At 56.4% G+C, this 57,671-nt stretch carries 52 protein-coding genes (2 of these 52 cut by a window edge); 29 read left to right on the top strand and 23 right to left on the bottom strand.

The features are described from left to right. The 4 genes from GM298_RS03715 to pabB all read right to left on the bottom strand — a co-directional run. Positions 1 to 1,112, bottom strand: the 5' portion of a protein-coding gene (locus tag GM298_RS03715) for a cyclic diguanylate phosphodiesterase (RefSeq protein WP_266153609.1). Its footprint begins 487 nt before the window's first position; the window shows 1,112 of its 1,599 coding nt (coding positions 1-1,112); it begins with the start codon at positions 1,110 to 1,112; its stop codon lies off the left edge, out of view. 130 nt (positions 1,113 to 1,242) lie between these two features. Further along, positions 1,243 to 2,607 (bottom strand): L-serine ammonia-lyase, encoded by a 1,365-nt coding sequence (sdaA, locus tag GM298_RS03720; RefSeq protein ID WP_025756887.1) that lies wholly within the window; start codon positions 2,605 to 2,607, stop codon positions 1,243 to 1,245. 185 nt (positions 2,608 to 2,792) lie between these two features. Next, entirely contained in the window at positions 2,793 to 3,371 is a 579-nt protein-coding gene (locus tag GM298_RS03725) for a CoA pyrophosphatase (RefSeq protein WP_025756886.1), read from the bottom strand. A 6-nt stretch (positions 3,372 to 3,377) separates the two neighbouring features. Beyond that, on the bottom strand, positions 3,378 to 4,703 hold the full coding sequence (gene pabB, locus GM298_RS03730) for an aminodeoxychorismate synthase component 1 (protein ID WP_266153612.1): 1,326 nt from the start codon (positions 4,701 to 4,703) through the stop codon (positions 3,378 to 3,380). Between the two features lie 61 nt (positions 4,704 to 4,764). Between pabB and GM298_RS03735 the strand changes: the two genes are divergently transcribed. After that, positions 4,765 to 4,947 (top strand): YoaH family protein, encoded by a 183-nt coding sequence (locus GM298_RS03735; protein ID WP_025756884.1) that lies wholly within the window; start codon positions 4,765 to 4,767, stop codon positions 4,945 to 4,947. Positions 4,948 to 4,952: 5 nt separating this feature from the next. Here GM298_RS03735 and GM298_RS03740 read toward each other — a convergent pair whose 3' ends face one another. After that, positions 4,953 to 5,297 carry a RidA family protein gene (locus GM298_RS03740; protein ID WP_029742004.1) on the bottom strand — a complete coding sequence of 115 codons (345 nt, stop codon included), beginning with the start codon at positions 5,295 to 5,297 and terminating at the stop codon, positions 4,953 to 4,955. A gap of 133 nt (positions 5,298 to 5,430) precedes the next feature. Here GM298_RS03740 and GM298_RS03745 point away from each other — a divergent pair, with 133 nt between their 5' ends. The 5 genes from GM298_RS03745 to rnd all read left to right on the top strand — a co-directional run bounded on the left by GM298_RS03745 (position 5,431) and on the right by rnd (position 11,810). Further along, on the top strand, positions 5,431 to 7,341 hold the full coding sequence (locus GM298_RS03745; RefSeq protein WP_266153613.1) for an ATP-dependent DNA helicase: 1,911 nt from the start codon (positions 5,431 to 5,433) through the stop codon (positions 7,339 to 7,341). 66 nt (positions 7,342 to 7,407) lie between these two features. After that, the gene (gene tsaB, locus GM298_RS03750) at positions 7,408 to 8,103 is read left to right on the top strand and encodes a tRNA (adenosine(37)-N6)-threonylcarbamoyltransferase complex dimerization subunit type 1 TsaB (RefSeq protein WP_126801092.1); all 696 of its coding nucleotides are present in this window, start codon (positions 7,408 to 7,410) and stop codon (positions 8,101 to 8,103) included. A gap of 37 nt (positions 8,104 to 8,140) precedes the next feature. Continuing rightward, positions 8,141 to 8,722, top strand: coding sequence for a Slp family lipoprotein (locus tag GM298_RS03755; RefSeq protein WP_014884269.1), 582 nt, complete (start codon positions 8,141 to 8,143; stop codon positions 8,720 to 8,722). Between the two features lie 203 nt (positions 8,723 to 8,925). Next, positions 8,926 to 10,611 carry a long-chain-fatty-acid--CoA ligase FadD gene (gene fadD / locus GM298_RS03760; protein WP_123072414.1) on the top strand — a complete coding sequence of 562 codons (1,686 nt, stop codon included), beginning with the start codon at positions 8,926 to 8,928 and terminating at the stop codon, positions 10,609 to 10,611. Positions 10,612 to 10,682: 71 nt separating this feature from the next. Further along, positions 10,683 to 11,810: a ribonuclease D gene (gene rnd / locus GM298_RS03765; RefSeq protein ID WP_088244435.1), complete on the top strand. Its 1,128-nt coding sequence runs from the start codon at positions 10,683 to 10,685 to the stop codon at positions 11,808 to 11,810. A gap of 73 nt (positions 11,811 to 11,883) precedes the next feature. Here rnd and minE read toward each other — a convergent pair whose 3' ends face one another. From minE to minC, 3 genes are read right to left on the bottom strand one after another with little or no spacing between them, the layout of a single operon-like run. After that, positions 11,884 to 12,153 carry a cell division topological specificity factor MinE gene (minE, locus tag GM298_RS03770; protein ID WP_008500504.1) on the bottom strand — a complete coding sequence of 90 codons (270 nt, stop codon included), beginning with the start codon at positions 12,151 to 12,153 and terminating at the stop codon, positions 11,884 to 11,886. Between the two features lie 3 nt (positions 12,154 to 12,156). Next, entirely contained in the window at positions 12,157 to 12,969 is an 813-nt protein-coding gene (gene minD, locus GM298_RS03775; protein WP_013096144.1) for a septum site-determining protein MinD, read from the bottom strand. Between the two features lie 23 nt (positions 12,970 to 12,992). Then, complete coding sequence (minC, locus tag GM298_RS03780; protein ID WP_025756879.1) at positions 12,993 to 13,700, bottom strand: septum site-determining protein MinC; 708 nt, start codon at positions 13,698 to 13,700, stop codon at positions 12,993 to 12,995. A gap of 123 nt (positions 13,701 to 13,823) precedes the next feature. On the opposite strand from minC, the gene GM298_RS03785 reads away from it, so the two are divergent. From GM298_RS03785 to GM298_RS03795, 3 genes are all read left to right on the top strand, one after another. Then, a complete protein-coding gene (locus tag GM298_RS03785) occupies positions 13,824 to 14,099 on the top strand; it encodes a YcgL domain-containing protein (protein WP_025756878.1) in 276 nt (91 codons plus the stop codon). A 47-nt stretch (positions 14,100 to 14,146) separates the two neighbouring features. Further along, the gene (locus GM298_RS03790) at positions 14,147 to 14,806 is read left to right on the top strand and encodes a fumarylacetoacetate hydrolase family protein (protein ID WP_262746439.1); all 660 of its coding nucleotides are present in this window, start codon (positions 14,147 to 14,149) and stop codon (positions 14,804 to 14,806) included. Between the two features lie 93 nt (positions 14,807 to 14,899). After that, a complete protein-coding gene (locus GM298_RS03795) occupies positions 14,900 to 15,340 on the top strand; it encodes a YcgN family cysteine cluster protein (protein ID WP_095450103.1) in 441 nt (146 codons plus the stop codon). A 127-nt stretch (positions 15,341 to 15,467) separates the two neighbouring features. Here GM298_RS03795 and dsbB read toward each other — a convergent pair whose 3' ends face one another. Further along, on the bottom strand, positions 15,468 to 15,998 hold the full coding sequence (gene dsbB, locus GM298_RS03800) for a disulfide bond formation protein DsbB (protein WP_045285485.1): 531 nt from the start codon (positions 15,996 to 15,998) through the stop codon (positions 15,468 to 15,470). 72 nt (positions 15,999 to 16,070) lie between these two features. Next, positions 16,071 to 17,609, bottom strand: a complete 1,539-nt coding sequence (gene nhaB / locus GM298_RS03805) for a Na(+)/H(+) antiporter NhaB (RefSeq protein ID WP_047958930.1) — start codon at positions 17,607 to 17,609, stop codon at positions 16,071 to 16,073. Between the two features lie 201 nt (positions 17,610 to 17,810). On the opposite strand from nhaB, the gene fadR reads away from it, so the two are divergent. After that, entirely contained in the window at positions 17,811 to 18,530 is a 720-nt protein-coding gene (gene fadR, locus GM298_RS03810; protein ID WP_025756873.1) for a fatty acid metabolism transcriptional regulator FadR, read from the top strand. 66 nt (positions 18,531 to 18,596) lie between these two features. Here the strand turns inward: fadR and GM298_RS03815 are convergent, their stop codons facing one another. Next, the gene (locus GM298_RS03815; RefSeq protein ID WP_025756872.1) at positions 18,597 to 20,129 is read right to left on the bottom strand and encodes a SpoVR family protein; all 1,533 of its coding nucleotides are present in this window, start codon (positions 20,127 to 20,129) and stop codon (positions 18,597 to 18,599) included. A 321-nt stretch (positions 20,130 to 20,450) separates the two neighbouring features. On the opposite strand from GM298_RS03815, the gene GM298_RS03820 reads away from it, so the two are divergent. Both GM298_RS03820 and dadX read left to right on the top strand, forming a co-directional pair. Continuing rightward, the gene (locus GM298_RS03820) at positions 20,451 to 21,749 is read left to right on the top strand and encodes a D-amino acid dehydrogenase (protein WP_025756871.1); all 1,299 of its coding nucleotides are present in this window, start codon (positions 20,451 to 20,453) and stop codon (positions 21,747 to 21,749) included. 9 nt (positions 21,750 to 21,758) lie between these two features. Then, positions 21,759 to 22,829, top strand: coding sequence for a catabolic alanine racemase DadX (dadX, locus tag GM298_RS03825; protein ID WP_025756870.1), 1,071 nt, complete (start codon positions 21,759 to 21,761; stop codon positions 22,827 to 22,829). Between the two features lie 94 nt (positions 22,830 to 22,923). Here dadX and GM298_RS03830 read toward each other — a convergent pair whose 3' ends face one another. Together GM298_RS03830 and ldcA are read right to left on the bottom strand one after the other, a co-directional pair. Continuing rightward, positions 22,924 to 24,657 carry a potassium/proton antiporter gene (locus GM298_RS03830; RefSeq protein WP_266153614.1) on the bottom strand — a complete coding sequence of 578 codons (1,734 nt, stop codon included), beginning with the start codon at positions 24,655 to 24,657 and terminating at the stop codon, positions 22,924 to 22,926. A gap of 97 nt (positions 24,658 to 24,754) precedes the next feature. Next, the gene (ldcA, locus tag GM298_RS03835) at positions 24,755 to 25,669 is read right to left on the bottom strand and encodes a muramoyltetrapeptide carboxypeptidase (RefSeq protein WP_262783629.1); all 915 of its coding nucleotides are present in this window, start codon (positions 25,667 to 25,669) and stop codon (positions 24,755 to 24,757) included. Between the two features lie 106 nt (positions 25,670 to 25,775). On the opposite strand from ldcA, the gene emtA reads away from it, so the two are divergent. Continuing rightward, a complete protein-coding gene (emtA, locus tag GM298_RS03840) occupies positions 25,776 to 26,387 on the top strand; it encodes a membrane-bound lytic murein transglycosylase EmtA (RefSeq protein ID WP_025756867.1) in 612 nt (203 codons plus the stop codon). A 38-nt stretch (positions 26,388 to 26,425) separates the two neighbouring features. Here emtA and ycgR read toward each other — a convergent pair whose 3' ends face one another. Further along, positions 26,426 to 27,157 (bottom strand): flagellar brake protein YcgR, encoded by a 732-nt coding sequence (ycgR, locus tag GM298_RS03845; protein WP_025756866.1) that lies wholly within the window; start codon positions 27,155 to 27,157, stop codon positions 26,426 to 26,428. 206 nt (positions 27,158 to 27,363) lie between these two features. Here ycgR and GM298_RS03850 point away from each other — a divergent pair, with 206 nt between their 5' ends. Then, positions 27,364 to 27,618: a GlsB/YeaQ/YmgE family stress response membrane protein gene (locus GM298_RS03850; RefSeq protein WP_008502662.1), complete on the top strand. Its 255-nt coding sequence runs from the start codon at positions 27,364 to 27,366 to the stop codon at positions 27,616 to 27,618. Between the two features lie 113 nt (positions 27,619 to 27,731). Then, entirely contained in the window at positions 27,732 to 29,834 is a 2,103-nt protein-coding gene (locus tag GM298_RS03855; protein ID WP_266153617.1) for a TonB-dependent siderophore receptor, read from the top strand. Between the two features lie 61 nt (positions 29,835 to 29,895). Here the strand turns inward: GM298_RS03855 and GM298_RS03860 are convergent, their stop codons facing one another. Beyond that, entirely contained in the window at positions 29,896 to 31,581 is a 1,686-nt protein-coding gene (locus tag GM298_RS03860; protein WP_266153618.1) for an alpha,alpha-trehalase, read from the bottom strand. 366 nt (positions 31,582 to 31,947) lie between these two features. Between GM298_RS03860 and GM298_RS03865 the strand changes: the two genes are divergently transcribed. Both GM298_RS03865 and GM298_RS03870 read left to right on the top strand, forming a co-directional pair. After that, the gene (locus tag GM298_RS03865) at positions 31,948 to 33,306 is read left to right on the top strand and encodes a glycoside-pentoside-hexuronide (GPH):cation symporter (RefSeq protein ID WP_266153619.1); all 1,359 of its coding nucleotides are present in this window, start codon (positions 31,948 to 31,950) and stop codon (positions 33,304 to 33,306) included. Positions 33,307 to 33,400: 94 nt separating this feature from the next. After that, entirely contained in the window at positions 33,401 to 34,780 is a 1,380-nt protein-coding gene (locus GM298_RS03870; protein WP_266153620.1) for a carbohydrate porin, read from the top strand. Between the two features lie 13 nt (positions 34,781 to 34,793). Here the strand turns inward: GM298_RS03870 and GM298_RS03875 are convergent, their stop codons facing one another. Continuing rightward, complete coding sequence (locus GM298_RS03875) at positions 34,794 to 35,750, bottom strand: AraC family transcriptional regulator (protein WP_025756860.1); 957 nt, start codon at positions 35,748 to 35,750, stop codon at positions 34,794 to 34,796. A gap of 115 nt (positions 35,751 to 35,865) precedes the next feature. Between GM298_RS03875 and GM298_RS03880 the strand changes: the two genes are divergently transcribed. Further along, the gene (locus GM298_RS03880; protein WP_025756859.1) at positions 35,866 to 37,053 is read left to right on the top strand and encodes an MFS transporter; all 1,188 of its coding nucleotides are present in this window, start codon (positions 35,866 to 35,868) and stop codon (positions 37,051 to 37,053) included. 47 nt (positions 37,054 to 37,100) lie between these two features. Here GM298_RS03880 and GM298_RS03885 read toward each other — a convergent pair whose 3' ends face one another. The 5 genes from GM298_RS03885 to GM298_RS03905 all read right to left on the bottom strand — a co-directional run bounded on the left by GM298_RS03885 (position 37,101) and on the right by GM298_RS03905 (position 40,856). Beyond that, on the bottom strand, positions 37,101 to 37,580 hold the full coding sequence (locus tag GM298_RS03885; RefSeq protein ID WP_266153621.1) for an Hcp family type VI secretion system effector: 480 nt from the start codon (positions 37,578 to 37,580) through the stop codon (positions 37,101 to 37,103). Continuing rightward, on the bottom strand, positions 37,581 to 37,802 hold the full coding sequence (locus GM298_RS03890; RefSeq protein WP_225287629.1) for a hypothetical protein: 222 nt from the start codon (positions 37,800 to 37,802) through the stop codon (positions 37,581 to 37,583). Then, positions 37,802 to 38,506 (bottom strand): hypothetical protein, encoded by a 705-nt coding sequence (locus tag GM298_RS03895; protein WP_059386823.1) that lies wholly within the window; start codon positions 38,504 to 38,506, stop codon positions 37,802 to 37,804. The genes GM298_RS03890 and GM298_RS03895 overlap by 1 nt, the downstream gene beginning before the upstream one ends. Positions 38,507 to 38,786: 280 nt before the next feature. Continuing rightward, entirely contained in the window at positions 38,787 to 39,797 is a 1,011-nt protein-coding gene (gene gap, locus GM298_RS03900) for a type I glyceraldehyde-3-phosphate dehydrogenase (RefSeq protein WP_025756858.1), read from the bottom strand. A gap of 78 nt (positions 39,798 to 39,875) precedes the next feature. Beyond that, positions 39,876 to 40,856 (bottom strand): GlxA family transcriptional regulator, encoded by a 981-nt coding sequence (locus GM298_RS03905; RefSeq protein ID WP_266153622.1) that lies wholly within the window; start codon positions 40,854 to 40,856, stop codon positions 39,876 to 39,878. A 148-nt stretch (positions 40,857 to 41,004) separates the two neighbouring features. On the opposite strand from GM298_RS03905, the gene GM298_RS03910 reads away from it, so the two are divergent. After that, positions 41,005 to 41,976: a fatty acid desaturase gene (locus tag GM298_RS03910; protein ID WP_266153644.1), complete on the top strand. Its 972-nt coding sequence runs from the start codon at positions 41,005 to 41,007 to the stop codon at positions 41,974 to 41,976. Then, positions 41,969 to 42,727, top strand: a complete 759-nt coding sequence (locus GM298_RS03915; RefSeq protein WP_266153623.1) for a phosphate/phosphite/phosphonate ABC transporter substrate-binding protein — start codon at positions 41,969 to 41,971, stop codon at positions 42,725 to 42,727. The genes GM298_RS03910 and GM298_RS03915 overlap by 8 nt, the downstream gene beginning before the upstream one ends. On the opposite strand, the gene GM298_RS03920 is transcribed toward GM298_RS03915, so the two are convergent. Together GM298_RS03920 and GM298_RS03925 are read right to left on the bottom strand one after the other, a co-directional pair. Continuing rightward, positions 42,706 to 43,602 (bottom strand): LysR family transcriptional regulator, encoded by an 897-nt coding sequence (locus tag GM298_RS03920; RefSeq protein WP_266153624.1) that lies wholly within the window; start codon positions 43,600 to 43,602, stop codon positions 42,706 to 42,708. The genes GM298_RS03915 and GM298_RS03920 overlap by 22 nt on opposite strands. Positions 43,603 to 43,624: 22 nt before the next feature. Beyond that, on the bottom strand, positions 43,625 to 45,913 hold the full coding sequence (locus tag GM298_RS03925; RefSeq protein WP_266153625.1) for an FdhF/YdeP family oxidoreductase: 2,289 nt from the start codon (positions 45,911 to 45,913) through the stop codon (positions 43,625 to 43,627). 1,001 nt (positions 45,914 to 46,914) lie between these two features. Here GM298_RS03925 and GM298_RS03930 point away from each other — a divergent pair. The 9 genes from GM298_RS03930 to tssC form a co-directional block, all read left to right on the top strand. Further along, complete coding sequence (locus GM298_RS03930; protein WP_025756852.1) at positions 46,915 to 47,409, top strand: hypothetical protein; 495 nt, start codon at positions 46,915 to 46,917, stop codon at positions 47,407 to 47,409. Positions 47,410 to 47,430: 21 nt separating this feature from the next. Further along, positions 47,431 to 47,934, top strand: coding sequence for a type VI secretion system lipoprotein TssJ (gene tssJ / locus GM298_RS03935; protein WP_047958915.1), 504 nt, complete (start codon positions 47,431 to 47,433; stop codon positions 47,932 to 47,934). A gap of 28 nt (positions 47,935 to 47,962) precedes the next feature. After that, the gene (tssK, locus tag GM298_RS03940; protein WP_266153626.1) at positions 47,963 to 49,306 is read left to right on the top strand and encodes a type VI secretion system baseplate subunit TssK; all 1,344 of its coding nucleotides are present in this window, start codon (positions 47,963 to 47,965) and stop codon (positions 49,304 to 49,306) included. A gap of 17 nt (positions 49,307 to 49,323) precedes the next feature. Next, the gene (locus GM298_RS03945) at positions 49,324 to 50,562 is read left to right on the top strand and encodes a DotU family type VI secretion system protein (protein ID WP_025756849.1); all 1,239 of its coding nucleotides are present in this window, start codon (positions 49,324 to 49,326) and stop codon (positions 50,560 to 50,562) included. 2 nt (positions 50,563 to 50,564) lie between these two features. Further along, the gene (tssM, locus tag GM298_RS03950; RefSeq protein ID WP_266153628.1) at positions 50,565 to 54,185 is read left to right on the top strand and encodes a type VI secretion system membrane subunit TssM; all 3,621 of its coding nucleotides are present in this window, start codon (positions 50,565 to 50,567) and stop codon (positions 54,183 to 54,185) included. 16 nt (positions 54,186 to 54,201) lie between these two features. Continuing rightward, positions 54,202 to 54,918 carry a type VI secretion system-associated protein TagF gene (gene tagF / locus GM298_RS03955; protein ID WP_025756847.1) on the top strand — a complete coding sequence of 239 codons (717 nt, stop codon included), beginning with the start codon at positions 54,202 to 54,204 and terminating at the stop codon, positions 54,916 to 54,918. Positions 54,919 to 54,929: 11 nt separating this feature from the next. Further along, positions 54,930 to 55,946, top strand: a complete 1,017-nt coding sequence (gene tssA, locus GM298_RS03960) for a type VI secretion system protein TssA (protein WP_266153629.1) — start codon at positions 54,930 to 54,932, stop codon at positions 55,944 to 55,946. A 75-nt stretch (positions 55,947 to 56,021) separates the two neighbouring features. Next, positions 56,022 to 56,546 (top strand): type VI secretion system contractile sheath small subunit, encoded by a 525-nt coding sequence (tssB, locus tag GM298_RS03965; protein WP_008502644.1) that lies wholly within the window; start codon positions 56,022 to 56,024, stop codon positions 56,544 to 56,546. 3 nt (positions 56,547 to 56,549) lie between these two features. After that, on the top strand, positions 56,550 to 57,671 hold the 5' portion of the coding sequence (gene tssC / locus GM298_RS03970; protein ID WP_013096181.1) for a type VI secretion system contractile sheath large subunit. It continues 378 nt past the right edge of the window; the window shows 1,122 of its 1,500 coding nt (coding positions 1-1,122); it begins with the start codon at positions 56,550 to 56,552; the stop codon falls past the right edge of the window.

The raw sequence follows: 57,671 nt of genomic DNA on the forward strand, positions 1-57,671 counted from the left end.
TGCAGCAATACCGCGCGACGAAAATGGCTGGCGGCGACGTTAATGCCGATGTGAAAACCCGCGCTTGCCGGGAAGTAACCTATCTGGCGTACCGTTTCGGCAATCACATAACGGGTCAGGGGGACAATCTGGTTATGTTCTTCTGCCAGCGGAATAAACACTTCCGGGGAGATCCACCCCTGACGGGGATTGTTCCAGCGCAGCAGGATCTCAACGCCGGTGCACTTCTGGGTACGGGCATCCATCAGCGGCTGGCAGAAAAGTTCAAATTCCCGCGAGGCAATCCCCATATCGATCTCCCACGTGAAGCTCATCCGGTTTGCCGTGGCCAGCCAGGCGAGATAGCCCAACAGCAGGCTGAGTATGAGCCCCAGTGGCAGCTGGGCGGGGAGACTTTTCAGGGCCAGTACGCCGGGACCCGGCCCGCTGATCGTGATGGTGAAAGGATGTCGGGATGAGGACTGCTGGACAATCGAGCCTTCCTCATCAAATGACAGGCTGTCGGTGACGCGCTGGCCGTAACGCAAAAAACGATCGCCCACGGTCAGCGCCACGTCATTGATAAGCGGGCGCTGGGGCTCGAGGATCATTTTGGTGATCAGGTCGATATTGATGATCTCCATGATGCCATCTTCCCCGTCCTGAGAGACCGGAAACCACTGGATCAGTATCGGGCTGCCCTTAAGCAGCCACTGGTCAGTCGATAAAATGAGCTTCGCCGCGCTGGCGGGGAGTTCCCTCAGGAAATCACGCACGGGCAGATTGCGGCTGCCGAAAATACTCGAGCAGTAGAGGATACCGTCTTTAACCAGGGCGATAGAGCGTACTGTCTGCAAAATGGCGGCCTGCTTTCTCAGGGCCAGGTGTGCCTGCTGACAAGGCTGACCCACCAGCGGCTGCAGCACGTTGCGGCGCTTATCTAAAGCGAGCAGCACGTTATCAAGGGCGCGAACGGTATGGCTGGTAAAGGCGAGGATCTGCTGTTGGTTAACATTGCGCTGTGAAATAAAGCGAACGCCCAACGTCAGGATGAGCGTCAGGAGCGCAATCGTCACGCAGACGATAACGCGTTTTCGGCGGTAGTGTTTAATGATCGTCTGCGCAGTTTGCATGAACGAACGCCTGATAAGCCACCAGCCACAAAAGCCGGACGCAACTGTGAAAGTGTAGTGGGGAAAGCGGGAGGAGACGAGAATGAAGAGGAAATTTCGCCCATCCGTTGCAGATGGGCGAAAGGCAGTATTAGTCGCACTGCACCTTAATGGCCAGGCCACCACGGGACGTCTCGCGGTATTTCGCGTTCATGTCTTTGCCCGTTTCGTACATAGTTTCAATCACCTTATCCAGCGATACGCGAGGTTCGCTGGTACGGCGCATCGCCATACGTGAGGCGTTGATGGCCTTCACCGACGCAATCGCGTTACGCTCGATACACGGCACTTGCACCTGGCCCGCGACCGGGTCACAGGTCAGACCGAGGTTGTGTTCCATACCGATTTCTGCCGCCACGCAGACCTGCTCAGGGCTTGCACCCAGAAGCTCTGCAAGACCCGCCGCCGCCATAGAACAGGCGACACCCACTTCACCCTGACAGCCGACTTCAGCGCCAGAAATAGACGCGTTCATCTTGTACAGGGCACCAATGGCACCTGCCGCCAGGAAATAACGGATATAGATGTCTGGCGTCACGGGTTCAATAAAGTGGTCGTAATAGGCCAGCACGGCCGGAACAATTCCGCACGCGCCGTTGGTCGGCGCCGTCACGACGCGGCCACCGGCGGCGTTCTCTTCGTTAACCGCCAGGGCAAACATATTCACCCAGTCGACCACGTTCATCGGGTCGTTGGAGAACTTGTCCGTCGTCACCAGCATACGGCGCAGGGCAGAGGCACGACGCGGTACGCGCAGTGGACCCGGCAGCACGCCTTCGGTGTTCATCCCGCGATCGATACAGGCGCGCATGGTTTGCCATACGTTCGCAAAATAGTCTTCAATCTCTTTTTTGCTGTGCAGCGCCAGTTCGTTCTGCATCACCATGCCGGACAGCGACAGACCGGTCTGTTTGCAGTAACCGAGCATCTCGGTAGCGGATTTAAACGGATACGGAACGCTGACGTCGCCGACGCTATCTTTGCCAAAATGCTCTTCATCCACGATGAAACCACCGCCGATGGAGTAGTACGTTTTGCTGTAAATCTCTTTTTCACCGCTAAATGCGTGAATGGTCATGCCGTTTTCATGCAGCGGCAGGTTGTCGCTGCGAAAACGCATGCCGTCATCCTGCGGGAAGTCAACTTCCTGCTGACCGTTTGCCAGCAGCAGACGACCGCGCGTTTCCACGTCGCGGATGAATGCCGGGATGGCATCAATATCCACAGTATCCGGCATATTGCCTGCCAGACCCATAATAATGGCGATATCGGTGTGGTGGCCTTTACCCGTCAATGACAGCGAGCCGTAAACATCCACGGCGACACGGGTAACGCTTTCCAGTAATCCTTTTTCGACCAGATCATCGACGAACTGTTTACCGGCCTTCATCGGGCCAACAGTATGGGAAGACGAAGGGCCAATTCCCACTTTGAACATGTCGAATATACTAATCACTTTCACACTCCTGACAGGGTTACCGGGGTTCCAGTAACGATGTTATAACTGCGCATAGTGTAAGAGGGAACACCGACCTCGGCTTAACTATTCACATGAATTAAACTAATGGTTGACGATGGGTTTTGCTAATAGCGCGACGCAGATCGCAAACCAGGCAAAAGAAGGTGAAATGTAAAGTATAGTCAAGGCTTCAGGCCGATTTGCAACGCCAGTTCACGAATAATGCCCGCCGTCATGCCCCAGACAAAATAATGCTGATACCAGGACAACCACACCCGATGGTCATGACCCCGGCGGTGGATATCCAGCGGATGATAACGGCTTAATCGAAGGGCTTCTTCCAGCGGCATCTCAAACACGGCGGAGACTTCATCCACGCTGGCATGATACTGCAGGTCCGGCGGGATAATGCCCACCACCGGCGTGACCTGGAAACCGGTAACGCTGTCGACGGGCGGCAGCACGCCAATGACCTCTACCGCCTCCGGCGGAATCGCCACTTCTTCCTGCGCTTCCCGCAGCGCGGCGGCAATCAGCGACGCATCGGAGCTGTCAACGGCGCCGCCAGGAAAAGCGACCTGACCGGCGTGTTTGCGCAGATGGGCAGAGCGCTGGGTGAGCAGCAGGCCCGGCTGTGCACGCCGCACGACCGGGATCAGCACCGCCGCCTGGCGCTGATTCAGCGCTTCGCGGTTGACCTGGGGCCGTAGTAGCTGAAAGCGCGATAAAAAAGCATCCAGCGTCAGGTTCTCTTTTTCCACCCGTGGTTACTCCAGTTGTTTCAGAATACGGTTAACTTTATCAAAGGTTTCCTGATATTCCGCATCGACCTGGCTGTCGGCAACGATGCCGCCGCCGGCCGAACAGTAAAGGTTTCCGTTACAGGCAGTCAGCGTGCGGATGGTAATGCTGGTATCCAGGGTGCCGCACAGGCTGATGTAGCCAATACTCCCGCACCAGGCGTTGCGGCGGTGGGGCTCCAGCTCATCGATAATCTCCATCGCCCGCACTTTCGGTGCGCCGGTTATCGAGCCGCCCGGGAACGCGGCGCGCAGAAGATCGCAGGCCGTCCGCGAGGCCGGCAGTCGCGCGGTAATGGTGCTGACCAGATGATGGACCGCCGGGAAAGGCTCGACGACGAACAGTTCCGGCACCCGCACGCTGCCCGGCACGGCCACCCGGCCAATATCGTTGCGCATCAGATCGACAATCATCAGGTTTTCTGCGCGGTCCTTCGGTGAGGCGGCCAGTTTTTCCGCCTGCTGGCGGTCAGCATCAGGATCGGCAAGGCGTGGCAATGTACCCTTAATTGGCCGCGTCTGAATGTTGCCCTCCGCAAGATGGATAAAGCGCTCAGGCGACAGGCTGACAATGGCCCCCTGTTCCAGACGGATAAAGGCGCTGAACGGTGCCCGGTTAGTGGCGTTAAGGCGGGTAAAAGCCTGCCATTCATTGCCCTCATAGGTTGCCTGGAAACGCTGGGCGAGATTTACCTGATAGCAGTCGCCGCTTTGCAGATACGCCTGCACGCGGGCAAATTTTTCTGCATATGCCCCGGGCGTCATATTTGAACGCCAGTCAGAGGTCAGGCGGAAATCCGGCGCGGCGGCAGGCTGCTGCGCTTCCAGCCAGGCCAGGCGCGCGTCGACATCCGAATGGCTGAGCAAAGAGACCACCTGCTTATGGTGATCGACAATCAGCGCCCAGTCATAAAGCCCTACGGCCATATCCGACAGCGGAATATCCGCTTTCGCCACCGAGGGCAGCGTTTCAAAGCGACGGCCAAGATCGTAGCCAAACAGGCCCAGCGCACCGCCCTGGAAGGGGAGATCGGGATTCGGCAGGGCAGACAAGCCCAGCGCATCGATAGCCTCCTGAAGCCGCAGCAGCGGATCGTCCGTTGACGGCAGGTCATGGGTCGTCAGCGTCTTTAGCGGATCGGCGACCAGGATATCAAAGCGGCTATAGGGATGATCCGCATGGCCGGAATGCAGTAACATCGCAAAAGGAAGATGGCTCAGACGGGCAAACCAGAACTCAGCGGCGTCAGTACGCCAGGGCAGGGTAATAACAGTGGGCAAGCGCATGTTCATGTGTGGCATACTACCGGGCAGCGTGAAATAATTAGCGCGAATAATTTAGCAGGAGTTGACGATGTTTGCAGGTTTACCTTCTCTGAGCCACGAGCAACAGCAGAAAGCGGTTGAGCGAATTCAGGAACTGATGTCCCAGGGGATGAGCAGCGGGCAGGCCATTTCCCAGGTGGCGGAAGAACTTCGCGCCACCCATACCGGCGAGCGGATCGTGGCGCGTTTCGAGGATGAAGAGGAAGAGTAACCGGCCTACACAGCCGCGATAATCTTAATCTCTACCTTGTATTCCGGCTTCATCAGCGTGGCCTGTACGGTACAACGTACAGGCGCGTGACCCGCCACCACCCAGGCATCCCAGGCTCTGTTCATGGCCGCGAAATCGTCTTTGTTTGCCAGAAAAATTGTCGCATCCAGAATGCGCGATTTGTCGCTACCTTGCTTTTCAAGCACCGCATCGATCTGCGCCAGGGTGTTCGCCGTTTGTTCGAACGCATCCGCGTCCAGATTCGCCGGTACGCCGGTGTAGTAGAGTGTCTGGTTATGAATGACTACATCAGACCAGCGGGCTTCGGCATCAATGCGCACAATTGTCATAAACGTTTCCTCGTTATTTTTCGTCATCAGGCGGCAAGACTGCCATATTGTGCCGTCGTCGTCACTATTTGGGGTGGCACTGGAGAGGATGGGCTGACATAATCCCTGTGCAAAAATACAGTGAGAGAGCACCGTGGCAGACGATTTTTCCCCTGAAGGTCAGTTAGCACAAGCCATTCCCGGCTTTAAACCGCGTGAACCTCAGCGGCAGATGGCACACGCCGTGGCGCGGGCCATTGATAAGGCGCAGCCGCTGGTGGTGGAGGCCGGAACCGGTACGGGGAAAACTTACGCCTACCTTGCCCCGGCGCTGCGGGCGAAAAAAAAGGTGATCATCTCGACCGGCTCGAAAGCGCTGCAGGATCAGCTCTACAGCCGGGATTTGCCGACGGTGGCGAAAGCGCTGAAATACAAAGGCCGGCTGGCGCTGCTGAAGGGGCGCTCTAACTATCTCTGCCTCGAGCGTCTTGAGCAACAGGCGCTGGCGGGCGGCGATTTGCCGGTGCAGACCCTGAGTGACGTCATTATCCTTCGCGCCTGGGCCAACCAGACGGAAGAGGGGGATATCAGCACCTGCGCGAGCGTGCCGGAAGACTCGCCGGCCTGGCCGTTGGTGACCAGTACCAACGACAACTGCCTCGGCAGTGACTGCCCGCTGTACAAAGACTGCTTTGTGGTGAAAGCGCGCAAAACGGCGATGGATGCCGATGTGGTGGTGGTCAACCATCACCTGTTTCTTGCGGATATGGTGGTCAAGGACAGCGGCTTTGGTGAGCTGATCCCGGAGGCGGAGGTCATGATCTTTGATGAAGCCCACCAGCTCCCGGATATCGCCAGCCAGTATTTTGGCCAGTCGCTCTCCAGCCGCCAGCTGCTGGATCTGGCGAAAGATTTCACCATCGCTTACCGCACCGAATTAAAAGATACCCAGCAGTTGCAGAAGTGTGCCGATCGCCTGGCCCAAAGCGCGCAGGACTTCCGGTTACAGCTCGGCGAGCCGGGCTATCGCGGGAACCTGCGCGAGCTGCTGGCGGATAAAAATATCCAGCGCGCGCTGCTGCTGCTCGATGACACCCTGGAGCTCTGCTACGACGTCGCGAAATTGTCGCTTGGCCGTTCCGCGCTGCTGGATGCCGCATTCGAGCGCGCCACGCTCTATCGCGGGCGGCTCAAACGGTTAAAAGAGATTAACCAGCCGGGGTTCAGCTACTGGTATGAATGCACCTCGCGCCATTTCACGCTGGCGCTCACGCCGCTGACGGTGGCGGATAAATTTAAAGAGGTGATGGCGCAAAAACCTGGCAGCTGGATCTTCACGTCGGCAACGCTGTCGGTGAATGACGATCTGCATCACTTCACGGAACGGCTTGGCATTGAACAGGCGGAGTCGCTGCTGCTGCCCAGCCCGTTTGATTACGAAAAACAGGCGCTGCTTTGCGTGCCGCGTAATCTTCCGCTGCCAAACCAGCCGGGTGCGGCGCGCCACCTGGCGGCAATGCTAAAACCGATGATCGAGGCCAACAACGGCCGCTGTTTTATGCTTTGCACCTCTCACGCCATGATGCGCGACCTCGCGGAGCAGTTCCGTGCCACCATGACCCTGCCGGTACTGCTGCAGGGAGAAACCAGCAAAGGGCAACTGCTGCAGCAGTTCGTCAGCGCCGGTAATGCTCTGCTGGTGGCCACCAGCAGCTTCTGGGAAGGGGTGGATGTACGCGGAGACACCCTGTCGCTTGTGATCATCGATAAGCTGCCGTTTACCTCCCCGGACGACCCGTTGCTGAAGGCGCGGATGGAAGACTGCCGCCTGCGCGGCGGCGATCCGTTTGACGAGGTACAGCTGCCGGACGCGGTGATCACCCTTAAGCAAGGGGTAGGACGATTGATCCGCGACGTCACCGATCGCGGCGTGCTGGTCATCTGTGATAACCGGCTGGTGATGCGCCCGTACGGCGCAACCTTCCTCGCCAGCCTGCCGCCCGCACCGCGGACGCGGGACATAAAACGCGCGGTGCGTTTCCTGGCAAACCCAACGGCGGAGTAATTTACCCCGGAGTGTGCTAAGATGCGCGCCATTTTGTGACTGACCCTTGCGAGAGCGCGACGACTGATGCGAATTCTGGCTATTGATACCGCAACAGAGGCTTGCTCTGTTGCTCTGTTGAACAACGGTGCTGTTTCTGCTCACTTCGAAGAGTGCCCACGGGAACACACCCAGCGCATTCTGCCCCTGGTTAAGGCGATCTTAACCCGGAGCAATACCGCCTTAACCGACCTCGACGCGCTGGCCTTTGGCCGTGGCCCGGGCAGCTTTACCGGCGTGCGTATTGGCATTGGCATTGCCCAGGGGCTGGCGCTGGGCGCTGAGCTGCCGATGATTGGCGTCTCTACCCTCGCCACCATGGCGCAGGGCGCCTGGCGTATGACCGGGGCCACCCGCGTCCTGGCCGCGATTGACGCCCGTATGGGCGAAGTCTACTGGGCTGAATACACCCGCGACGCGCAGGGCGTGTGGCACGGTGAAGAGACGGAAGCGGTACTTAAGCCACAAGCGGTGACCGAACGACTGAAACAGCTCTCCGGTGAGTGGGCGACCGTCGGCACGGGCTGGCCTGCATGGCCTGAGATGGCGAAGGATACCGGGGTGACGCTGGTGGACGGCAACATGCTATTGCCTGCGGCAGAGGATATGCTTCCCATTGCCAGCCAGCTGCTTGCAGCAGGAAAAACCGTTGCCGTGGAACACGCGGAGCCGGTTTATTTGCGAAACACCGTCGCATGGAAGAAACTTCCGGGCCGCGAGTGAATCTCAGTAACAGGAACTGAGAAAAAGGAGTCGCATCATGGCGGTTCAGACTAAAGTAGTACGCCTTTTTATGGCAGGCGCTGTTGCCATAGCACTGAGCGGATGCGTTTCCGTGCCTGATGCGATTAAGGGCTCCAGCCCGACGCCACAGCAGGATCTGGTGCGGGTGATGAATGCCCCTGAGCTCTACGTTGGCCAGGAAGCGCGCTTCGGCGGGAAAGTGATTGAGGTGCAAAACCAGCAGGGAAAAACCCGTCTGGAGATCGCGACCGTTCCTCTGGACAGCGGCGCACGCCCTGTGCTGGGTGAGGCCTCACGCGGACGTATCTATGCCGACGTCAGTGGTTTCCTCGATCCGGTCGATTTTCGCGGACAACTGGTGACCGTCGTCGGGCCGATAACCGGCGCGGTGCAGGGCAAAATCGGTAATACGCCGTATAAATTTATGACCATGCAGGTTAACGGCTATAAACGCTGGCGGCTGGCACAGCAGGTGATCATGCCGCCTCAGCCGATCGATCCGTGGATGTGGGGTCCACACCCTTACCGTTACGGCTACCCGGGCTGGGGCTGGTATAACCCGGGACCTGCACAGGTACAGACCATCGTTACTGAGTAACTTACTGTTATTGTTAGAAAAGAGACAGCGGCTCAGCCGCTGTCTCTGTTTTTTTACGGCTACAACGAAAAAAAAGAGTGACGCGCTTCGCAACCTTAAATCTGGACAATTAATAAACTGGTACGCTGAGTTAATATAATGTTAAAAAACTGTTTATTATCGGGGTTGTGATGACGACGAACACTCAGTTCAGAGGTGATGCATTGAAAAAGGTTTGGCTTAACCGTTATCCCGCAGATGTGCCTGCGGAGATCAATCCTGACCGTTATCAATCCCTGGTGGAATTATTTGAGCACTCGGTAAGGCGCTACGCGGACCAGCCCGCATTTGTGAATATGGGCGAGGTGATGACGTTCCGTAAGCTTGAGGAGCGTAGCCGGGCGTTTGCGGCTTATCTGCAGGAAGGACTGGGGCTGCAAAAAGGGGACCGCGTCGCGCTGATGATGCCAAACCTGCTGCAATACCCGGTGGCGCTGTTTGGTATCCTGCGTGCCGGGATGATTGTCGTCAACGTCAACCCGCTGTATACCCCGCGCGAGCTGGAGCATCAGCTGAACGACAGCGGTGCGGCCGCGATTGTGATTGTCTCCAACTTTGCCCATACGCTGGAAAAAGTGGTCGACAGAACCCAGGTTAAACACGTCATCCTGACGCGCATGGGGGATCAACTCTCCACCGCCAAAGGCACGCTGGTTAACTTTGTCGTTAAATACATCAAACGTCTGGTGCCAAAATACCACCTGCCGGATGCCATCTCTTTCCGCCGTGCCCTGCATGCGGGCTACCGTATGCAGTACGTTAAGCCGGAGTTGGTATCGGAAGACCTGGCTTTCCTGCAATACACCGGCGGTACCACCGGCGTGGCCAAAGGGGCGATGCTGACCCACCGCAACATGCTGGCAAACCTTGAGCAGGTGAATGCCACTTACGGGCCGCTGCTGCATCCTGGCAAAGAGCTGGTCATTACCGCGCTGCCGCTGTATCACATTTTCGCACTGACCATGAACTGCCTGCTGTTTATTGAGCTCGGTGGCCAGAACGTCCTGATTACGAACCCGCGCGATATTCCGGGGCTGGTGAAAGAGCTGGCGAAATACCCGTTCACCGCCATGACCGGGGTAAACACCCTGTTTAACGCGCTGCTGAACAACAAAGAGTTCCAGCAGCTGGATTTCTCCACGCTGCACCTCTCTGCGGGCGGCGGCATGCCGGTTCAGCAGGCGGTCGCTGAGCGCTGGGTAAAGCTCACCGGGCAGTATTTGCTTGAGGGGTATGGTCTGACGGAATGTGCGCCGCTGGTCAGCGTGAACCCGCATGATATCGACTATCACAGCGGCAGCATTGGTCTGCCGGTGCCGTCCACGGAGGCCAAACTGGTCGATGATAACGATAATGAAGTCGCGCCGGGTGAACCGGGCGAGCTGTGCGTCAAAGGTCCTCAGGTCATGCTGGGGTACTGGCAGCGTCCTGATGCCACCGACGAAATCATCAAAGACGGCTGGCTCCATACCGGCGATATCGCGGTGATGGACGAAGAGGGCTTCCTGCGCATTGTCGATCGTAAGAAAGACATGATTCTGGTCTCCGGCTTCAACGTCTATCCGAATGAGATCGAAGACGTGGTGATGCAGCACAGCGGCGTACTCGAAGTGGCGGCCGTCGGGGTGCCTTCCGGCAGCAGCGGTGAAGCGGTCAAAATATTTGTGGTCAAGAAAGATCCTTCCCTCACCGAGGAGGAGCTGGTCACGTTCTGTCGTCGTCAGCTGACGGGCTACAAGGTGCCGAAACTGGTTGAATTCCGCGATGAGCTGCCGAAATCCAACGTCGGAAAGATATTACGACGAGAATTACGTGACGAAGCCCGTGGCAAAGTAGACAATAAGGCCTAAGCTTCACGCTAATCGCCCAGACGCCGGTTAAGCCGGCGTTTTTTATGGGCGCAAACAAAAGAGAACCCGTTTTGAATTACCAGATGATCACGACCAATGACGAGCTGGCTTCGCTGTGCGAAGTGACGCGCGACTTTCCTGCCATTGCCCTGGATACCGAGTTTGTCCGTACCCGGACATACTATCCGCAGCTGGGGTTGATACAGATGTACGACGGTAAACACGTGTCGCTGATTGACCCTCTTGGTATTACCGACTGGACGCCGATGCGCGACCTGCTGCTCGATACCGCCGTGACCAAATACCTGCACGCAGGCAGTGAAGATCTGGAAGTCTTTCTGAACACCTTTGGCATCATGCCCCAGCCGCTGATTGATACGCAGATCCTTGCCGCGTTCAGCAATCGTCCGCTTTCGTGGGGCTTTGCCGCCATGGTGGAGGAGTACACGGGGCTGACGCTGGATAAAAGCGAATCCCGTACCGACTGGCTGGCGCGTCCGCTTACCGAGCGTCAGCTGGAATATGCGGCGGCAGACGTGTTTTACCTGCTGCCGATTGCCGGACAGCTGATGAAAGAGGCGGAAGCCTCTGGCTGGCTGCCTGCCGCGCTGGATGAGTGCCGTATGACCCAGCAGCGTCGCCAGGAAGTGGTGGATCCGAAAGAGGCCTGGCGCGATATCAGCAACGCGTGGCAACTGCGTACGCGTCAGCTGGCCTGCCTGCAGCTGTTAGCGGACTGGCGTCTGCGCAAAGCGCGCGAGCGCGATCTGGCGGTTAACTTTGTGGTGCGTGAAGAGCATCTCTGGGCGGTGGCACGCTATATGCCGGGCAGCCTGGGCGAACTGGACAGCATTGGGCTTTCGGGCAGTGAGATCCGTTTTCACGGTAAAACCCTGCTGGCGCTGGTCGCGAAAGCGCAGGAATTGCCTGACGACAAGCTGCCGGAACCGCTGCTGAATCTGATGGATATGCCGGGCTACCGCAAGGCGTTCAAGGACATCAAAGCCCTGGTTCAGGCCGTTGCTACGGAAAGCAAGCTGAGTGCTGAACTGCTCGCATCACGCCGACAGATTAATCAGCTGCTGAACTGGCACTGGAAGCTGAAGCCGCAGAATGGCTTACCGGAAATGATGGCGGGCTGGCGCGGGGAATTGATGGCCGATCGCCTGAATACGCTGCTGGAAGGTTATCCGCGATAAAAAATATGCCGGGTGATAACCCGGCATATTCCCCCGGTGGCGCTGCGCTTACCGGGGCTATGAAATCACAAACCTACGGACGGGACTCTTCCGCTTCCGGGAGCGTCACGTTCAGCTCCAGAATCGAAATATCCCCGTCTTTTTGTTCCAGCTGCACCGTCACCATCTCCGGGTCAATCTGCACATACTTACAGATCACTTCCAGGATGTCCTTACGCAGCTGCGGCAGGTAGTGAGGCTCGGCGTCGCTACGACGACGCTCCGCAACGATAATTTGCAGACGTTCTTTTGCGATGTTGGCGGTGTTCTTTTTCCGCGAGAGAAAAAAGTCCAGTAATGCCATAACTTATCCTCCGAACAGGCGTTTGAGGAAACCTTTCTTCTCTTCTTCAATGAAGCGGAAAGGACGTTCTTCTCCCAGCAGACGGTCAACAGTATCAGCATACGCTTTACCTGCATCTGCCGTTGTATCCAGGATCACGGGCTCACCCTGGTTAGAGGCGCGTAACACGGACTGATCTTCCGGGATAACGCCCACCAGTTTAATGCGCAGGATCTCCAGCACGTCTTCCATGCTCAGCATATCACCTTTGTTCACGCGACCCGGGTTATAGCGGGTAAGCAGCAGGTGTTCTTTAATCGGGTCTTCGCCATTTTCCGCACGACGGGATTTAGAGGCGAGGATCCCCAGAATGCGGTCTGAGTCACGCACGGATGACACTTCAGGGTTGGTGGTGATGATCGCTTCATCGGCGAAGTAGAGCGCCATCAGGGCACCGGTTTCGATGCCGGCAGGGGAGTCGCAGACAATGAAGTCGAACTCCATTTTTTTCAGCTCGTCGAGCACCTTTTCCACCCCTTCACGGGTCAGTGCGTCTTTGTCACGCGTCTGAGAAGCCGGGAGAATGTAGAGGTTCTCGGTGCGTTTGTCTTTAATCAGCGCCTGGTTCAGCGTGGCATCGCCCTGAATGACGTTAACGAAGTCATACACGACGCGACGCTCACATCCCATGATGAGGTCGAGGTTACGTAGACCGATATCGAAGTCGATAACGACGGTTTTCTTTCCCTTCTGGGCCAAACCAGTAGCGATGGCCGCGCTGGAGGTGGTCTTGCCAACGCCTCCTTTACCCGAAGTAACAACAATAATGCGTGCCATAGAAATTCCTTGTTAAAAAGGGATCAATTCAACGGTTGAACGGTCAACGCGTCGTCTGCCAGAAGCAGGCGAGCCGCTTTGCCATAAAATTCGGCTGGGATCTTGTCGCTCAGCCAATATTCACCTGCGATGGAGACCAGTTCCGCCGTCAGATGAGTACAAAAAATTTGCGCGTCCCGATCGCCACTTGCCCCGGCGAGCGCACGTCCACGCATCATACCGTAAACGTGAATATTGCCATCTGCAATCAGCTCAGCGCCAGCGCTGACGTGGCTTGTAACAATTAGATCACAGTTTGGCGCATAAATGCGCTGACCGGAACGAACCGGCACATCAATCATTCGCGTTTTTGTGATGGTTGTAACGTTTTGCACCGCAGGAGGGGGCGTTTCGACGGCAACGGGTGCCGCACGCGGGGTTTTTTCTTTGCCTTCATTCAGAAGCGGCAGCCCCGCACGGTCGATTTCCGCTTTCAGCTCGGGATCTTTACAGCCACTGATGCCCACAATACGCAGTCCGGTAGAGGAGACCGCCTGCTGGAGAAGCTTCCAGTTAACCGGCGCCTCAAGACCGCTGACATTGATCACAACAGGGGCATGTTTCAGAAAGGCGGGAGCCTGGGCGATTTTGTCTTCTAACGCCTGACGAATAACCTCGGGTTTTGCATCATGCAAATGTACCACTGATAAGGTGAAGCTACTGCCTTTAAGCTCGATGGGCGTGTTTGACATCCTGGCCTTACTCAATTTGCTATTAACCGCAACCACTCGCTGCGATATTCCGAAGAGTATCAGGCATGTTATAGTCAGGAGTATATTGAGGCAAGCAACCACCCATTAATTCAGAGTAAAAACATGTTTTGTGTGATCTACAGAAGTACAAGCCGTGACCAGACCTATCTTTATGTCGAAAAGAAAGACGATTTTTCACGCGTGCCTGAAGAATTAATGAAGAACTTTGGCCGACCACAGCTGGTGATGCTGCTGCCGCTCGATGGTCGTAAGAAACTGGTGAATGCCGATCTGGATAAAGTGAAAACGGCATTAGCCGAACAAGGCTATTATTTACAGCTTCCACCGCCACCCGAGAATTTATTAAAACAGCATCTTGAGGCGAACGGGAAAAAATAGCCTCAACTGATTCCGGGCACAACACATCAACCGTTTAGGGGTCGACCATGTATCAACATCATAACTGGCAAGGGGCATTACTGGATTATCCCGTCAGCAAAGTGGTTTGCGTGGGCAGCAACTATGCCAAACATATACAGGAGATGGGCAGCGCGACGCCAGAAGAGCCGGTCCTGTTCATCAAGCCAGAAACGGCGCTGTGCGATATCCGCCAGCCGCTGGCGCTGCCACAGGGGCTTGGTTCGGTGCATCACGAGGTTGAACTCGCCGTGCTGATTGGCGCGACGCTGCGACAGGCTTCAGAAGAGCATGTGCAGAAAGCGATTGCCGGATACGGCGTGGCGCTGGATCTGACCCTGCGCGATGTCCAGGGCAAGCTGAAGAAAGCCGGGCAGCCGTGGGAAAAAGCCAAAGGGTTTGATAATTCCTGCCCCATCTCGGCGTTTGTTCCGGTGAGCGAATTTACCCACGATCCGCAGAACACACCGCTCAGCCTGAAGGTTAACGGCGAGATCCGCCAGCAGGGCACCACGGCTGACATGATCCATAAGATTGTGCCACTGATTGCCTACATGAGCCGCTACTTTACCCTGAAGCCGGGGGATGTGATCCTGACCGGTACCCCTGAAGGCGTGGGCCCGCTGGCGAGCGGTGATGAACTGGAAGTCGGGTTTAACGGCCTGGCGCTGAAAACCCGCGTGCTGTAATCCCACTTTGCCGCCTGAAGAGGGCGGCAAAACTTGCAACAACGTGCCAGACTCGTTATAAGGTGCGCTTTCTTTTGACGTGTGGACATCCCGATGAACAACATCCCTTTCTGGCAAAGCAAAACTCTCGACGACATGACTGACGCGGAATGGGAATCATTGTGCGACGGCTGCGGGCAGTGCTGCCTGCACAAGCTGATGGATGAAGACACGGACGAAATTTACTTCACCAACGTGGCCTGCAAGCAGTTAAACATTAAAACCTGCCAGTGCCGCAACTATGAGCGCCGCTTCGAGTTCGAGCCAGACTGCATCAAGTTAACCCGTGAGAACCTGCCCACCTTTGAATGGCTGCCGCATACCTGCGCGTATCGCCTGCTGGCGGAGGGGAAAGATCTGCCGGCATGGCATCCGCTGCTCACCGGTTCAAAAGCGGCGATGCACGGCGAACGTATCTCAGTACGCCACATTGCGGTGAAAGAGTCCGAGGTGCGTGACTGGGAAGACCACATCATGAATCACCCGACTCGTTGAGAATAAAAAACCCGCCGAAGCGGGTTTTTTTATTTGTGTTTGTGCGGCCTGATGCCCTCAGCCCAACCCTCTCCCACGGGAGAGGGCGCAAACACTAAAAACGGCAACCGAGGTTGCCGTTTTGCGTTTACCTTCCAAAAAGATCGCGTTTCTTCGGTTTGAACGGCTGAGCAATCAGTACCAGCAGCGCCACGACGAAGTAGGCGGCAAAAATACCCACCAGCCACTGCGGCATCTCCAGGGTCAGGAATTCCCACTGACGAACGGAGCAGTCACCGGATGCAACGAACACCTGCGGCAGCCATTTATCCAGCGGCAGCCAGCTCGGGAAGCGGGCGGCAAAATCACAGGTCATAAAAGGTGACGGATGCAGCTGCATCATGGTGTGCTGCCAGGAGAGTTCAAGCCCTTTCCAGGCGCTGTACAACCAGATCGCAATCGCGGCATAGCGAAGCGGCGATTTCGGCGCAATGGCGCCGACCAGGCCTGCACCCATAATGCCAAACAGTGCGCAGCGTTCGTAAATACAAAGCACACAAGGCTTGAGCCCCATAACATGCTGGAACCACAGCGCGACCATTTCCAGCGCAAAGGCGGTCAGGGCCATTAACAACCACGCTCCGCGACCGCGGGAGCACTGGTTTAAAAATCTCAACATAATCATTTCCCTGGAACATGCTTAGAAAGCGCATTGTAAACTAATTCATTTATCGCGCCACCGATACCTGTTTTACTGCGCCGCAAGTATACCCGCTTGTATCATCCACTGCGTACAGGGAATGAGGGTAATTTTGACGCAAAGCAATCCCACGAACGTGAGCACCAGCGTATAGGGCAGCGCCATCCATACCATCCTGCCATAAGAAAGCCGTATGAGTGGCGCGAGGGCAGAGGTCAACAGGAACAGGAAAGCGGCCTGGCCATTGGGCGTTGCCACCGACGGCAGGTTGGTGCCGGTATTGATCGCCACGGCCAGTAGCTCAAACTGACCGGCGCTGATGACGCCTTGCTCCATCGCGGCTTTGGCTTCGTTGATGTAGACCGTCCCGACAAAGACGTTATCGGAGATCGACGAGAGCAGGCCATTAAACAGATAAAACAGCGAGAGCTGCGCGTCCGGTGCGGCCTGTAAAACAAAGGCGATAATCGGCGCGAACAGGTGCTGGTCGATAATCACCGCCACGACGGCGAAGAATACCGCCAGCAGGGCGGTAAACGGCAAGGCTTCGGTAAAGGCTTTACCGATGGCATGTTCATCCGTCACGCCGGTAAAGGTGGTGGCGAGAATAATGACCGACAGGCCAATCAGCCCCACTTCGGCAAGATGGAGCGCCAGCGCCGCAATCAGCCAGACGCCGATAATCCCCTGGGCAATCAGACGCAGCGTCTCCTGGCGCGTCCGCTGGCTTCGGCTCTGCAGATCGAATTTATGCAGCTCCTGGCGCACCGGCTCTGGCAGTTGCGCCCCATAACCAAAGAGACGAAATTTCTCCACCAGCAGACAGGTCGCCAGACCGCAGAAAAGCACCGGTACGCTCACCGGCGCCATTCTCAGGAAGAAATCGCCGAAGTGCCAGCCCGCCGCTTTGGCAATGATCAGGTTTTGCGGCTCACCCACCATCGTCATTACGCCCCCGAGGGCGGTACCGACGCCGGCATGCATCATCAGGCTGCGCAGGAAGGCGCGAAACTGTTCCAGGACTTCACGGTTATGGGCCTCGACGTGGCTGTCATCCTGCAGATCCTCGCCCGGACGAGAGGAGGCGACACGGTGGTAGATACCGTAGAATCCAACCGCGACGCTTATCACCACCGCGACCACCGTCAGTGCATCCAGGAAGGCTGACAGGAAGGCTGCCGCGAGGCAAAACGCCAGCGAGAGGAACATTTTCGACGGAATGCTGAGCAGCAGACGCGTGAAAATAAACAGCAGCAGCTGTTTCATAAAGTAGATGCCCGCCACCATAAACATCAGCAGCAGAAGCACTTCAAGATTTGACGCCAGCTCCGCTTTGACGTGCTCCGCGCGGGTCATGCCGATCACCACGGCTTCAAACGCCAGCAAGCCGCCGGGCAACAGAGGATAACATTTCAGCGCCATCGCCAGGGTGAAGATAAATTCCGCCACCAGCAGCCACCCGGCAACGAACGGGTTCACATAAAAGAGGAGAGGGTTAACAACCAGGAACACCAGAAGTATCAGTTTGTACCAGTCAGGAGACTGGCCTAAAAAATTGCGCCACAGTGCGCGACCAAAAGAAATTTCCACGACAGACGTCCTTCCCCGTCAAGTAAGACAAAACATCAGTATACGCAAAAATCACGGCCCGGACGCGGATCAGCGCGCATTGTAAATTTCACAAAAATGAAACGGTGATCCCTCTTTTCTCTCGTTGCCGCGCTACCTGCCACTGCGTGCCTCTGGTATGATGAGTCCAATTTGCTAAAGCTGTGTAATGGAAATCTCACTATGGTCATTAAGGCGCAGAGCCCGGCGGGTTTCGCGGAAGAGTACATCATTGAAAGCATCTGGAATAATCGTTTCCCTGCGGGGTCCATTCTTCCTGCTGAACGCGAACTCTCTGAACTGATTGGCGTCACTCGCACCACGCTGCGTGAAGTGCTCCAGCGGCTGGCGCGCGATGGCTGGTTGACGATCCAGCACGGTAAGCCAACAAAAGTAAACAACTTCTGGGAAACCTCCGGGCTGAATATTCTTGAAACGCTGGCGCGCCTCGATCATGAAAGCGTGCCGCAGCTCATTGATAATCTGCTCTCCGTTCGTACCAACATCGCGACGATCTTTATTCGCACGGCTTTTCGTCAGCACCCGGACGATGCCCTTGCGGTGCTGGCCAGCGCGAACGAGGTGGAAGATCACGCCGACGCGTTTGCCACCCTCGATTACAACGTGTTTCGCGGTCTGGCGTTCGCCTCCGGCAACCCGGTATACGGTCTTATCCTCAACGGTATGAAAGGGCTCTATACCCGCATCGGCCGTCACTACTTTGCCAACCCTGAGGCGCGTAGCCTGGCGCTGGGTTTCTACCATAAACTGAGCAAGCTCTGTTCCGAAGGCCTGCACGATCAGGTTTATGAAACGGTGCGTCGCTACGGCCACGATTCCGGTGAAATCTGGCACCGGATGCAGAAAACCCTGCCGGGTGATTTAGCGATTCAGAGCCGCTGAAATAAAAAACCTCTCGTATGAGAGGTTTTTTTTCGCCCGGTGGCGTTTCGCTTACCGGCAAAAAAACTACAGCGTATTCAACCGCGCCGGGCAACGCTCCAGCAGCTCGACGCTCCCGTCTTCATTCTGCTGCTCCAGCAGCACGTCAAAGCCCCACAGACGATGCACATGCTTCAGCACCTCTTTGCGTCCTTTATCCAGCGGCGCGCGATTGTGCGGAATATAGCGTAGCGTCAGGGAACGGTCACCGCGCAAATCTACATTCCATACCTGAATATTCGGTTCAAGGTTGCTCAGGTTGTACTGGGAAGAGAGGCGAGAGCGGATCTCCCGGTAACCCTCTTCGTTGTGGATCGCTGAAATCTCCAGGTAGTTGTTACGGTCATCATCCAGCACGGTGAAGAAGCGGAAATCACGCATGATCTTCGGCGACATAAACTGGCTGATAAAGCTCTCATCCTTAAAGTCACGCATCGCAAAATGCAGCGTTTCCAGCCAGTCAGAGCCGGCGATATCCGGGAACCAGTACTTGTCTTCTTCGGTTGGCGACTGACAAATACGTTTAATGTCCTGGAACATGGCAAAACCAAGCGCATACGGGTTGATACCGCTATACCACGGGCTGTTGTAGGGCGGCTGGAACACCACATTAGTGTGGCTGTGGAGGAATTCCATCATAAACCGCTCGGTGACTTTTCCCTCGTCGTAAAGATGGTTGAGAATGGTGTAGTGCCAGAATGTCGCCCAGCCTTCGTTCATCACCTGGGTCTGCTTTTGCGGGTAGAAATACTGGCTCACCTTGCGCACGATGCGCAGGATCTCACGCTGCCACGACTCCAGCAGCGGGGCGTTCTTCTCCATAAAATAGAGCAGGTTTTCCTGCGGTTCAGACGGATAACGACGCGCTTCGGCGACCGCTTTCTCCTCCTCACGCTTCGGCAGGGTACGCCACAGCATATTCACCTGGCTTTGCAGATACTCTTCGCGGCTTTTCTGCCGGGCTTTCTCCTCCTGCAGGGAGATTTTCTGTGGGCGTTTGTAGCGGTCAACGCCGTAGTTCATCAGCGCGTGACAGGAGTCGAGCAGTTTTTCCACTTCGTCCACGCCGTAGCGCTCTTCGCAGTCGGTAATGTATTTACGCGCGAAGATGAGGTAATCGACGATGGAGCTGGCGTCCGTCCAGCTGCGGAACAGGTAGTTGTTCTTGAAAAAAGAGTTATGCCCGTAGCAGGCGTGCGCCATCACCAGCGCCTGCATGGTAATGGTGTTCTCTTCCATTAAATAGGCGATACACGGATTGGAGTTTATAACAATCTCATACGCCAGCCCCTGCTGGCCATGCTTATACAGCCGCTCCGTTTCAATGAATTTTTTACCGAACGACCAGTGCGGATAGTTAATTGGCATCCCGACGCTGGAGTAGGCGTCCATCATCTGTTCGGACGTAATGACTTCAATCTGATGGGGATAGGTATCCAGGCGATACAGCTTCGCGACCCGGTCGATTTCGGCGAGGTAGACATCCAGCAGCTCGAAGGTCCAGTCGGGTCCATCGCTCAGACGTGTGTTGTCCTTGTTCAGGGAATCAATAGTAGCCATTAGCGCGCCCTCGTTGTGGGTGCTCTCTCTGTCTGGAGAGCCTCCTTTCAAGCATAGATCAACGTGTTAAAAAGCGTGCTGGGGCAGAAATTTTTTCTTTGCGATTTCGCGTTTTTGATACGGCAAAAAAACGGTATCTCTCAGCATATTATGCTGGCTAAAAATAACGCGCAGCAGGAGATCCCAAATTAGCCCTATCCCCTGATGCTGGGGGATGTGTGAGGCAAGTCACCATAAAAAAGTCGTATGTTGAATAATATTTTCAACTAGGTTATCAATCTGTAATTAGAAGATTGTTCTTTTGCACATAATGGAGTGGCTATGCGTGTTGTCATACTGGGAAGTGGTGTCGTTGGGGTAACCAGCGCCTGGTATTTAAGTCAGGCGGGACATGACGTCACCGTTATCGATCGTGAGCCAGGCCCTGCGCTGGAAACCAGCGCGGCGAACGCCGGGCAAATCTCCCCGGGCTATGCGGCGCCGTGGGCGGCTCCGGGTGTTCCGCTGAAAGCGATTAAATGGATGTTCCAGCGCCATGCGCCGCTGGCCATCAGCCTTGACGGCACGCAGTTCCAGCTCAAGTGGATGTGGCAGATGCTGCGCAACTGCGACACCCGCCACTATATGGAGAACAAAGGGCGCATGGTGCGCCTGGCGGAATACAGCCGCGACTGCCTGAAAGCGCTGCGCGCCTCAACCGGGATCGAGTATGAAGGTCGTCAGGGCGGGACGCTGCAGCTGTTCCGCACGGCGCAACAGTACGAAAATGCGACCCGTGACATCGCCGTGCTGGAAGATGCCGGCGTACCGTATCAGCTGCTGGAAGCCAGCCAGCTAGGTCAGGTTGAACCGGCCCTGGCGGAAGTGGCGCATAAACTGACGGGCGGTCTGCGTCTGCCGAATGACGAAACCGGTGACTGCCAGCTCTTTACGCAGCGTCTGGCGCAAATGTGCGAGCAGGCGGGGGTGAAATTCCGCTTCAACACCTCTGTCGACAAACTGCTGTCGGAAGGGGAAAAAATTTATGGCGTGAAATGTGGTGAAGAGGTGATCAAAGCCGATGCCTACGTCATGGCGTTTGGCTCGTACTCCACCGCGATGCTGAAAGGCATTCTCGATATTCCGGTTTATCCGCTGAAGGGCTACTCGCTGACCATTCCGGTGAAAGAGGAGAGCGGGGCGCCGGTGTCGACCATTCTGGATGAGACCTACAAAATTGCCATTACCCGCTTTGATAACCGCATCCGCGTAGGCGGCATGGCGGAGATTGTCGGCTTTAACACCGAACTGCTGCAGCCGCGCCGTGAGACGCTGGAGATGGTGGTGGGCGATCTCTTCCCGCGCGGCGGTTTTGTTGAGCAGGCAACCTTCTGGACCGGTCTGCGTCCAATGACGCCAGACGGCACGCCGATTGTCGGGCGCACGCCGTACAAAAACCTGTGGACCAATACCGGACACGGTACGCTTGGCTGGACGATGGCCTGCGGCTCGGGCCAGCTGCTGAGCGATCTGATCTCCGGGCGCACGCCGGCCATTCCGTTTGACGATTTAAGTGCAGCACGCTATCAGTCGGGGTTTACGCCTTCGCGTCCACAGCACCTGCACGGCGCGCATAACTAAGGAGCTGTCATGTCCCGTCCTGTTCTCGCTCAGCTGAACCTGCAGGCCCTGAAGGATAACCTGCAGATTGTTCGCCGGGCAGCACCTGGCGCCCGCGTGTGGTCGGTGGTGAAAGCCAATGCCTACGGCCACGGCATTGACCGTATCTGGAGCGCGCTGAGCGCCACCGACGGCTTCGCGTTACTGAATCTGGAAGAGGCCATTCTGCTGCGCGAGCGCGGCTGGAAAGGGCCCATTCTGCTGCTGGAGGGGTTCTTCCATGCCGACGATCTGCCGCTGCTGGATAAGTACCGGCTGACCACCAGCGTTCACAGCAACTGGCAGATTAAGGCGATTCAGGATGCGAAGCTCCATGCGCCGCTGGATATTTATCTCAAGGTGAACAGCGGCATGAACCGTCTGGGCTTCCAGCCTGAGCGGGTACATACCGTCTGGCAGCAGCTGCGCGCCCTTAAGAACGTGGGTGAAATGACGCTAATGGCCCATTTTGCCGATGCGGAAAAACCGGACGGCATTGCTGATGCCATGGTCCGTATTGAGCAGGCGGCAGAGGGGCTGGACTGCCCGCGTTCGCTGTCTAACTCCGCAGCAACGCTGTGGCATCCTGAGGCGCATTACAACTGGGTGCGTCCGGGGATCGTACTGTACGGTGCGTCACCCTCAGGCCAGTGGCAGGATATTGCCAACAGCGGCCTGAAGCCGGTGATGACGTTGCGCAGTGAAATCATTGGCGTGCAGACGCTTAAGGCCGGCGACACGGTGGGCTACGGCAGCCGCTACCGGGCGACGGGTGAGCAGCGGATTGGTATTGTGGCAGGCGGCTATGCTGACGGCTACCCGCGCATCGCCCCGACCGGGACGCCGGTATGGGTGGATGGCGTCCGCACGGGAACGGTGGGCACCGTATCGATGGATATGCTGGCCGTTGACCTGACGCCATGTCCGCAGGCGGGCATCGGTTCACCGGTCGAGCTGTGGGGTAACGAAATCAAAATTGATGACGTGGCCGCCGCGGCGGGGACGGTAGGGTATGAACTGATGTGCGCGCTGGCACCGAGAGTGCCTGTTGTGACGGTGTAACTTGAGTTCGCCGGGTGGCGCTAACGCTTACCCGGCCTACGTTCGAGGGTTTTGTAGGCCGGGTAAGGCGAAGCCGTCACCCGGCAAAAAACCGCTACTCCACGTCCTCTTCCCTCGGCCTTAAGCCGACTTTCCGTACCGCGTTATCTTCTTTTTCGGCAACCGTCCAGATCATCCCGGCAAACTCCACCTGGTCGCCCACTACCGGGGCCGCGCCAAGCCGCTGCTGGATGATTTCGCCCAGCGTTTGCTGGTTATCACCGTCTTCAGCCCCCTCATCCAGACCGTAAATCAGGGCCACATCCGCAAATTTGGCGCTGGCTTCCAGAATAAAATCGCCGAAGAAACGCTGGTCCAGCGCCACCGGCGGCGACTGGCTGAACAGTTTGCCCAGCGCGGGCAGGTCGCGCTCGCGGCCTATCACGCACAGAATGTCCCCTTCGCGCAAACGGGTGCTGCCGGTCGGGTGCAGCAGGACATTATCGCGGAACAGGGCGGCAATCCGCGTGTCGGCGGGCATGTGCAAATCGCGCAGTGAGGCGCCCACGCACCATTTGTCGGCGCTGAGCTGATAGACAAACTGTTCCCACGGGTTTTCCGGGTGGATGTCCAGCCCGACGCGGGATACCGGCCAGCCCACAGGCGGTACCACCACTTTGGCTTTTTTCGCCGCCCACCCGAGGGACGTTCCCTGGAAGAGCAGCGAAATCAGCACCACGAAGAACGCCACGTTAAAGAACAGCCGGGCGTTATCCAGACCGGCCATCATCGGGAAGACGGCAAGGATAATCGGCACCGCGCCGCGCAGACCCACCCAGCTGATAAAGACGCGCTCGCGCAGGTTGAAGCCGCGAAACGGCAGCAGCCCCGCAAACACCGACAGCGGACGGGCGAAGAAGATCATCCACGCCGACAGCAGCAGCGCCGGAACGGCGATGGGAAGCAGGTCCGAGGGTGTCACCAGAAGCCCAAGCACCAGGAACATGCCGATCTGCGCCAGCCAGGCCAGTCCGTCGAAGTTTTGCAAAATGGCATGACGGTTGCGGATAGGGCGGTTGCCCATCAGGAACCCGCACAGATAAACGGCGAGAATGCCGCTACCGTCCAGCGCTGTGGTGACGGCGAAAATAAGAATGCCGCCGCTCAGCGCCAGCAGCGGATAGAGTCCCAGCGGTAGCGATATGCGGTTGATGGTCTGCTGTAACAGATACCCTCCCGCCAGGCCGATGAGTATCCCCAGGCCGAACTGCTGCAGGATATGCCACGCAAACATCCAGCTCAGCCCGCTTTCGTGCTGCTGAATCATCTCGATAAGCGTGATGGTGAGAAACACCGCCATCGGATCGTTACTGCCGGATTCAATCTCAAGCGTGGAGCCCACGCGTTCGTTAAGCCCTTTACCACCGAGCAGGGAGAACACGGCTGCCGCATCGGTTGAGCCGACGATAGCGCCAATCAACAGTCCTTCCATGATATTGAGATGGAAAAGCCAGGCGGCCATCATCCCGGTGAGGCCTGAGGTTATCAACACGCCGACGGTTGCCAGCGACAGTGCAGGTCCTAAGGCCACGCGGAAGGAGCTCGCCTGGGTGCGCATCCCGCCGTCAAGCAGGATCACGGCCAGTGCGAGGTTACTCACCATATAGGCGAAAGGGTAGTTATCGAAAGGAATACCGCCGATGCCATCAATGCCAGCCAGCATGCCGATGGCAAGGAAAATAACAAGAATAGGTATGCCGAGACGCGATGAAAATGAACTTAATAAAATACTGCTGGTTACAAGGACCGAACCCAGAATGAAAAGACTGATTATCGCTGCGGCATCCAATGTTCTCTTACTCCCACCTCAATGTTAACGCTGTTACTAAAACCCTAACATATTAACCACGGCAACAGCGTTTTATTAAGCGGGTTTGACGGCTTTTTTATGCCTTTATGACAGGATGGCCGCTGAGGGTGAGCCGGCTGCCCGAATCATTATGAATCAGGGAGGCGTGCGCCCCCAGCGGCAGGGTGACGGTTTGCTGCTCATGACCGAAATCCAGACCGGTAATGACCGGAATATCCAGCCGCGAGCGAATAAAGTCGATCATGGTCTCAAGGGTGTAACCCGCGTCATAATCATTAGGCGCAGAGCCGCTAAAGCTGCCCAGAATAATGGCGGACTGGCGCTCAAGAATACCGGCATGATAGAGCTGCAACAGCATGCGCTCGACGCGGAACGGATGTTCGTTGATATCTTCCAGCACCAGAATGCCATCCTCGATGTGCGGCAGCCACGGCGTGCCAATGAGCGAGACCAGCATCGCCAGATTGCCGCCCCAGAGCTGGCCTTCACACTCCCAGTGCGGCCCATTGCCTTGCCACTCCACGCTGTAGGTCGGATTGCGCAGCGCGCGCCAGAAATGGTCCATGGTAAACGCATTCAGCTCCGGCGCACCGACGTTACCGGCCAGCATCGGGCCGCTGAAGGTAATGACGTTATGCAGCGCCAGCAGCCCAAGCTGGATGACGGTGAAATCGCTGTGGCCGCAGATCAGCAGCGGATCCTGCTGCTGACGCTGCGCCAGACCCTGCCAGTCAATGCTCTCCAGCAGACGGCTCGCGCCATATCCGCCGCGTACTGCCAGAACGATCTGGTTTGCACCCTTCAGGTTCACCAGGCTGTTGATATCATTCAGCCTCTGCGCCTCCGTGCCGGCAAAACGCTGCTGGCGGCGGGGGATAATCGTCTGATTTTCTACCTGATGGCCGGACGCCAGCAAACGCTGAACGCCCCGCTGTGCCGCGTCCTGGTTAATGCAGTAGCCGGATGGCGCGATGAGATGAAACTGAGACATGGCAATTCCTTACTGAATGAGAAACTAATTGTCTATATCATGCCGCTTATACGCTGCCTGCTTCAAGGGCGGCGCACCGCGATGACCGGCTATAAGGATAGATGACGTGAAATTAAGATGGTTTGCTTTTTTGATTGTGTTGCTCGCTGGCTGTAGTTCAAAGCATGATTATCAAAATCCGCCGTGGAACCCGGAAGTGCCGGTGAAGCGGGCGATGCAGTGGATGCCGATCAGTGAACAAGCCGGGAAGGCCTGGGGCGTCAGTCCGCGTCTGATCACGGCGATTATTGCGGTGGAGTCCGGCGGTAACCCCACGCTTGTCAGCAAGTCCAACGCGGTAGGGCTGATGCAGCTTAAAGCGTCAACGGCGGGGAGAGAAGTGTACCGCTATATGGGCTGGAGCGGCCAGCCGTCAACCAGCGAGCTGAAGAACCCGGAGCGCAACATTTCAATGGGCACAGCCTATCTGAGCATTATGGAACATGGCGTGCTGAAGGGCATTGAGGATCCGGATGTGATGCAGTACGCGCTGGTGGTCTCTTACGTCAACGGTGCCGGCGCGTTGCTCAGAACCTTCTCATCAGACCGCAAAGAGGCGATAGAAGAGATTAACGGCATGGACAAAGACGAATTCTTTGAGCATGTGGTGAAAAATCACCCGGCACCACAGGCGCCTCGTTATATCTGGAAAGTACAGAAAGCGATGGATGCCATGTAATGCCGCAGACGGGCGGCGGTCACGCTGCCCGATTTTCCTTACAGAATTTTATTGGCGCGCTCCCGCGCCTCTCGCTCCAGCGAGTAGATAATGCGCTGCAACTCACGCTCTGCACCGGGACCGACATTGAGGAAACGGAAACTCAGACGCGGGGTGGTGATGGTTTCATTTTTGCTGTCCACAACGGTGCGATCGCTGATAGCAATCAACTGCGCGTCGAAATAAAAGCGACCCCAGCCACCCATATCCAGTTCGATTTGTGTAAACCGCATGCCTTCTACCAGTCCGTCAGGTTTCGGCGTATCCATCAGTGCGCCCATACCACCGAGCGACAGATCGAAGAGACGGAAGCGGATCTCTTTTTTGTCCGGCATTTTTGCCTTACAAAAATAGGCGGGATGAAGCGGGGCGTTGATGCGGAAATATTCACGACGCTGAACAAACCAGAGATTGGAGGGAAGCGGGGTCACAAAGGCCGGGAGTCCCTGGTATTCGCGCAGTTCCAGTCGCGACAGGACAAACTCCACTTTAGCTCCCTGGGTTTCGGCCATCACCGCGAGATTCTCCGCTTTCAGCGCCGCACGGTTTTCATACTCCTGACTGCCTAAATCAATCACCAGCCGCTCCTGCGAGGCATCCAGGATCTTGCTGATGAACTGATTATTCGACCAGCTAATGCGCAGCGGCACTTCGCCTTTTTGCAGGTCGCGTAATACCCCTAATACAGCCAGCGGATTTTGCTTGAGGAACTGCTCACTGTAATGACTCACGCCGGATGGCTCCTTGATAAATGACAGACTGTCTTAGCGTTATCGGCACGCTGCAATGAAACTTAATACAAACCGGTGAGTTTTTTTTCGGCTTACGCAAAGATAAGTCGGTGAGATGAAAATGGTTTTCTGGCGATGACCTATACTTAAGTTAGCTGCGCAGAAGGTTTTCTGCGCATGCGTTAAACCTGCAAGAGGGCATCGCTATGGGTATCATCGCCTGGATTATCTTCGGTCTTATTGCTGGCGCTATCGCGAAATTGATCATGCCGGGAAACGACGGCGGCGGCTTTATTTTGACCTGCGTACTCGGGGTCGTTGGTGCGGTTGTGGGCGGCTGGCTGGCGACGATGTTTGGCTTTGGCGGCAACATAAGTGGTTTTGACCTGCACAGTTTTCTGGTCGCTGTTGTGGGCGCCATTGTGGTGCTGGGCATATTCAGGTTACTGCGACGAGCATAAATTAACGGAAACGGCTCTCTGCGGAGGGCCGTTTTTTTTGCCTGAATATTGATTTGTTAATCTAAATGATAATAATTGTCGTTCCGAATTACATCCAACCACAAGACGACATTATGCATACCTCACGTTTTACGCTATGCGCCCTGGCAGGCGCTATCACGCTGGCATTACAGGTTCAGGCGTTCGCCGAAGAATCAACCATCGTCGTCACGGGCTCAGAGCAGGGCAGCGCGCTGCCAACCTGGACAAACAGTGCCACGAAATCGGCCGTGGCAGAAAGTAAAACGCCGCAGGTCATCACGACCCTCTCTGCCCCGGAAATTGAAAAGCGTCACGCGAATTCGGTGAATGAAATTCTGCGCTATGCGCCGGGCGTCTCGACGGAAGTGCGGGGGAATACCTCCTATTTGAGCGAATATAAAATTCGTGGCTTTACCGTCGACCAGGAGTTCTACAACGGGCTGCAGTTGCCCTACAACGTGACCGGCAATACCCAGGCCCGTATCGATCCGCTGTTGATTGACAGCGTGGATATTTTGAAAGGCCCTTCATCGGTGCTCTACGGCGGCGCCTCGCCGGGCGGGCTAGTGAATATTCAAAGTAAAAAGCCGCAGCGGGAAGCCCGAACCGAGTTCGGCTTCAACACCGGCAACCGCAATCTGAAAGAGGGTTATCTTGACTCAACCGGGCAGCTTGCTGACAGCGACTGGAACTACCGTCTGTTGGGCAAAGCGACGGAAAGTGACGATCAGCCGCACACCACCCGCTATGAAAATTATCTCGTTGCCCCGTCTGTCACCTGGCAGCCCGACAGCAAAACCCGCCTCACCGTGGATGCGCTGGCGCAGAACAGCCCAGGTCTGACCCCATCGAACCCGCTGCCGCTCTCTTACCTGCGCTCGAAATACGCGGGCAAGCGCGATTACGCCGGCGATGAGTGGAGCGGGTTTAAGCAGCGGCAGTGGATGCTGGGCTACAGCTTTGAACACGCGTTTGACAGCGGCTGGGGCTTTAACCAGAAGGCACGCTATTTTGACGTCGACACGCATCAGCGCAGCGTCTATGCAACGGGCACGGGAAGCGAGGTCTATCAGCTCAACCGCTTTGCCTATACCACGGATGAAGATCTGCAGAGCTTCAATATCGATAACCAGGTCACCAAAACCGTGGCGCTGGGCGACTGGGAACATCATCTGCTGGCCGGGTTTGACTATCAGAAGCTGAACTCCCACTTCCACTACCGGTATGCGACGGCCACGCCGGGTATCGATATGCGCGATCCTGACTATTCGCAGATCCATGAAAACGCGCTGGGGCTTTATACCGCCCAGAAAAACCGTCTGAGTTATCAGCAGAACGGCTATTACCTGCAGGATCAGGTCGCGTTTGGCGGCTTAAATCTTTTGGCCAGCCTGCGCTACGATGATTATCGCTCCGTTACCACCAATTACCTGCAGAACGGCGACAAGGCATGGGTATCCCAGGATCGCGTCACTAAACGTCTCGGCGCGCTTTACGCTTTCGATAACGGGATTTCACCGTTTATCAGCTATTCCGAAGGTTTTGCGCCGGTGTCGCCAAAGGGAACGCTCACGGCGAAAGAGGTGAAACCGACCACCAGCAAACAGGTGGAAGGTGGGGTGAAATACCTGCTGGCCGATTATGCCACCACCCTGACGGCGTCGGTGTTTAACATCCGTCAGAAAAATGTCGTCACCTCCGATCCGGGGTTCCTGAATTACAGCCAGACCGGTGAGGTGGAATCCAAAGGGGCAGAGCTCTCGGTCGTCAGCCGTCCGACGGATAATCTGACGCTGATTGCCAACTATGCTTACACCCACGCAATCAATACCGAAGATGATAAATACCAGGGCAAACGCCCGACGCAGGTGCCGGAGAATGCTTTTAACCTCTGGGGAGATTACACCTTTGAAAACACGCCGCTGAAAGGGCTGATGCTGGGTGCGGGGGCGCGTTACACTGGCTCCATGGAGATTTCACCAGCTAACGATGCGGGTAAACTGGGCGGGACCACGCAGTACGATCTGTCGGCCTCTTACCGGATGGGCGAAATCCTGCCGTCGCTTGCGGGGCTAACGCTTAAAGCCAGCGCGCAGAACATCACCAACAAAGAGACGCTTACCTGTTACGACGCAACAAACTGCTGGATTGGGCATGACCGGACGTATCAGTTAGGGGCGAGTTACAGTTTCTGAGCACAGCCCTTTGAGGGCAAAATGTAGGCCGGGCGGCGTAGCCGCCACCCGGCAATACACGTTACTGCGCCGTAGCTTTTGCTGGCGCAACCTCGTCATTCGCTGCAGGCCGGTTCTCCGGCACGCTGTCGCACGGTTTCTCTTTCGGGCATACCAGGTCCAGCATCTTCAGCGTCACGCCGTTGCTCCAGCCGAAGCCATCCTGAAGCGGATATTCTCCGCCGCCGCCGCCAGTACCGGTGGTCGACACGTCATACTTCTCGACCAGTTTCTTTTCGCGGTCGTACGTATGCTGAACGTTCTTCAGGAAGCGCCAGGTCACGTCCATCGCGACCTTATCTTGTCCGTAATTCTGTAATCCTTCCGTGGCCACCCACTGTAGCGGAGCCCAGCCGTTTGGCGCATCCCATTGCTGGCCGCTGTTGACGGTAGTGGTCGCAATCCCGCCCGGTTGTAACAGGTGCGATGAGGTTGCCGCTGCGACTTTATCGGCACGATCCTGCGCCGCGGCCTTCACGTAAAGCGGGAACAGGGCCGCGGCGGTGAGCTGATTACGTACCTTTTTGCTCTTCAGATCGTAATCAGCGTACCAGCCCTCTTTATCATTCCACAGGTGGCTCTCGATGGCTTTCTGACGTGCCGTTGCCAGCGCTTCATATTTGCTCGCGCTGGCGGCATCGCCACTCTCCTGGCTTGCCCGGGCCAGCAGTTTTTCCATTTTGAACATCAGGGCGTTCAGATCCACGGGCACGATGCTGGTGGTCCGGATAGTGGCGAGCTTTTGCGGGTCATCCATCCAGCGGGAGCTAAAGTCCCAGCCCGAGGCCGCAGCGGAACGCAAATCACGGTAGATCTCGGTCGCAGGACGGTTCGGGTTACTTTTGGCGGTATTCACATCATCAAGCCAGGATTCCGGGCGCGGCGTATCGCGGTCATCCCAGTAGCGATTGAGGATAGCGCCATCATCCAGCTTCACCACGCGTTTGTTGGCTTGCCCGGGTTGCAGGGCGTCGACGCCATCCATCCACCAGGCATACTCTTTTTCCATCTGCGGACGATATATCTTCAGCGCATCGCTGTCGTGGGTCGCCAGCAGTTCAACCATCAGCGAGAAGAACGGCGGCTGGGAGCGGCTCAGGTAATAGCTGCGGTTGCCGTTGGGAATATGCCCGAAGGTGTCAATTTCATACGCAAAGTTGTCCACCATATCGCTGATTTTGTCCCAGTGGTCGCTCTCCGCCAGGCCCAGCATGGTGAAATAGCTATCCCAGTAGTAGACCTCACGGAAACGTCCGCCAGGCACAACGTACGGCTTCGGTAACGGCAGAAGGGAATCCCATTTATTGCTGGCTTTGTCGGTGGTGCGCGTCAGCACCGGCCAGAGATCGTCAATGTGCTCACGTAAACTTTGTCCTGCGGGCGGAACATATTTTTCTCCTTCACCCGGCAGCGTAAAGTTCACCTCGACAAAATGGCGTAAGTCAAACCCGGACTGACGACGTTGCATACGGTAGTCGGCAAGGATTGTCAGGGGATCGCTGTTTGGCACCGCGTCGGCAAAGGTTTTTTGATCGGGGAAGAGTTTGGCGCTCTGAACGTCACTGAAGAGGGGCCCGAGCAGAATATCCGGTGAATTCGTCTGGCCTGCGTTCATCTCTTCCGCGTTGCCAGAAGCGGCCACCGCGAGCAGCGCACTGCCCAGAACCACAGGTAAGAGGCGAGGGCGCAGCTTTTGTGGGATTATCATTGGTGCTTCTCCTTATTTCACTGAGCAGCAGTTACGCTGTCATCAATCACCAGAAAACCTTAGTCGAATATGCCGCGCTTCGCGTGCCGAACATCGCATTTTGCACAAATCCAGACTATTTACCGGTGCGTTTCATGCCCGGTATGACGCGCTGGAATATTGATTTTGTGAATATCTAACGGCAAAGAAAATAAATTGCGATCCGTTGCACAGAATGTGCCCGACGAACGCTTTCTTTTAATTATCACGATCACATAAAGCAAAAAACATAAGTTCGAGGTGAAAAAACATAATGGATCGCCGCATGGCTCTCAGGCGAAATTATCGTTACAAAAGAAACCGGTTTCATAAATGAGGAGTCACGCGATGTCAATTGCAGAGAAAATTCCGGTCAAAGAGAAAATAGGCTATAGCCTGGGCGATGCAGCGAGTCATATTGTATTTGACTCATCGGTGGCCATTCTGGCGTATTACTATACGGATATCTATGGATTACCCCCGGCCGTCATGGGAACCATGTTTCTTCTGGTGCGTTTATTAGATGCGATTACCGACCCGATTATGGGCGCAATTGCTGATGCAACCTCCACGCGCTGGGGCCGTTTTCGGCCCTGGCTGCTGGCAATATGCGTTCCTTTTGCGGTGAGTTGCGTGCTGGTTTATTCCATTCCGGATTTTACCGAAACCGGAAAAATTTATTATGCCGTCGGCGCATATATATTTATGACCCTGATGTATACCGCCATTAATATCCCGTATTGCTCCCTGGGGGCGGCGCTAACGTCCGACCCACGCGAAAACCTCTCGTTGCAGTCCTGGCGTTTTGCCATCACACCGATTGGCGGTGCGCTTGGCACCGCCCTCATTCTGCCCCTGGCTGATTACCTCTACCCGGGCGACAGAGCGAAAGGTATTCAGGTGGCGATGGCGCTCTTCGGCGCGATCGGCTGCCTGATGTTTATCGTCTGTTTTGTCACCACCAAAGAGCGCGTGCAACCCATCAAAGAGGAGAATCTCAACATTGCCCGTGACGTTAAGATCCTCTTTCGTAACGATCAGTGGCGCATTCTCTCCATCTACAATTTTATGATGCTGGTAGCGGTGGTGATCCGCGGCGGCGCGGTGGTCTATTACGTTAATACCGTACTGAACAAAGGAGCCGACATCATCTCGTACTTTATGCTGGGCGGGATGCTGGCCTCGATGTTGGGCTCCGTACTGGCACAGCCATTTGGCACCCGTTTTTGCAAGGTCAAACTCTCGTTTTGGATCAATATTCTCAATGCGGCGTTAGGCGTGGCCTGTTTCTGGCTGCCGCTGGAATTTTGGGTTATTCCCTTAATTGCCCACATTCTTATTCAGATTGTTCAGGGCGGTAACGGTGCGCTGCAGTGGTCGATGATCACCGATGCAAATAATTACGGTGAATGGAAAACCCAGCGTCGAATTACAGGTATGAATGTTGCGGCCAATATATTCGTCATTAAATTAGGGGTGGCGGTCGGCGGTGCTATTCTGGGCTGGGTACTGGCCTGGTACAATTATGAATCCAGCAGCACTGTACAATCGGAATCCGCCGTTCAGGGCGTCATTCTTCTGTTTACCTTGATTCCCTCTCTCTTTTATTTACTCACTGCATTCTCCATTAAGTTTTATAAATTAACGGAAAACGTCATGAATGGCGTGGTGAATGATTTAAATAAAGGCGAATTCGCTAACTCTTAATGCTTTCAGTAGTAAGCCGATAATTCATGCGAAGTATCGGTGAGGTTCTCTGTGTCCGTCAGGAAATAATGATTAACTCACGAGGATGGAGTCGATGAAAGTGAAAACCCTTGCACTCATTGTCAGTGCGTTTTGTACTACCGGAGCAATGGCAGCAAACGATACCCAGCGTCTGGAAGATAAACTGGCGCAACTGGAGGCGCGTCTTGAAAAAGCCGAAAGCCGGGCGGCAAAGGCGGAGGCACAAATTCAGGTACTGGAAAAACAGCAGCAAACGGTCGCGGTCGCAAATCCTGTTGTGGTGGAAGCGACGGAGCCTGCGACAGCACAAGCGGCACCGAAGCTGACGTTATCCGGCTACGGTGATATTAAGTTTTATGGCGATGTTGAATTTAATATGGACGCAGCCAGCAAGACCGGCAGTTTAACCTCCATGAAAACGACGGCCAACAAAGACTGGGCGCCCGGCAGCCATGAACGCTGGGATATTAACGGGCGTCTGCTGTTAGGTTTTGACGGCTATAAACGGATGGCAAACGGCAATTTCGCCGGCTTCTCCGTGCAGCCGCTGGCTGACTTAACGGGCAAAATGAACCTCGATGATGCCGTTTTCTTCTTTGGCACAGAAAACGACTGGAAGGTGAAAGTGGGCCGCTTCGAAGCCTATGACATGTTCCCGCTTAATCAGGATACCTTCGTTGAATATTCCGGCAACACCGCCAACGATCTCTACAGCGATGGCTACGGCTACATCTACATGATGAAAGAGGGGCGCGGGCGTAGCGACAGCGGCGGTAACTTCCTGATCAGCAAAACGCTGGGTAACTGGTATCTCGAGGTAAACACCCTGCTGGAAGATGGCAGTTCACTGTTTGTGGACCAGCAGTATCACGGTGTGGACCTGGATAACGATAAAAACGTCGCCTATGTCCGGCCGGTCATTGCCTGGCAGGAAGGGAACTTCTCGACGGCCATCGCGATGGAGAGCAACCTCGTCAACAACGCCTATGGCTACCGTGATGCGTCAGGAAAATGGATAGACCAGTCTGACCGCACCGGCTACGGTTTCACCCTGACGTGGAACGGACAAAAAACCGATCCGGATAACGGGATCGTGGCGAATCTGAATACCGCCTACATGGATGCCACGGATGAGACGGATTTCACCGCGGGCGTGAATGGCTTATGGCGCAATTTCGAACTGGGCTATATCTACGCGCATAACCAGATCGACAATTTCAACACCGCAAACTTCGACGCGGACTGTGACGGCGACTGCTGGGTGACCGATCCAGGGGATTATGATATTCACACCATTCATGCGTCATACCTGATCCCGAACGTGATGCAGATGAAGAATTTCAACATCTATCTTGGCGCGTATGCTTCCTGGGTGGAAGCGCATCCGAACGATGGCGATGACCGAAGCGACGATCGCTACGGCGGACGCGTGCGCTTTAAATACTATTTCTGATGCCGTACGCCGGTCAGGCCTCTTCCGGGGTCTGGCTGGCTTCCCGCAGTATCCCCGGCGCATGGCCGATAATCCGCTTAAACGCCCGGCTGAACGCCGCGAGCGATCCATACCCCAGCCGCAGCGCCACCGTTTCAATAGGCTGATTTTCATGGCGAATATACTGAATGGCCAGCCGCATTCTCAGCTCGCTGAGATATCTGGCCGGCGTGGTTCCCGTCGCCGCCAGAAAGCGTTCTGCAAACACGGAGCGGGAGGTGCCGGCTTCTTTCGCCAGATCCGCCACGCTCCAGTTCAGCCCCGGCTGCTGGTGCATGGCGTAGATCGCCCGGCTCAGACGCGGGTCGCGCAGAACCTGCACCCAGCCGGTGGCTTTCCCGCAGCCGCCTTCAACCCAGCCGCGCACGATTAATGCCGCCACCACGTCGGCCAGGCGCGCGAGGATCCCGGCGAAACCGGCCTGACGCGTCAGGGATTCACGCTCCATCGCCGCCAGCAGCGGATGGATCTCCGGCCACGTGGACATCAGCCGGCTGACCATCATCACCTCCGGCATCGCTTTGATCAGCGGCTGCATCCCGCCCAGTTCAAAATCCATACAGCCGCTAAAGATGATGGTGTTCTCGCTGTCCGGACACGGCTCGCAGGTGATCGCGCAAACTGAGCTGCAGATGGGCTCGCTGGGAAACGCGGTGACCGGGGTGAGGGTGGCCTGTTCGTCCGACAGCAGGGCGTGTGCGTCGCCATTCGGAATAAAGAGGGCATCACCGCTGCTTAAGGTGAACGTTGCGCCACTCTCCATACGCAGCAGGGCGCTACCACGGCTGACGAAATGAAACTGCGCTCGGCCGGGGGCCTGGTGGAACGCCACTCCGAACGGCGCGCTGGCTTCAATGCGACGATATTTCACGCCCGACAAGCGCATGCCGTGCAAAAGTTCGCTGATCAGATCGGGGGACTGAGCGGTCATGGCAAAACTCCGGACGAATAATCAATAAGTGGAGATTATATGTCATAGATCGTCCACGGTGAACCCTCTATGCTTTTGCTACAGTTGTCACATTTTCATAACGGGAGATCAACAGATGAGTTCATGTGTCGCGGCGAGAGAGGCTGTTGCGCCTGCAAAACCCGCCTGGCGGGCCGTCTATTCACTGGGGCTGGGGGTGTTTGGTTTGATCACGGCAGAATTTCTGCCCGCCAGTTTGTTAACGCCAATGGCCGCAAGCCTGGGCGTCACCGAGGGGATGGCCGGGCAGGCGGTAACCGCCACCGCGCTGGTGGCGCTGGTCACCGGGTTGCTGATTACTCCGGCGACCAAGAGTATCGACCGCCGCTGGGTGCTGATGTTTTTCTCGGTGCTGCAAATCATCTCCAGTCTGCTGGTGGCCTTTGCGCCCACGCTGCACGTCCTGCTGATGGGACGCCTGCTGTTAGGGATTGCCATCGGGGGATTCTGGGCGATGTCGACGGCCACGACGATGCGTCTGGTTCCTGCCGATAAAGTGCCGAAGGCGCTGGCGGTGATCTTCTCCAGCGTATCGATTGCCACGGTGGTCGCGGCGCCGCTGGGCAGCTATCTTGGCAGCCTGATTGGCTGGCGCAACGTGTTTATTCTCTGCATTCTGCCGAGCATGCTGGCGCTGCTGTGGCAACTGTGGGTGCTGCCCTCCATGAAACCTGAGAGCAGCGGCAGTCTTGGGACGCTGTTCCGCGTGCTGCGTCGTCCGGGGATGATCGGCGGCATGCTGGCGACCATCCTGATCTTCAGCGGCCACTTTGCCTTCTTTACCTACCTGCGTCCGTTCCTGGAAACGGTTGGTCAGGTGGGCGTGGAGAGTATTTCGCTGATCCTGCTGGGCTTTGGTATCGCCAACTTTGTGGGAACGTCGGTTGCCGGGCATTTGCTGTCACGCAATCTGCATCTGACGCTCGCGCTGGTGCCGTTCGCCATGGGCGTACTGGCGCTGACCATGGTGGCGTTTGGACATCTGGCCATGCTGGACGGCTTACTGGTTGCGCTGTGGGGCTTTGCCTTTGGTCTGGTTCCGGTGGGCTGGTCAACCTGGCTTGCTACCACCGTACCGGATGAAGCCGAAAGTGCGGGGGGGCTGCTGGTGGCCTCAATCCAGCTGGCGATAAGCGCTGGCGCTGCCGGTGGCGGGGCGGTGTTTGATCTCAACGGTGCCACAGGCGTCTTCGCCGGCAGCGGTTTCCTGCTGGTGACGGCGATGGTGATTGTATTTATGGGCGTGAAGGTTAAGGCGGAGTGATTTTTTCCCTCTCCTTCGGGAGAGGGTATTTATAGATATCCATTATTCTAGGCAGTCGCTCTTTCATTCCAGGTGTCTTTAAACACTATATTTCCTTCACAATATTTCCATTCGATTGATTCATATCGCAGTTCGACTTCTTCCATATGAGCACTTGCGATACCTAACGGGTGCAGTAAAGGGGAGATCCTTGTTATCTTGACATTTTCCAGAGTGATATTGAAATATTCACGCTCGATCCCGGCGTCATTAATCTTATACATTTTGATTAATGCTGTTTTGAAGATTTTACCTGTACAGACGGCACGAAATAGATAGGGTGTGATGCGATCTATTTCTTTTTCAAAGGTAATTGGCACATGAAGTCGTGTTCCTGTCAGTTTTCCCGTGTTGGAATCGGTGGGGATCCACACAGAGTGGTTAAACGATTTTAGTTCGGTAGAGCCCAATCTCGTAGGCATTAAACACTCCCCAGTAATCGTGGCGTTATTTTCATCTGTGAGCCATATATGTGCTGGTGTAGACATTTATTTACCCTTTGTTTTGTAGCGAAATGCAATGAAGTAAACAACTAATAAAATAATCCCAAAAACCCTTAGTGCAATTTCTTCATCTTCTATAAAACTCACTGCGACAGCACCTAGAATGACAGCGAATATTCCAGTGCCATACCAAAAAAAATCATCCATAATATCTTTTAAAAAACTTTTTAAAAATTGCATCAAAAATTCTTTTATAGATTCCCACATTATTGCATCATTTTATTTAGCGCATCAGCAATTTCACCATCGGATGCAGTGTTTAAGTTAAGATATCCGGTCTTCATTATCACGGGTTCAATAAGAAAATACATCATTTCCAGCTTTTCAACATACAGCGCATGGTAAAACAACGGTTGGAATTTTTTCAGTGTATTTGCGCTGTCTGCCGCATGCTGGACTATAGCGTAAAGGTTTAATACGCTAATTACACCTCCTGTGCCCCAACCAATCTTTTTCACAAATGCACTTTGTACGGCCGCGTTCATGTTATTACCATAACAGATGTATGACGTGACGGCATAAATCAACCCATTCTTAGAGACCTGCTTTACTGAGTAGTTTGTTGTAAATGGTATTATACTTTCAAGAATGCTTTTTCTTTGGCTGTTGGATTTGTTATGAAGCATCGTTTCAATATAAATCCTAACCATTCTAAAAATTATATCTCTATGCTTAACGAGTTGTGCTACTCCTGCTAAAAACCTTAAATCTTCATAACCTAATCGCTTACATACATCCTGGTAATTATCCGTGAAGCAAGACGTATAATAGAGTAAGCGTGTTGTAGCATCGCCAAGATTATTTAAATATTCAATAGCTCCGTCTCTCACTCCAGCTATGGCGCGATCAAGCCTTAAAGCAAGTTCTTTATCGGACCCAATTTTTTCGATAATCGATTTACTGTAATACATAACCTGCCCCTGTTGTGTACAGAGTTTATCATGGGCTATGTTGTCGCCTGGGCACAGCGATCGCACTCGCATTTTTAAAAGTAAAATGAAGAATATCCACTGACCTATTTTCTAAGCTAATGGGTGCTTTTTAATAATTGATGTGATGAATTAGCAGCCGTTGAATAGACTTAGAATTATCTTCATTTATTAATTCTGAGAGGAGTGAAGAGAGATGTTTAATAGTTACATAATTTGTAGGCCGGGTAAGCGCAAGCGCCACCCGGCATTAATGCAGGTATTACAACCCTTTCTTATCCATCCACACCGCCAAATCCACCAGACGGTTTGAGAATCCCCATTCGTTGTCATACCACGCGAGGATTTTCACCATATTCCCGCCAATCACCAGCGTGGAAAGCCCGTCAATAATTGAGGAGCGCGGGTCGCCCTGGTAATCGCTGGAGACCAGCGGCTCATCGCTGTACCCCAGAATACCTTTCAGCGGGCCACTGGCGGCCGCGTGGCGGAAGGCCTCATTTACCTCTTCGACGGTCACGTTACGGCTCAGCGTCACCGTTAAGTCGACAATCGACACTACCGGAACCGGCACGCGCAGGGAATACCCGGTCAGCTTACCGTCCAGGGAGGGGATCACTTTCCCCAGCGCTTTCGCCGCGCCGCTGGAGTAAGGCACAATCGACAGCGCCGCCGCGCGCGCGCCGCGCAGATCCTTCTCAGGCTGGTCGTGCAGCGCCTGGCTGTTGGTGTAGGCATGCGTCGTGTTCATCAGGCCATGCTCAATCCCGAACTGCTGATGCAGCACCTGAGCCGCCGGCGCCAGACCGTTGGTGGTGCAACTCCCGTTACTCACCACAACGTGCCGGGCGGGATCGTACTGGTCATGATTAACGCCCATGACAATCGTCAGGTCGTCGTTCTTTCCGGGGGCGGAGATGATGACGCGTTTTGCGCCACCGTGGGTGATATGTACCGCCGCTTTTTCCCGTTCAGTAAAGAAGCCGGTGGCCTCAATCACCACGTCCACGCCGACATCACGCCACGGGATATTCGCCGGATCGCGTTCGCTGAATACGGTGATCCTCTGCCCGTCGACCTGCAGCGCGCCGTCGGCCGCTTCAACGGGAGCGGGCAGTTTCCCCAGCAGGGAGTCATGTTTCAGCAGATGGGCGAGGGTCTTGCTGTCCGTCAGATCGTTAATGGCCACAATCTGCAGATCCGGGTTGCCCAGCGCCGCGCGCAGGAAATTACGTCCGATACGGCCGAAACCGTTAATACCGACCTTAACCATGGTGCACTCCTTATCTCTGTTGTCTGGAGTCACTGTAGGCGTCAGGCGGGATGGCGTAAACGACAAAAAAGGATCAGATTACGCCATTTTCCGGCAGTGAAATCGCTGGCGATACTCGCCCGGGGTGAGGTGGAGCTGTTTCTCAAACACGCGCCGCAAATTAATACTGGTGCCAAACCCGCTTTGCTCAGCAATGCGCTCAAGGGGAGCGCTGGTCTGCTCAAGCAGCTGGCGGGCCGCGGCCAGACGCGCTTCGGTCACGTAGCGGGCAGGCGAGACGCCCGTCTCACGGGTAAACACGCGGGTGAAATTGCGTGGGCTCATCGCCGCTTTTTCAGCCAGAGTTTCCACGCACAGGTCGGCGGTGAGGTTCTGCAGCATCCAGGCCTGCAGCTCGCTTATCGGGCCCGATGTGCCGGGCTGCTGCAGGTTGTAGCGACTGAACTGCAGCTGCCCTCCGGGGCGGCGCAGATACATCACCATATCCTGCGCCACGTCGCGGGCGAGGGTAAATCCGTAGTCGTCTTCCACCAGCGCCAGGGTCAGATCAAACCCGGAACTCACGCCGCCGGAGGTCCAGATGGGACCGTCCTGAATATACAGCGGGCCGCCTTCGACCCGGATTGTCGGGTACTGAGCCTGCATGGTCTCCAGCAGCCGCCAGTGGGTGGTGGCGCGACGACCGTCCAGCAAACCGCTCTGGGCCAGCAGCATCGCACCGCCGCAAATGGAGGCGATCCGCCGCGCATGGGGAGCGGCGAGATGCAGCCAGTCCACCACGGCGAGGCTCTCCTGCTCGTTCACCCCGCGACCGGTAATGATGATGGTATCCAGCGGCTCACGGGGATCCAGGTCCGGCAGGCGATAGTCCGCCAGCAGATTGAGGCCGGACTGGCCGTGGATCACCTGGTGCGGTTGGGTGGTAGCAATGATGATGCGATAGCAGGGCTTCGCCAGTCCTTCCGGGTGCAGCCGGTTGGCCTGCATCAGAATGTCGGCGATACCGGCGGCTTCAAACAGCATGCCGCCGTCAGGAACAATAATCAGGATCTTCTTCATGTCCTGAAAAGTACCTTTATTACAAAATAAGTCAAGTGCGCCCGCACTTCACGTTTCTGGCAAAGCAAAGCGATTTAAGTTGTTTGTGATTTCAGATGTTATCCCCGATCGTCAGGGCACTGTCTCTGGCGAAACGGCGTCTGAAGGAATGGGTAAACGAAGCTCCCTCTATTTACATCCGCAACAACGCAATCAAATCCACCATCTCGCATCGGGATTTCTGTGGCGAAGCGAACTGCCCACCTGGCTGTTGATCGTGACGATTTATGCGGGCTGGTTTGCCACACTGGCGTTCTGGCAAACGCTTGGCCTGCTGCCCGCCACGCTGCTGCTGACAGGGTTTACCGCCTGGTACATGTCCCTGCAGCATGAACTGATCCACGGACATCCCACGCGTTTTGCCTGGCTTAACCAGCTGTTTGGCACGCTCCCGCTGGCGGTGTGGTACCCGTATGGCCTGTACCGGGATTCTCATCTGGCCCACCACCGGTACGATAGCCTGACCCATCCGGTGGATGATCCGGAGTCGTACTATTTTACCGAGGAGAGCTGGGCGCGCTTTTCCCCCTGGCAGAAGCGTGCGATCCGCGCCCGAAACACCTTTGCCGGACGGCTGCTGCTGGCGCCGCTGCTGGATATTCTGCAGACGCTGGGCAGCGCCGTCGGGGCGTTTCGTTATCTACAGCTGCGGGCGATGACGATGTGGCTGGTTCACATCACGCTGCTGGCGGCACTCTTCGCCTGGATGACGCACGTCGGTTTTTCCCCCGTCTGGTTTGTGCTGGCGGTCAGTTATCCGGCGCTGGCGCTGACCAAGGTCCGATCGTTTTACGAACACCGTGCGGCCGATGACCCGTTCGCGCGCTCCGTCATCAACGAGGCCGGGCTATTCTGGCGGATGCTGTTTTTAAATCTCAACTACCATTCAGTACACCATGATTTACCCGGCGTCCCCTGGTACGCGCTGAAGCGTATCTACCAGCAGAACCGGGAGGCGTACCGGGAGCGAAACCACGGTTTTCTCGTCAGGGGCTATGGCGAATGGTTACGTCAGTTCTGGGCCGCGCCCGTCGATGTCACCGTTCATCCCGGAGCTCAACAAGGGGAGAAGTATGAGTAACCTGCTGGCGTTTCCCATGTACGCGGTAGATCGCGCTGACACCCGCGCGCTCAGGCGGACGGTAAAAGGTTTGCTGGCCGCGCGCGGTGTGCCCGTCGAGGGTGACCCGGACTGGCCGGAGTCTGAACTGCTGAAGCACTGGCAACAGCCCGGGCTTATTCTCAGCCAGACCTGTGGTTATCCGCTGGTCACGCGGCTCCCTGACGTGCAGGTGGTTGGCTGTTTTCACTACACAGCACCCGGTTGTGAAGGGTATCAGTACCGCAGCGTGCTGGCGGTGCGTGCGGAGGATCGGCATCTCTCGCTGGCCGATTTTCGCGGACGCCGGGCGGTCTGTAATTCGGCCGACTCGCAGTCCGGCTATCATGCGCTGCGAAAAAAAGTGGCTCCCCTGGTGAAGGACGGCCCGTTTTTCGCGCAAACGTCCTTTAGCGGCAGCCATCGCCAGTCGCTGATTGAGGTCAAACGCGGGGCAGGGGATATAGCGGCCATCGACTGCGTTACCTGGGCATTGCTCCAGCGTCACGAGCCGGAACGGCTTGCGGGGCTGGCGGTCATTGACCGCACTCCCCTGACGCCAGGGTTGCCGCTCATCACCTCGCATCACACCTCGCCTGAAACCCTGAACGCCATTCGCGATGCGCTCCACGCGCTGGTGAGTTCACCGGCACACCGGGAGGTGTGCGACGCGGTGTTGATCGGCGGTTTTAGCGTGGTGACGCGTCAGGATTACGCCGTACTGACCGACTGAAAAATCCCATGCGCATCGTTAAAGCAGCGCAGCGCCAGCGAGGAGACGGGTTTCTGTCGGCGCATAATCAGGCCGACAGGGGCCTCGATATCCGCGTCGGCAATCGGGACTATCCTGAAATGGCTGTTCAACTCTTCCAGCCCGTTGTTCAGCGGCATCACGGCACAGCACACGCCGCTCTGAACCGCCTGAATGATCTGGTACGTGGAGTCGCTTTCAAACACCGACGTCGGTTCGATGCCGGCAGACTGGAAGCTGGCCTCCATATGCGCCCGGTAGTGCATCCCCTTCGTCAGAAACCCCAGCGGAAACGCCGTCAGATCGGGCCAGGTCAGTCTCTCCTGGCTTAACCGGAAATGGCGGGTGTCGTGCAGCAGGCCCATCTTCGTTTTGGGCAACTGGATAATGTCGAACAGGCTGGTGTCGATGCTGTTCAGGTAGCAAATCCCCAGTTCGAGCTGGTTGCGGCTGACGCCATCGGCAATCTGCGCCGAGGACATGGAATAGAGGCTGTAGGTCAGCTCCGGGTATTTTTGCGTCAGCAGGCGAATGAAGATCATCGGATCCACGCTCGCCAGCGGCACCATCCCCAGGCGTAATTCACCCACCACCTGGCCTTTGCACAGCGACGCTTCCGCCTGTAACCCGTCGTGCGCGGCCAGCAGCGCGCGAGCCCACGCGAGAATGCGTTCCCCCTCCGGCGTAAACCCTTCAAAGCGCTGTCCGCGCACAATCAGCACCAGCCCCAGCTCCTCCTCCAGGCTGCGGATACGCATGGAGAGGGTCGGCTGGGTGATATTGCACTGGGCGGCCGCTTTACCAAAGTGCCGGGTCTCGTCGAGTGCGATTAAATATTTTAACTGTTTAATATCCATCTTTTTCTCTGCGCAAACGGCGTTACAGCATGCGGATCTCTTTTGAGCGCAGGGTGATGCGAACCGGAACCGATTTATAAGACGGCGTACCGCTGTCCTTGTCCAGATAATCGAGCGGGACCAGTACGTTGGCCTCCGGGTAGTAGGCGCCGACAGAGCCCGGGGCGATGCTGTACGCCACCACCGTGATGTCTTCCAGACGCTGTACGCTGCCGGGCAGGGCGGTTTCGATATCCACCCGGTCGCCGTGTTCCAGCCCTGATTGCGCCATATCCTCCTCGTTCATAAACAGCACATCGCGGCGACCAAACACGCCACGATAGCGGTCGTCGAGGGCGTAAATGGTGGTGTTGTACTGGTCGTGACTGCGCAGCGTGATCAGGCGCAGAACGTGCTCACCCTCACCGCTGGCGTTCTCGTGAACACCGTCGAATACCGAGAACATCGCTTTTCCCGTCGCCGTTGGCCAGATACGTTGCGTTGGCGGCAGCGGCATACGGAAACCGCCGGGAACGCGGATCCGCGCGTTATAGTGCTCAAAGCCTGGAATGGTCTGCTCGATCAGATCGCGGATGCGGTCGTAATCCTCAACCAGCGTCATCCAGTCCACGCGCGTGGCCGGCAGGGTCGCTTTCGCCATACCGGCGACGATAGCCGGTTCAGACCGGAGTAGCGGTGAGGCGGGTTTCAGCTTGCCGGAAGAGGCATGCACCATCGACATAGAGTCTTCAACGGTGATGGACTGACGGCCGGTTGTCTGCATATCCAGCTCGGTACGACCCAGACACGGCAGGATAAACGTCTCTTTACCCACCAGCAGATGCGTACGGTTCAGCTTGGTGCCGACGTGGACGCTCAGATCCAGAGTGCCCATCGCCGGGAAACCGCGTTCATGGTCGGGCATCGCCACCGCAAAATTGCCGCCGAGGCAGATAAGCGCTTTTGCCCGGCCGTCGATCATCGCCTGCGTCGCCTGCACCGCGTCATGCCCATGGTGAGATGGCGGCTCAAAACCGAACACCTCCTTCAGACGGTTCAGGAAGGCCGGTGTGGGTTTCTCACTAATCCCAACGGTACGGTTTCCCTGCACGTTTGAATGGCCGCGCAGCGGGCATATTCCCGCGCCGGGCTTGCCAATATTGCCGCGCAGCAGCAGCACGTCAGCGATCAGGCGGACATTGGCCGTCCCTTTATTGTGCTGGGTAATCCCCATCCCGTAGGTAATGATGGTGGCATTCGATTTCGCATAGGCCCCGGCGACCTTTTTGAGCGCTGCCTGGCTCAGACCCGACTCGCGCTCAATATCCTCCCAGCGGGTTTGTGCGATATCTGCGGCAAACGCCTCAAAGCCCTGGGTGTGTTCGGCAATAAAGGCATGGTCGAGCACGCCGCCGCGTTCGGCCTCCATTTCCAGCAGGTGTTTGGCAAGACCTTTCAGCGCGGCGGCATCGCCCCCGGCCTTCACCTGGAAATAGGTTGAAGCGATATCCGTGGAGCCGTAGGTCGCCATTTCAATCACGCTCTGCGGATCCGCAAAACGTTCCAGCGCGCGCTCGCGTAACGGGTTAAAGACGATGATTGGCACATTGCGCCGGGCCAGCTCATGAAGGGTGCCCATCATGCGCGGATGGTTGGTGCCGGGGTTATGGCCGATGGAGATCACCAGCTCAGTCTTGTCGAAATCGTCCAGCGAGACGGTGCCTTTGCCGATGCCTATCGAACGTGGCAAACCGACGCTGGTGGCTTCATGACACATATTCGAGCAGTCGGGGAAGTTATTGGTGCCGTATTCCCGGGCAAACAGCTGGAACAGATACGCCGCTTCGTTCGACGCCCGCCCGGAGGTATAGAACTCAACCTGGTTCGGGTCGAGCCCGCGCATCACCTCGCCAATGCGTTGAAACGCCTCGTCCCATTCCACAGGCCTGAAGGTGTCGCTTTCCCGGTCATAGCGCAGGGGATGCGTCAGCCGACCGTATCCTTCCAGTTCAAAGTCCGATTTTGCCAGCAGCGAGGTGACGCTGTTTTCGGCCAGAAACGCCGGGGTCACGCGTTTGGTGGTCGCTTCCCAGGTCACTGCTTTGGCACCGTTCTCACAAAACTGGAACGTTGATTTGTGTTCTTTGTCAGGCCACGCGCAGCCCGGGCAGTCAAAACCGTCAGGTTGATTGGTGCGCAGCAGCGTCGCCGGGGCATCAAAGGTATCCATTTGGGTACGTACCGCGATGGCCGTGGCCTTCAACGCGCCCCAGCCTCCGGCAGGGCCCGCATAATGTCTGATACCGGGTACTGCGCGTCTTTTCTTGTTCATACCAACTCCTGATCTGTTCAGTCTTACAACGGCGGCATCACGAAAACCACTGAAATGGCAATAAGTAACAGCAATGACGCCCGGCTCGCGCAGGTGAGGCGGCACTGCAAAATGACTTATCTAAAATGTTATTTAATTCAGTGGATTATCTGATGTGTTGCTTAAAGATTTAAAGAAATTATAACGAAATTTTATCATTTTAATAATAAATCTTATCTATCATGCGGTAGGTGCGATAAATGGCAACGAGCTGGGTGGATGTAGCATCATTAAAATTTCGAATGAAACAGATGAGGGGAGGGAAAAGCTATTCATCACGCCCGGTCTGGGGTGAAGCGCATTTTCCACTGGAGATAAAGCCGGAAAGGTTTACTCAGGCTTAATGATTAATGGATATAATTTATGTCTAAGTGGTGAATTATCACAACATGAAATATAACTTATTTTGAGCTGTGAAATTAACGCCGCGCAGCATAAAGGAAATGTCTGAATGGCGATCGCGAATGGCGTTAAATATTAAAGATGCCCTGTTAGTGCAACAAATAATTCATCGTCGATATATTTTTCTGACATCACGAATACGGGAATTCTACTAATTATGGTAGTGGCGATAATAGCCGTATTGGGTTAATGAAACTGGTTCTCTTTTGGTATTTTTCCTTTTTAAAACAGTGCATTAGAATGTGTGTTGGTGGGGAAATAAGCGTATGTAAGACATTTCACGCCATTTGATCAGATTAATCCTATAATTTTCCGACTGCTTCATTAACCACCACTTCCGTGGCGGTAAATATTGAATTGATGCGAAGCTCATGTAAACTTGTTTACCGTTTGTCAAAATATGTCAGGAAGACACAGGGCCTTATTCTGAAGGGCTCGTGCGGTAGCTATGCCCGTAAACCAGTAACGCCCCGAAATTATCCTGGCTATTTTAACAATAGCACTTAAGTCAAACTCCATCCCCTTTTCTCCATCATCGAAATATCGCTACGGAAAAGCATATGAAAATGCGCGTACTGTTTTCACTTCTGTTTGTAATGGCGGTGGCGGGCTGTAAAGCGCCGCAGAAACCTGTGATCAATGACGATACGATCGAGACCAGCCAGGTCAACGGCGTGACCTTAACCCACCGTCATGCGGTGACGCCGCCGACGGAGTTTACGCCGGTCAACGCACCGTATCGTGCCATGTATCCGGCCTCCCTGATGAGCCGTCCTGACTTTGGCGGCAAGGTTATCCGCACGCTCGATACCGGTAAAACGTACGTGGTGCTGGGGCAGGTTGAACACTACTGGATGGCGCTTGCCGATGAAGGTAACGATCAGCTGATTGGTTACGTCCCGATGCGTGCCGTGATTAAAGCCGATCAGTATGAAGCTGCCGTGCGTAAACAGGCCATTCGTCCTAAGGTGCGTAAAAAAGCGACCTGTGTTGATGTCGATGGTAACAGCAAAGCCTGCAAAGACAGCGCTAACGGTACCTGGATCCTGAACTAACGGCGTCATGAGCGCATTTTTATGAATAATAAAAATTTTCATACGCTGTGGTTACTCTTTTACGCGGTGGTTTTCGCCCTTGTCAGTGGTTGTACGTCGTCTTCACACAGCGACCCTTCCCGCTACAATCTGCAGTTTCAGGCCCATCCACAAATCAATGAATCTGCGCCGCTTAAGGTTCGGGTGTTGTTGCTGAAATCCGATGCGGATTTTATGTCCAGCGACTTCTACTCCCTGCAAAACAACGCGTCAGCCACGCTTGGCGCGAATTTGCTGAACAGCGATGTTTTCTTCCTGATGCCGGGACAACTGTCTAAAACCCTCAGCGGGCAAAGCTCTCCGGAGGCCCGCTACATCGGTGTGATGGCGGAATATCAGATGCTGGATGGCAAAAAATGGCGCGTTTCACTCCCTCTGCCTGTGCCTGGCGAAAATCATATCTACCAGTTCTGGAAATGGTCCGCAGATGAGCTTCAGGCCAACGTCTTTCTCGACGTGAACGGCATTCGGGTCATCAGCCAGTAACGCGCTTCATAACAGGAAACACATCATCATGACCAAAGCAGAAAAGGTCGTCTGGACCGAAGGCATGTTCCTGCGTCCACACCATTTTCAGCGGACTGAAAGTTATCTGCTCAACCATGTTCGTGAATGGGGTGCGCTGCAGCGTTCTTATCTGTGGGGCTTTCTCGACGTTGAACTGGATGAAGCGATGCTTCGCCAGGGATGCATTGCCCTGAGCTACTGCAGCGGGTTGCTGCCGGACGGCACCTTTTTCCAGGTCCGTAACGGGCGCAACGGTCCTGTACCGCTGAAAATTCCTGACAACCTCACCAATGAAAAGGTGGTGCTCGCGCTCCCGGTTCGTCGTGGCGAGAAAGAAGAGGTGATTTTTAGCGAAGAGCCAGCCTCACTGGCGCGCTTTATCGCGTTCGAGCAAGAGGTGGAAGACGATAACGCCATGTCGGTGGGAGATGCCACCGTCCAGTTTGGCCGCCTGCGTCTGACCCTGATGCTGGAAAAAGATCTCACCGCTGAATGGACCGCCATCGGCGTGGCGTTTGTGGCTGAGAAACGTAACGACAACCACGTGCGGCTCGATAACAGCTACATCCCGCCGATGCTGAACGCCAACAACAGCCCGCAGATCTACAGCATGATTAACGATCTGCACGGCTTGCTGGTGCAGCGCAGCCAGCAGATTGGCGGTCGTCTGCGCCAGCCCGGCCGCTTCAACACCTCTGAAATGATCGAGTTTACGCTGCTGTCGCTGGTTAACCGTCATCTGGGTGAGGTGTCTCATTTAAAAACCCTCCCGCTGGTGCACCCGGAAACGCTGTGGCGCAGCTGGCTGCCGTTTGCCACCGAGCTCACCACCTGGACGTCGCAACGTACCGCGGAAAGCGTGCTGCCGATTTACGATCATGACGATCTGGCAAACTGCTTCAGCAAACTGATGCTGATGCTGCGTCAGGGACTGTCGCTGGTGATGGAAGACCACGCGATCCAGCTGCCGCTTAACGAGCGCTCTCATGGCCTGAACATCGCCACGGTGCCTGAAACCAGCATGGTGCGTGAGTTTGGCTTCGTGCTGGCGGTAAAAGCCAACGTGCCAGGCGAACACCTGCAAACCCATTTCCCGGCCCAGATGAAGATCGCACCGGTCTCAAAAATCCGCGATCTGGTCCAGCTGCAGCTGCCGGGCATAATGCTGCGCGCCATGCCGGTCGCGCCGCCGCAGATCCCGTGGCATGCCGGCTACATCTACTTCGAGCTCGAGAAGGGCAGCGAGCTGTGGCACGAGATGGATAAGTCCGGCGCATTCGCCCTGCATCTTGCAGGGGAGTTCCCGGGGCTGGATATGGAGTTTTGGGCCATCCGTAGCCCGACAGAATAATAAAGCGAGCGCTTAATATGCAGGAACGACAGGACACCGGCAGTGATGCCGCGTTTACCGGAGCCAGTAGCAACAATCAGCTAGTGGCGGCCGCCAACCCGCTGCTTAATGCGATCCCGCAGATCCGTCATTCGGTGTCGCATGACGATCAGGTGGCGTTGCGCCAGCGTCTGATCGATGAGATTCGCCGTTTCGAAGTCCGCTGCCAGCAGGCGGGGCTGCCCTACGAAGTGATCGTCGGGGCGCGTTACTGCCTGTGCACGGCGCTCGATGAGGCCGCCGCGCTCACCCCCTGGGGCAGCAGCGGCGTCTGGTCAAGCAATGGGCTGCTGGTGACGTTCCATAACGAAACGTGGGGCGGCGAGAAGTTCTTCCAGCTGCTGGCGCGCCTGTCGCAAAACCCGCGCGAGCATATCCTGCTGCTGGAGATGATCAACTACTGTCTGCTGCTTGGCTTCGAAGGACGTTACCGGGTGCTGGACAATGGCCGCACCCAGCTTGACACCATCAAGCAGCGTCTGTGGCAGATGATCCGCGGCGTGCGCGGCAGCTACCCGCCGCCGCTCTCGCCCCATCCGGAAGATCGCCCGGTGCTGCGTAAACTGTGGCGGCCGATGGTGCCCCTGTGGGCCTGCGTGGCGCTGGCCGGGTTTATCGCCTGCCTGTTCTACATCATTCTGAACTGGCGTCTTGGCGACAACACCAACCCGGTGCTGGCGAAGATTTACCAGTCCCAGCTGCCGGAAACCACCATCCAGCAACCGGCACGCCAGATGCCCGCGGTGCTCAATCTGCGTGGTTTCCTGAAGCCGGAAATCGAGGCGGGTCTGGTGGCGGTGAAGGACGAAGCGGACCGCAGCGTCGTTATCCTGAAGGGTGATGGTCTGTTTGCCTCCGCCTCGACCGTCGTGCGCGACCGCTATGAACCTGTCATCAACCGCATTGCACAGGCGATGAATAACGTCAGCGGCAAAATTCTGGTGGTGGGCTACAGCGACAACGTGCCGATTCGCAGCGCGCGCTTTGCCTCTAACTATGAACTCTCTCTGGAACGTGCCCGCTCGGTACAGAAAATGCTGCAGGGAAGCCTCTCTCAGCCTGGCCGCGTGAAAGCGGAAGGGCGGGGCGAGATTAACCCGGTAGCGCCGAACACGACGCCAGAAAACCGCGCCCGTAACCGCCGTGTGGAAATTACTCTGCTGGTGTCGCCTGAAAATACGCAGGCTGAGCTGAACGGATTGCCGCAAGGAAACTAAGGATGCTGACTACACTTCTTTCCATTTTGACCAACCGCATTCTGTGGAGCTTCCTCGGCGTAACGGCGCTTGCGGCGGTGATCTGGATGATTGGTCCCCTGTTGTCCATCGTGGACACCCGACCGCTCGAATCTGAGCAGAACCGTATTATCAGCATCGCCGTGGTCTATCTGCTCTGGGCGCAGGGCCACATTCTGCCGCGGCTGTACAATGCCTGGCTGAACCGCAAGCTGATGGACAAGCTCAATGAGAACACCACCAGCCCGGAAGCGGCGGATCCGCAGAAACGGCTGAACAACGAGGAGCAGATCCTCGCCAGCCGCTTTGATGAAGCCGCGCAGATGCTGAAAAAAGCGCACTTCAGCAAAGCGGGACAGGGTGCCAAGTGGACGCAGCGTTTTAGCACGCAATATCTCTATCAGCTGCCGTGGTACGTCATTATCGGCGCGCCAGGTTCGGGGAAAACCACGGCGCTGGTGAATTCCGGCCTGCAGTTCCCGCTGGCCGACCGGTTCGGTAAGACCGCGCTGCGGGGCATTGGCGGTACGCGTAACTGCGACTGGTGGTTCACCAACGAGGCGGTGCTGCTGGACACGGCGGGTCGCTACACCACGCAGGAGAGTGAGCAGGTGCAGGACGCCGGCGAATGGCTGCAGTTCATGGGGCTACTGCGCAAGTATCGCCGCCGCCAGCCGATCAACGGAGTCATCATTACCATCAGCATTTCTGACCTGCTCACCCAGTCTGCCGAGGCGTCCCGCCAGCAGGCGGTGAACCTGCGTCAGCGTCTGTCTGAACTGCATGAACAGCTGGGCATTCGCTTCCCGGTCTACGTGATGGTAACCAAGGCCGACCTGCTTAAAGGCTTCCGCGCCTGGTTTGCCGACTACGACAAAGCGCAGCGCGACCAGATCTGGGGCTTTACCCTGCCATGGGAGCAGACCAAACACGCCGATTTCGACCTGATGGGCAACTTCCACCAGGAGTTTTCGCTTTTACAGCAGCGCCTGGATGCCGGGCTGCCGGAAACCATGCTCAAAGAGCATGACGCTAAAACCCGTGCCGAAGCGTACCTCTTCCCACAGGAGTTCGCTGCCCTGCGTCCGCTGCTGGCGGATTACCTGAGCACGGTCTTCGCCCGCTCCAACTTTGAAACCGAGTTCTCCCCACGCGGGATTTACTTCGCCAGCGGTACTCAGGAAGGGATGCCGTTCGACCGGGTGATGGGCGAACTGAACCGCGCGCTGTCGCTGCCGGAAGGGGATGAGTCAGCACACTGGGATTCGGTCAGCAAAGAAGCGCCTATTCCGGGCGCAAAAGGCCAGAGTTTCTTCATTAAAAACCTGCTTCAAAACGTCATTTTCCAGGAAGCCGGCATCGCCGGTGAAAACCGCTGGTGGGAACTGCGCAACCGGGCGGTGATCTGGTCTGGCTACGCGGCGCTGCTGGCCCTGCTGGTGATCCTGGGTAGCCTGTGGCTGACCAGCTATGCCAAAAACAAGGCTTATCTGGACGAGGTGGATGCGAAGGTGCCCCTGCTGGACCAGCAGAGCAAAGCGTTGCAGAACCAGCCTCAGCGCGATCTGTTCGATTTGCTGCCGCTGCTGAACGGGCTGGTTGACCTGCCGAAAAGCGACTCCTTTGACGTCAATGACCCACCGGTCTCCCGCCGTATGGGGCTCTACCGTGGGGATGACGTCAGCGACGCCGCCCAGTCGCTGTACCAGAAAGCACTGGATCAGATGCTGCTGCCTGCCGTCGCCATGCACATCACCACCTGGCTTCGTAACGACAACGGCAGCGATGTGGAATACAGCTATGAAGCGCTGAAGGCTTACCAGATGCTCTACCAGCCGAAGCACTATGACGGTAAATTCCTGCACTCGTGGGTGATGCTCAACCTGCAGCGTAACCTGCCGCAGAATGTGACGAAGGCGCAGCTGCAGCAGCTTGAATGGCACCTGACGCAGCTGCTGGAGCCGAAAATTCAGGCCTCCCCGTACGCGCAGGACGAGTCCCTGGTGGCACGCGAAAGAGCGTTGATCAACCAGCAGCCGCTCTCCACGCGCGTGTACGGTCGTCTCAAGCGCCTGCTGGAGCATGATGAAAACCTTAAACCGGTCTCCCTTTCCGACCTGGGCGGACCACAGAGCGAGCTGGTCTTTTCCCGCAAAAGCGGTAAGCCGGTGAGTGAAGGTGTGCCGGGCCTCTATACGCCGGACGGCTACTGGAAAAGCTTTAACAGCCAGATTGACAGCGTCACCACGGCACTGCACGAGGACGACGCCTGGGTGCTGGGGGCCAGCACCGCGCAGGAAGATAAACAGCAGATCGATAACGCCGTCCGCCAGCTCTACATGCGCGACTTTATCGCTAACTGGGATAGCTTTCTTGCCGACATTCAGCTGAATAACAGCGCCGATCTTTCCCAGCGCATCAACACCGCGCGCCTGCTCTCGGGCGCAAACTCGCCGCTGCGCCGTCTGGTGCAGAACCTGAGCCAGGTACTGACGCTGTCGCGTAATGCACCGACGCCGGAAGAGGCGGGTAAAGCACAGGAGCAGAGCAACCGGGCGACCCGCACCCTGGAAGCGCTGTTCAGCAATAATGACAATGCCCCGACGCAGGCTGCGGTGGTTACCCAGGCGCCGGAGCAGCTGGTGACCGACCACTATGCGCCGATGATTGATCTGGCCCAGCCGCTGGAGAAGGGCGGGAAAACCATCGTCTTTGATGATTTTCTCAAGCAAGTGGATGAGCTGTATCGTTACCTGACCGCCGTACAGGACGCCGCCAACAGCGGCATGCCGGCCCCGGGTGGCGAGGCGATAAGCCGCCTGCAGGCCAGCGCCGGTCGTCTGCCGGGCGGGCTGCAAACCATGTTCAGCAATATGGCGGTAGGCGCCAGCAGCGACACCCAGCGCCGTGACCTGGAAAACGTGCGTAAGCGAATCAGCGTTGAGGTGGGGGGGTTCTGCCGTCAGGCCATTGCCGGTCGCTACCCGCTGGTGCGCAGCGCCAGCACCGAGGTGACCCCTGACGATCTGGCGCGCATGTTTGCGCCGGGCACCGGACTGATGGACGCCTTCTTCCGCGACAACCTGACCAACAAGGTAGACACCACCCAGGCGAACTGGCGCTTTATGCCGGGCATCGACGGTAAAACGCTGCCGGGCAGCGAAGGGCTGCTGAGACCGTTCCAGCAGGCCCAGTCTATTCGCGATGCCTTCTTTGCTAACGGGGCAACCACGCCGTCCTTCAAGGTGACGGTACGCACCGTGCGAATGGATAATACCATTCTGAACCTGACCCTGGACGTTGACGGCCAGCTGCTGCGCTACAGCCATGGCCCGCAGGCCGTGCAGATCATGAACTGGCCTGGGCCGGGCGGTACCAACCAGGTGCGTATGCAACTGGGCCTGGCGAACGGCAGCACGGCAACGCTGGTGACCAACGGCGCCTGGGCACTGAACCGCTTCTTCGATAAAGCGAGCACCAGCCCGGGGGCGGGGAGCCTGAGCCGTCAGGCCACCTTCAACGTTGACGGACATCAGGTCACGCTGGAGTTTGCGCCTAACAGCATTCGCAACCCGTTCCAGCTTCCTCGTTTCTCATGCCCATAACCGCAAGGACAGCCGTATGACGAATACCCCTGCGATGAACCGCTACAGCTGGTATGGCAAATTACCCAGCGCCGGAGATTTTTTGCAGCGCCGCTTTCCTGACACCTTACAGCGCCAGTGGTCGCACTGGTTTCAGGTCGGTCTGCTGGCCTGGCAACAGGAAGAGCAGCGCAGCGGCGAACGCCAGTTTCACAAAGCCCCGGTCTGGAATTTTGTTGTACCGCCGATGCTTGGCAGCCAGATGATCCAGATGGGCTGTCTGCTGCCCGGCCGCGACAGCGTTGGCCGCCAGTACCCGGTGTGCCTGCAGCTGAGCTTCGCCCCGTCTGAATGGTCGACCAGCCTGCTCAGCCAGGCTGAGAGCTGGTACCAGCAGATTGGGCGCCTGGGTCTGCACGCGGTGCGCAACAGTTTTTCCGCCTCGCAGCTGGATGAAATGCTGATGACCATTCCGGCGCCCCAGCCCGTCGAGCCGCAAAAGCGTTCCGACATCCTTGACGTGATCGGTTATGACGAGGACGGCCAGAACACCCTGGGCTGGCCACAGGCGGCAGAATGTTTTGATCCCCTTCGGCAGACCAGCTACTGGTGGACCAACCGCTGCGACGGTTACCCGCTGTACACCCACGTTCACAGCGGTAACTTTACCGGGCAGCTTTTCACCCTGCTGTTCGATCCGGCAGGGGGGGCCCGCCCGGGCCGTCACGGTCTCTATCCGCCCATGTTTGAATAAGCAGGGATCTTATGAATATCGAAGAATTTCTCGCGCCAATAAGCCCCGACAAGCCCTGCGGCGAAAACCTGGAGTACGACGCTGATTTTCAGAGCATGAACCAGGCAAGCCTCGGGAAAGCGGAACAACAGTTTGGCGACACCATTATCCCGGCAGAGCCAGCGGACTGGAACACGGTGGAAAAATTCGCCACCAGCCTGCTGACCCGCACCAAAGATCTTCGCGTGCTGCTGGCGTTAACCCATGCCTGGACACGCCGCCGTGGGCTGGCCGGTTACGCTGACGGATTACTGCTGGTGCAGGAGGCGATCACCCGTTACTGGGAGCCGCTCTATCCACTGCTGGAAGAGTATGGCGAAACCGATCCGTTTTACCGCATTAACGCCCTGGCGGGGCTGAGCGACAAGTCTGAGCTCACCGTCGCGGTGCGAAACGCCTCGCTGTTGCGTTCAAACGGCGATGAGATTTCGCTGCGGGATGCCCAGGCGCTGCTGGACGGCAGTAAGACGGAGTGTCCGGACTATCCCGGTGGCCGTCCAAGGCTGATTGACGAGCTCTCCCGCGGCGACCAGCCGGGAACCGCAGCGGTTATCGTCATTCACGAACGGCTGCTGGCGATCCGCGAGCTGCTCACCGGCTATCTCGGCGAGAGCGGAGTGCCGGAGATGGAGCAGTTGCTGAAAACCGTGGGGCTGGTGGCCAGCGCCTGTCAGGTGACCGACATCAGCAAGCTGCTGCCAAACCGTGAGGCGCAGGCTGAACAGCCCGCCGCCTCGCAGCCGATGGCCGCGCAGCCTGTCCAGCAGGTCACCGACTGGCGCAGCGTGCAGGTCACCAGCCGCGCCGATGCCCAGCTGATGCTGGAAAAAGCGAAGCAGTATTTTGCACAGTACGAACCGAGCCACCCCGCACCGCTGATGATTGAACGGGTGCAGCGGCTGTCAGAACTTAACTTTATGGACATTATTCGCGACCTGGCGCCAGACGGCGTTAACCAACTGGAAAACATCTTTGGACGCCGCGAATAACGCGTCCAGGCATTATGACGACAGGCATGGAGCCTGCCGTTTCACCTTCACCGCGCATCTTTGATGGAGAACATCATGGCAATGAGTAACAGTGGGCAGAAATTCATCGCACGTAACCGTGCCCCCCGCGTGCAGATCGAGTACGACGTAGAGATCTACGGTGCAGAACGTAAAATTCAGCTGCCGTTCGTGATGGGCGTTATGGCCGATCTGGTCGGCAAACCGGTGGAAAACCTGCCGGCCGTGGATGAGCGCAAATTCCTCGAAATTGACATCGATAACTTTGACGAACGCATGAAGGCGCTGAAGCCGCGCGTGGCGTTCCAGGTGGACAACACCCTGACCGGCGAAGGTAAGCTCAACGTCGATCTGACCTTCGACAGTATGGACGACTTCCTGCCGGATGCGGTGGCCCGCAAGGTCGAGCCGCTGAACAAGCTGCTGGAAGCGCGTACACAGCTCTCCAACCTGCTGACCTATATGGACGGCAAAAACGGTGCGGAAGAGCTGATCGCTAAAATTCTGCAGGATCCGACACTGCTCAAATCCCTGAGCCAGTTGCCGAAAAATGACGAAAGCGCGAAAGGTAGCGAGGAATAATCGATGAGCAACCAGACTCAACAACATGAGCAGCAGGCGGGTCAGGCGTTCAGCCAGGATGAATTCAGCGCGCTGCTGAACAAAGAGTTCCGCCCGAAAACCGACCAGGCGCGTTCCGCCGTAGAAAGCGCGGTCAAAACCCTGGCGCAACAGGCGCTGGAAAATACCGTCACCTTCTCAAACGATACTTACCGCACCATTCAGAATCTGATTGCGGGTATCGATGAGCAGCTGTCACAGCAGGTAAACCAGATTATTCACCACGAAGAGTTTCAGAAGCTGGAGAGCGCCTGGCGCGGTCTGAGCTACCTGGTGAACAACACTGAAACCGACGAGATGCTGAAGATCCGCTTTATGAGCATCTCCAAGCAGGAGCTGGGCCGTACCCTGAAACGCTACAAAGGCGTGGGCTGGGACCAGAGCCCAATCTTCAAGAAAATCTACGAGCAGGAGTACGGTCAGTTTGGTGGTGAGCCGTTTGGCTGCATCGTCGGCGACTACTACTTCGACCACAGCCCGCAGGACGTTGAGCTGCTGGGTGAAATGGCGCGCATCGGTTCGGCGGCCCACTGTCCGTTCATCACCGGTACCGCACCGGGCGTGATGCAGATGGAGTCCTGGCAGGAGCTGGCCAACCCGCGCGATCTGACCAAAATCTTCCAGAACACCGAGTACGCCGCCTGGCGTTCACTGCGTGAATCTGAAGATGCCCGCTATCTGGGCCTGGTGATGCCGCGCTTCCTGTCGCGCCTGCCGTACGGGATTCGCACTAACCCGGTCGACAGCTTTGACTTTGAAGAGCAGACCGACGGCGCGAACCACAACAGCTACGCGTGGGCGAACGCCGCGTATGCGATGGCAGCCAACATCAACCGCTCCTTCAAAGAGTACGGCTGGTGCACCTCGATTCGCGGCGTGGAGTCCGGCGGGGCGGTGGAAAACCTGCCGTGCCACACCTTCCCGAGCGATGACGGCGGCGTGGACATGAAATGTCCAACCGAGATCGCCATCAGCGACCGTCGAGAAGCCGAGCTGGCGAAAAACGGCTTTATGCCGCTGGTTCACCGCAAAAACTCTGACTTCGCTGCCTTCATCGGCGCACAGTCTCTGCAAAAACCGGCGGAG

The sequence above is a fragment of the Enterobacter sp. HSTU-ASh6 genome, assembly GCF_026319105.1.
GTDB lineage: Bacteria > Pseudomonadota > Gammaproteobacteria > Enterobacterales > Enterobacteriaceae > Enterobacter > Enterobacter sichuanensis.

Excerpts from the sequence above, each read along its gene's own strand:
- GM298_RS03905 (WP_266153622.1), bottom strand. The coding sequence starts at position 40,856 with ATGAAGAAGATCCTGATTATTGTTCCTGACGGCGGCATGCTGTTTGAA.
- tssJ (WP_047958915.1), top strand. The coding sequence starts at position 47,431 with ATGAATAATAAAAATTTTCATACGCTGTGGTTACTCTTTTACGCGGTG.
- pabB (WP_266153612.1), bottom strand. The coding sequence starts at position 4,703 with ATGAACATGCGCTTGCCCACTGTTATTACCCTGCCCTGGCGTACTGAC.
- GM298_RS03820 (WP_025756871.1), top strand. The coding sequence starts at position 20,451 with ATGCGTGTTGTCATACTGGGAAGTGGTGTCGTTGGGGTAACCAGCGCC.
- GM298_RS03740 (WP_029742004.1), bottom strand. The coding sequence starts at position 5,297 with ATGACAATTGTGCGCATTGATGCCGAAGCCCGCTGGTCTGATGTAGTC.
- GM298_RS03910 (WP_266153644.1), top strand. The coding sequence starts at position 41,005 with ATGGGTAAACGAAGCTCCCTCTATTTACATCCGCAACAACGCAATCAA.
- GM298_RS03785 (WP_025756878.1), top strand. The coding sequence starts at position 13,824 with ATGTTTTGTGTGATCTACAGAAGTACAAGCCGTGACCAGACCTATCTT.
- GM298_RS03815 (WP_025756872.1), bottom strand. The coding sequence starts at position 20,129 with ATGGCTACTATTGATTCCCTGAACAAGGACAACACACGTCTGAGCGAT.
- tagF (WP_025756847.1), top strand. The coding sequence starts at position 54,202 with ATGACGAATACCCCTGCGATGAACCGCTACAGCTGGTATGGCAAATTA.
- tssK (WP_266153626.1), top strand. The coding sequence starts at position 47,963 with ATGACCAAAGCAGAAAAGGTCGTCTGGACCGAAGGCATGTTCCTGCGT.
- GM298_RS03860 (WP_266153618.1), bottom strand. The coding sequence starts at position 31,581 with ATGATAATCCCACAAAAGCTGCGCCCTCGCCTCTTACCTGTGGTTCTG.
- GM298_RS03795 (WP_095450103.1), top strand. The coding sequence starts at position 14,900 with ATGAACAACATCCCTTTCTGGCAAAGCAAAACTCTCGACGACATGACT.
- GM298_RS03850 (WP_008502662.1), top strand. The coding sequence starts at position 27,364 with ATGGGTATCATCGCCTGGATTATCTTCGGTCTTATTGCTGGCGCTATC.
- GM298_RS03790 (WP_262746439.1), top strand. The coding sequence starts at position 14,147 with ATGTATCAACATCATAACTGGCAAGGGGCATTACTGGATTATCCCGTC.
- GM298_RS03870 (WP_266153620.1), top strand. The coding sequence starts at position 33,401 with ATGAAAGTGAAAACCCTTGCACTCATTGTCAGTGCGTTTTGTACTACC.
- minE (WP_008500504.1), bottom strand. The coding sequence starts at position 12,153 with ATGGCATTACTGGACTTTTTTCTCTCGCGGAAAAAGAACACCGCCAAC.
- tssB (WP_008502644.1), top strand. The coding sequence starts at position 56,022 with ATGGCAATGAGTAACAGTGGGCAGAAATTCATCGCACGTAACCGTGCC.
- GM298_RS03855 (WP_266153617.1), top strand. The coding sequence starts at position 27,732 with ATGCATACCTCACGTTTTACGCTATGCGCCCTGGCAGGCGCTATCACG.
- GM298_RS03865 (WP_266153619.1), top strand. The coding sequence starts at position 31,948 with ATGTCAATTGCAGAGAAAATTCCGGTCAAAGAGAAAATAGGCTATAGC.
- GM298_RS03880 (WP_025756859.1), top strand. The coding sequence starts at position 35,866 with ATGAGTTCATGTGTCGCGGCGAGAGAGGCTGTTGCGCCTGCAAAACCC.
- GM298_RS03885 (WP_266153621.1), bottom strand. The coding sequence starts at position 37,580 with ATGTCTACACCAGCACATATATGGCTCACAGATGAAAATAACGCCACG.
- GM298_RS03925 (WP_266153625.1), bottom strand. The coding sequence starts at position 45,913 with ATGAACAAGAAAAGACGCGCAGTACCCGGTATCAGACATTATGCGGGC.
- minD (WP_013096144.1), bottom strand. The coding sequence starts at position 12,969 with ATGGCACGCATTATTGTTGTTACTTCGGGTAAAGGAGGCGTTGGCAAG.
- GM298_RS03875 (WP_025756860.1), bottom strand. The coding sequence starts at position 35,750 with ATGACCGCTCAGTCCCCCGATCTGATCAGCGAACTTTTGCACGGCATG.
- tsaB (WP_126801092.1), top strand. The coding sequence starts at position 7,408 with ATGCGAATTCTGGCTATTGATACCGCAACAGAGGCTTGCTCTGTTGCT.
- fadR (WP_025756873.1), top strand. The coding sequence starts at position 17,811 with ATGGTCATTAAGGCGCAGAGCCCGGCGGGTTTCGCGGAAGAGTACATC.
- GM298_RS03755 (WP_014884269.1), top strand. The coding sequence starts at position 8,141 with ATGGCGGTTCAGACTAAAGTAGTACGCCTTTTTATGGCAGGCGCTGTT.
- GM298_RS03895 (WP_059386823.1), bottom strand. The coding sequence starts at position 38,506 with ATGTATTACAGTAAATCGATTATCGAAAAAATTGGGTCCGATAAAGAA.
- tssA (WP_266153629.1), top strand. The coding sequence starts at position 54,930 with ATGAATATCGAAGAATTTCTCGCGCCAATAAGCCCCGACAAGCCCTGC.
- GM298_RS03930 (WP_025756852.1), top strand. The coding sequence starts at position 46,915 with ATGAAAATGCGCGTACTGTTTTCACTTCTGTTTGTAATGGCGGTGGCG.
- ldcA (WP_262783629.1), bottom strand. The coding sequence starts at position 25,669 with ATGTCTCAGTTTCATCTCATCGCGCCATCCGGCTACTGCATTAACCAG.
- gap (WP_025756858.1), bottom strand. The coding sequence starts at position 39,797 with ATGGTTAAGGTCGGTATTAACGGTTTCGGCCGTATCGGACGTAATTTC.
- tssM (WP_266153628.1), top strand. The coding sequence starts at position 50,565 with ATGCTGACTACACTTCTTTCCATTTTGACCAACCGCATTCTGTGGAGC.
- GM298_RS03890 (WP_225287629.1), bottom strand. The coding sequence starts at position 37,802 with ATGTGGGAATCTATAAAAGAATTTTTGATGCAATTTTTAAAAAGTTTT.
- GM298_RS03920 (WP_266153624.1), bottom strand. The coding sequence starts at position 43,602 with ATGGATATTAAACAGTTAAAATATTTAATCGCACTCGACGAGACCCGG.
- dsbB (WP_045285485.1), bottom strand. The coding sequence starts at position 15,998 with ATGTTGAGATTTTTAAACCAGTGCTCCCGCGGTCGCGGAGCGTGGTTG.
- minC (WP_025756879.1), bottom strand. The coding sequence starts at position 13,700 with ATGTCAAACACGCCCATCGAGCTTAAAGGCAGTAGCTTCACCTTATCA.
- GM298_RS03915 (WP_266153623.1), top strand. The coding sequence starts at position 41,969 with ATGAGTAACCTGCTGGCGTTTCCCATGTACGCGGTAGATCGCGCTGAC.
- GM298_RS03945 (WP_025756849.1), top strand. The coding sequence starts at position 49,324 with ATGCAGGAACGACAGGACACCGGCAGTGATGCCGCGTTTACCGGAGCC.
- dadX (WP_025756870.1), top strand. The coding sequence starts at position 21,759 with ATGTCCCGTCCTGTTCTCGCTCAGCTGAACCTGCAGGCCCTGAAGGAT.
- GM298_RS03735 (WP_025756884.1), top strand. The coding sequence starts at position 4,765 with ATGTTTGCAGGTTTACCTTCTCTGAGCCACGAGCAACAGCAGAAAGCG.